Source organism: Erwinia sp. 009765445, assembly GCF_058137865.1.
Map to the genome: position 1 here is coordinate 1 of NZ_JBYUWC010000020.1, position 57,671 is coordinate 57,671.

The window sequence follows — 57,671 nt, forward strand, 5'->3', positions numbered from 1 at the left end:
ATATTTTTTACGTCCGGAGACGCTGATATCAATCCTGCGAGTGCCCACACAGATTGTCTGATAAATTGTTAAAGAGCAGTGCCACAAACTGCGTGGCGCGGGGTGCAGATATTACGCTTCCCCGCTGTAGAGTCAAGGATTTTCTCACTTTTCTCTTTCTGACCCGGCGACCTGTAAGCCGTTGTTCCGTGTCAGTGGAGGCGCATTATAGGCAGTTCCTGACGGGTGACAAGCGCTAAATGCAAAAAATTTTTCAACCGGTGTTTTTTTACCCACCAGGGGCTGAAAGAGCCAGTTTTTCGAGCCTTTCGAAGCCATAACGCTGTAAAACGGGCATTAATTGTACTGCCTGCTCAGTAATATCCATACAAAAAGCAAGATTACTGTCGGCGGACATGGCTTTCGGCGACTCATTTTCTAACAACCAGGCGGTACGCCGGGCAATCGCTGCACCGGAATCCACTAAACGGGTACCCGGCGGTAAAACCTGCTGCAGCTCTTCATTCAACAAAGGAAAATGCGTGCAGCCCAGGATTACCGTGTCTGGCGGCTCTTTCATCCGCAACCACGGCTGCAATATACGTCTTACCTCATCCAGCGGCACCGATTTACCCTGCAATTTCGCTTCCGCCAGCTCAACCAACTCGGCCGAACCTAACATTTCGGTTTTGCATTCACTGGCAAAACGCGCCACCAGCTCATGAGTATAAGGACGCTTCACCGTGCCGCGGGTGGCCAGCAGGCCAACAACGCCGTTACGAGTCAGGCGGGCAGCAGGTTTGATCGCAGGGACAACGCCCACGACCGGGAAGTCGAAGCGCTCACGCAGAGCTGGAAGCGTAACCGTGCTGGCAGAGTTGCAGGCGATAACCACCAGCGCCAGCGGATAATGGTGGGTAACAGCAGTAACAATCTCGACCACGCGATCAACGATAAACTCTTCACTTTTCTCCCCGTAAGGGAAAGCGACGTTATCGAAGGCGTAGATATAATGAAGATCCGGCAGCAACTGCCGGATTTCGTCATAGACAGAAAGCCCACCGACACCAGAGTCAAAGACCAGTACGGTGGGACGTTCCTCAGAAGGTGTAACTGCCGCTGAGGTAATACTCCCTTCCTGGAGTTTGATAGCCATAAACTGTCTCGTAATCTTTATCAAACATGTTGGCTATTCTACCACGAACGGTCAGCTGGGATGTGACCGGATACGAAACGGCAAGATCCCACAGGCTTACGCCGCCCAGTTTAACGGTGCGGGTCGTGTAGGAGGAGTTGTAATCCTTATCGTAACGATCGCCCAGGTACTGATAGCTGACTGACCAGTCGAAATCATAAATCGTGTAATCCAGCTGGTATTTCACCTGCTGTTTGGCACGACGCAGAAGGATCTCATTGGTATTGCCATCACGTGGGTCAACGTAGTCATAAGAAACGGTATGGCTGACCGGACCGGTATCGAATGATGCTGTCGCTTCCACGCCCTTAATGGTCGCTTTGTCGATATTGTAATAGCGGAAAGTGGCCGGATCGCTGTCGATAAGATCATCAATATCGTTACGATAACCAGACAGCCGCCAGTTAACCGGCCCGGTCAGGCCCTCGAAGCCGCCTTCCCACTGCTTACTTTTCTCCGGATCGAGGTCGCGGTTGCCGTAGGTCGCACTGTATACCTGGCTCAGGTTAGGGGCTTTGAATGCTGTCCCGTAAGATGCAAAGACGCTGTAACCATCAACGAATTCCCATGATGCACTGGTCTGCCAGGTGTTATGCCAACCGAAGGTGTTGTTGTCGTCGCCACGCACGGCACCTTCCAGCGTCACGCTACCCAGCTTCTGCTGCGCGGTGGCATACATACCGGTGTTGCGCTGCTCCTGGCCTTCACTGACGTAATTAGTGTTGGGTTCAGAGGTTTGCTTCTGCCAGTCAACCCCGGCGCTGACCGTGCCGTTGCCGACCGCTACGGTATTGCCCCATTGCAGGTTGTACTGCTCCACATCATCCAGCGTGGCCGGATCGGCATAGCGGCCCAGCCGCGGATCGTAGTTGTAATCTTTGGTATGACTGTAGCTGGCGATCAGCTGCGTTGACCAGATGTCACGATTGAAGCGCAGGCCGGTATCCCAGGTCTGGCTGTACAACTGGCGGGTATCCACCAGCGCGCCGGGCACGGTGTAGCTTAATGTACCGTCATAGGCCGTGCGGTTGTCATAACCATAGCCGCGCACAAAACCGCTTAACTCTTCATCGAACTGGTGTTCGACTGAGCCATACAGCGATTTACTCATAAAGCCGTCGCGGTCTTTCTGCGCCGGATCGCCATAAACATCCGGCAGATTCGCCACCACATCGTACCCTTTGGTGTAGGTATAGTTACCGGCCAGGGTTACACGAGTGTTTTTGCCAATCATCTGCTGGCTGGAACCATCATAGGACTGATAGCCATTAGAGCCTGCGCCCGCCGTAAGCGTGGTGCCTGGCTTATTCCGGCCGGTAATGATGTTAACCACGCCGCCAATCGCATCCGAACCATAAACAGCCGAACGCGCGCCCCGCACATATTCGATGCGCTGCACCAGAGAGATTGGGATCTGGCTCAAATCGGACGATCCACTGATCCCGGCCTGATTCAGCCGGATACCATCAATCAGGATCAGCACGTGGCTGGAGTTGGTGCCCCGAATAAACAGCGAGCTTTGCTGCCCTAATCCACCGTTTTGTGCGATGTCCACACCCGGCAAGCGGCGCATAACATCCGCCACGCTTTTGGACTGCCAGCGGTCAATCTCTTCACGGGTAACAACAGTGGTGGGTGCCAGAACGGAAGAAACAGGTTGAGCGAAACGGTTAGCGGTGGTGACCAGAGTGTTATCTGCGTCCTGTGCGAAGCCATTTTGCGCCCAGAGGGAGATCGCCGTTGCGCTAAACGCCACCAGCTCCGTTTTATTGGTTATCATGAACAAGCATCCAAAAAGTCATGCAGGATGCCGCAGGCATACAATCGATAGCACGCGATGATCGTACGAAGTGCGACGTAAAACCGGCAGGTCTTCGGGCTCGGAATCATTAAATGGTGAAAGACTTCCCATCTGGAGACAGTGTCTGCAAGCACTCACCATGACATTCCACACCGCTGCGCGTCAGCTCCAGCTTTACACTGGATTCCCTTTTAACTTACTGAAAGGCCGGAAAACGCATCTTATGTTCAAAACTGACAGAAATCCAGACATCTGAATGTCCAAAACCATCCTGCGCCGGACAACGCTGGACATTGAGTGCCGAATCCCTACAATCGCCGGGCATTAAAGGCCTTCAACCTGAGGAAAGACCATGACGCCCGAACAGCTGCCGACCGAACAATACGATGCCCAACTCGGGGAGAAAGTCGCCCGTCTTGAGACGCTGATGACGCCTTTTGCCGCGCCAGAGATTGAGGTGTTCCGTTCCCCGGTCAGCCATTACCGTATGCGGGCAGAATTCCGGATCTGGCACGATGGCGATGACCTTTACCACATCATTTTCGACCAGCAGACGCGCCAGCGTATTCGTGTGGACAGCTTCCCTGCTGCAAGTCCACTGATCAACCAGCTGATGCCCCGTCTGATCAACGCCCTACACGACAACCGCGCCCTGCGCCATAAGCTGTTCCAGATTGACTACCTCTCAACGATGAGCAATCAGGTTGTGGTTTCACTGCTCTATCATCGTGCCCTGACCGATGAATGGCAGCAGGCTGCCGCAGCCCTGCGGGATGAGCTGCGTGCGGAAGGGTTTGACCTGCATCTGATCGGCCGCGCCACCAAAACCAAAATCTGCCTGGATCGTGATTTTGTTGATGAATGTCTGCCGGTTGCCGGAAAAGAGATCATCTATCGCCAGGTGGAAAACAGCTTCACCCAGCCCAATGCGGCGATGAATATTCAGATGCTGGAGTGGGCGCTGGAAGTGACGAAAAACGCCAGTGGGGATTTGCTGGAACTCTACTGCGGCAATGGCAATTTCTCATTAGCACTGGCGCGTAACTTCAGGCGCGTGCTGGCGACCGAAATCGCCAAGCCCTCCGTCGCCTCGGCGCAGTACAATATTGCCGTAAACAATATCGATAATGTGCAAATCATCCGCATGGCGGCGGAGGAATTTACTCAGGCGATGAACGGCGAGCGCACCTTTAACCGGCTGGAAGGAATTGACCTGACGACCTATGAGTGCGAGACGATTTTTGTCGATCCGCCGCGCAGTGGCCTGGATGCCGAAACGGTGAAGATGGTGCAGGCTTACCCGTGCATCCTCTATATCTCCTGCAACCCGCAGACGCTGTGCGAGAACCTGGCTACTCTGTCAGAGACTCATGACGTAACCCGCCTGGCGCTGTTTGACCAGTTCCCCTATACCCATCATATGGAATGCGGCGTATTACTGACGCGGCGTTGATTAAAAGGGGCGACACCCGGTCGCCCCCCCTACTCGCTTTTGCGGGAGCGCAGCTTCAGAGCAATCCAGAACACCAGCGCCACCATCAGAATCGTCGGCACGAAATTAGAGCCTATATCCGGATATTCCGCCCGCACAATGGCGCTGTAAAGCAGGATGCCCAGCAGGAAAAACGCGGCGGCAATTGAAGGCATCCCGTCAGGCATTGAACGGTTCAGATAGCGCTGATGCAGGCACCAGGCCGACAGTCCAAGCGCGATAAGGGGGAACACAGAAAACGGCACAAGAGAACTGAACAACACCGAAAACGATCCGTTAATCGATAACCCGGTGAGAAATGCCAGCAACAGTGTACCTTTGTCCCGGCCAGTAGCTAAGCTCATGTTTGATCACCTTTAATCCTGGGATTCCAGCGTAACCGCCAGCCTCTCCTGTTCACGTCGATACCAGTAATAAGCCCCTTTAGAAATCATCCGCAACTGCAGCACCAGGCGCTCTTCCAGCTGGCGACGCTGATCGGCATCGATATCCAGCGCCTCTGCACCGGCGTTAAAGACGATAATCACCATCGCTTCCGCTTGAGCTTCGGTAAAGCTGCGCGGCATACGGTTTTCAATCTCGAGGTAATCCGCCAGTTCGGCGATAAAATGTTGGATCTCGCGGGCAACAGCAGCACGAAACGCAGCCGATGTCCCGGAACGTTCCCGCAGCAACAGGCGGAAAGCGTTAGGGTTGTTACCAATGAATTCCATAAAGGTGGAGACCGAAGTCTTGATCACGCTGCCGCCTTTGGCGATACGCTGGCGAGCCTGGCGCATCAACTGACGCAGCATCAGACCACTTTCATCCACCATGGTCAGCCCTAATTCATCTACATCACGAAAATGACGGTAGAATGACGTTGGCGCGATCCCGGCTTCCCGGGCAACTTCTCTCAGGCTGAGGCTGGCAAAACTCCGCTCGGCACTTAGCTGACTAAATGCCGCTTCAATCAGCGAACGCCGTGTCCGTTCTTTTTGCTGCGCTCTGACGCCCATGTTTGTGCCTGTTTTACCTGCCAGAAAGGCACTATAACAAAAATTTCAGCGTACAGTTGCATCAACTTTGTGACGGCCTGTTAACCTCACGCTTTGTCAAATGATGGCAAAAAAGCCTGATAGAATTGGGAAGTGGTCAGCAAGATGTTAGAATCTCGTTGAAAAATTGTATAAGAAATAGGACGTATTAGTATGCAACAGTCTTATGATTACGACGCCATTGTGATTGGATCAGGCCCTGGCGGTGAAGGCGCGGCCATGGGTTTGGTCAAACAAGGTGCCCGCATTGCGGTTATTGAGCGCTATCACAACATCGGCGGCGGTTGTACACATTGGGGAACCATCCCATCGAAAGCACTACGTCACGCAGTCAGCCGTATTATCGAGTTTAATCAGAACCCTCTTTACAGTGACCACACGCGCCTTCTGCGCTCTTCCTTCGCGGATATCCTTAACCACACAGAAAACGTGATCAGCCAGCAGACGCGCATGCGTCAGGGCTTTTACGAGCGTAACCGCTGTGAGCTGTATCAGGGTGATGCGCGCTTCGTCGATGCGAATACCATTGAAATTGAATCGCACGACGGCACGATTGAGCGTCTGACCGCTGAGAAATTTGTTATTGCCTGTGGCTCGCGCCCTTATCACCCTGCCAATGTGGACTTTACCCATCCGCGCATTTACGACAGCGACTCAATCCTTAACCTGCACCATGAACCGGGCCATGTCATTATCTATGGTGCCGGGGTTATCGGCTGTGAGTATGCTTCCATCTTCCGTGGTCTGAACGTCAAGGTCGACCTGATCAACACCCGCGATCACCTGCTGGCGTTCCTCGATCAGGAGATTTCGGACTCGCTCTCTTACCACTTCTGGAACAGCGGCGTGGTTATCCGCCACAACGAAGAGTTTGAGAAGATTGAAGGCGTCAGCGATGGCGTGATCATGCACCTGAAATCCGGCAAAAAGGTAAAAGCAGACTGTCTGCTGTACGCCAACGGCCGTACCGGGAATACCGATTCTCTGTCGCTGCAAAATGTCGGGCTGGAAGCTGACGGCCGTGGCCTGCTGAAGGTCAACAGCATGTATCAGACCGCACAGCCGCATATCTATGCGGTGGGTGACGTGATTGGCTATCCAAGCCTGGCCTCAGCCGCCTACGATCAGGGGCGCATTGCTGCTCAGGCGCTGATTAAAGGTGAAGCGAACGCGCATCTGATTGAGGACATTCCGACCGGGATTTATACCATTCCGGAAATCAGTTCTGTCGGCAAAACCGAACAGCAACTGACGGCGATGAAAGTGCCTTATGAAGTGGGTCGCGCGCAGTTCAAACATCTGGCGCGTGCGCAGATTGTCGGGATGAATGTGGGCAGCCTGAAGATCCTCTTCCACCGTGAAACGAAAGAGATCCTGGGGATTCACTGCTTTGGTGAGCGTGCTGCGGAGATTATCCATATCGGTCAGGCCATCATGGAGCAGAAAAACGGCGGCAACACGATTGAGTACTTCGTGAATACCACCTTCAACTACCCGACGATGGCCGAAGCCTACCGCGTGGCGGCGTTGAACGGCTTAAACCGCCTGTTTTAATCCGGTGCCCATATAGGCCTGCATGTGGATGCGAATTGCCTCTGCCAGCTGCTCATAGCGGCTGCGCAGCGGCGATCCCGGACGATAAACCAGCGCGATGGTTCTCTGTGGCTCTGGCTTGTAGCAGGGCAGATAGCAGACGCCATCACGCACCCGCTCTTTCGGCACCGCCAGAGCAGGTAACAGCGTGATACCACTTCCTGCAGCAACCATGTTACGCAGCGTCTCCAGACTGGTGGCGCGGAAATGCGTATCTTCTTCAGCGCCCGCCTGGAAACAGAAGCCCATCGCCTGATCGCGCAGGCAGTGACCATCTTCAAGCATCAGCAGCTTTTCACCGGCCAGATCGGACATCGGCACACGGTCGCGGTCATGCCATGGGTGATCCTGATAAATCGCCAGCTTCATCGGCTCGTCAAACAGCGGCACTTCGATAAAGGCCTCAGACTCTTTCACCAGCGCCAGAATGGCACAGTCCAGCTTGCCGCTGTCCAGCTGGGCCAGCAGCTGCTGCGTCTGCGCTTCATGCAGGTACATTTCCAGTTTCGGGAACGTCTTGTGCAGCGACGGGACAATCTGCGGCAGCAGGTACGGCCCGACCGTTGGGATCAGCCCAATGTGCAGCGGTCCGGACATCGCTTCGCCCTGCTGGCTGGCCATCTCCTTCAGCACTTTCACTTCCCGCAGGACGGTACGGGCCTGATCGACCAGCAGCAAGCCAGCCTGAGTAAACAGCACCTTACGGCTGGTGCGCTCCAGCAGCATCACGCCGAGTTCATCTTCCAGTTTGCGGATCTGGCCACTTAAGGTGGGCTGACTGACATGACATGCATCCGCTGCTCGCCGAAAATGACGGTGCTCAGCCAGCGAAACCAGATACTCAAGATCACGAATGTTCATCTTATTCCTCCGAGCCACGATAGTTCGTGGCGATAGATAGGATAGCAATCAACGATTAGCCCTATCAAGCCCGGATGGCAATAATGTCCACCGTTCGGGAAATGAATCACTTTTTTCCCCTGATTAAGAGGTATTTTATGTTTGCAAGTCAGGAAGGTAAGTCCGTTCCACAGGTCACTTTTCATACCCGCCAGGGCGACAGCTGGGTAGACATTACGACTGATGAGCTGTTTAAAGACAAAACTGTCATCGTGTTTTCTTTGCCGGGCGCTTTCACCCCAACATGTTCGTCAAGCCATCTGCCGCGTTACAACGAGCTGTCTGACGTTTTCAAAACACACGGCGTGGATAATATTCTGTGCATATCGGTGAACGACACTTTCGTCATGAATGCCTGGAAAGCCGATCAGCACGCCAACAACATCACCTTTATCCCTGATGGCAACGGCGACTTTACCCGTGGCATGGAGATGCTGGTTGAGAAAGCCGAGCTGGGCTTTGGTCCACGTTCATGGCGTTACTCCATGCTGGTTCGTAATGGCGTGGTGGAAAAAATGTTTGCAGAGCCGAATAAGCCGGGCGACCCGTTCGAAGTGTCTGATGCCGACACCATGCTGCGTTATCTGGCACCGGAATTTAAAGTGCAGGAGTCGGTCTCGCTGTTTACCAAGCCTGGCTGTTCGTTCTGCGCCAAAGCCAAACAGATGCTGCTGGATCGCGGTATTCAGTATGAAGAGATTGTGCTGGGTCAGGATGCCACCACCGTCAGCCTGCGTGCGGTTACCGGTCGTGCCACCGTGCCTCAGGTCTTTATCGGCGGGCGCCACATTGGTGGTAGCGACGATTTAGAAAAATTCTTTGCAGCTTAAGCTGTGAGACAAGCGGGGAAAACACCTGCCTCGTTATTTACCTGCTAAATATAATAAAATCGAAACTTACTGGCGGCCTTAAAGGCCGCCTTTTTTGATCAGGCCAGACGGTTTTTCGCGTCAGTGATCGCCAATGACACCTGGTGAGGCGATACGCCCCCTTTGGCATTACGTTTGTCGAGGCAGGACTGCAACGACAGGATCGGATAAACATCTTCCGCAATCACGCTGCTGAAGGCTTGCAGCTCTTCCAGCTTCAGCGCTTCCAGCGCCGCGCCTTTGTTAATCGCCGCGACCACCACTTCACCCACGATATGGTGAGCTTCACGGAACGGAACGCCCTTCGCCACCAGATAATCGGCCAGCTCGGTAGAGTTCGCGTAGCCCTGCTCTGCCGCTTCCTGGCAGCGCGGCCGCTTCACCTGAATGCCGTCCAGCACCAGCGCCGCCATATGCAGGCAGTCGAACCAGGTATCCAGCGCGTCAAACAGCCCTTCTTTGTCTTCCTGCATGTCCTTGTTGTACGCCAGCGGCAAACCTTTCAGCGTCATCATCATGCCGGTCAACGCACCCTGCACGCGGCCACACTTGCCGCGGATCAGCTCCAACGCATCCGGATTTTTCTTCTGCGGCATCAGCGAGGAACCGGAAGTCACGCGGTCGGACAGCTCAACAAAACCAGCCTCACCGGTGTTAAAGAAAATCAGGTCTTCTGCGAAACGGGACAGATGAACCATGCCGATGGAAGCATCGGACAGCAGCTCCAGCACGTGGTCACGATCGGAAACAGTGTCCAGGCTGTTACGGGTTGCTGAGGCGAAACCTAACCAGTCCGCCAGCTGCTCACGGTCAATCTCATAGGCTGTACCGGCCAGCGCGCCACATCCCAGCGGGCTGACGTCCAGACGCTTCAGCGTATCCTGCAGGCGGCTCTCATCACGCGCCAGCATCTCAACATAAGCCAGGCACCAGTGCGCAAACGTCACCGGCTGAGCACGCTGCAGGTGGGTATAACCCGGCATCACGGCATCCTGGTTCGCTTCCGCAGTAGCCACCAGTGCCTGCTGCAACTGGCGGCTGGCAATCAGCAATTCGCTGACCTGTGCCTTACACCAGAGCTTCAGATCGGTAGCGACCTGATCGTTACGGCTGCGACCGGTGTGTAACTTTTTACCCAGGGCGCCGACTTTCTCAATCAGGCGTCCTTCAACATAACTGTGAATATCTTCCGCATCGCTTTCAAGGATCTGCTGCGGATTAGCGCGCACTTCCTCCAGCAATACGTTCAGCGCGCCTTCCAGCTGCTGCTGCTCTCGATCTGTCAGAACATTGACCGTCACCAGCGCTTTGGACCAGGCAATGGATCCGACGATATCCTGCTCTGCCAGACGATAGTCGAAGCGCAGCGAGTCGTTAAATTGTTTGAAACGTTGATCTGCTGCCTGAGTAAACCGTCCACCCCAAAGTGCCATGTCAGTGCTCCATTTATTCGTTTAGTGAATCATGTCTGTAAAAAAGGCGGAATGAATTCCGCCTCTGCAGATTTTCGAACCGGACTTATTTCTTTTCGTTCAGCGCACGGATGCGTGAAGAAAGAGAGAACAGGCGGATAAAGCCGCCCGCGTGACGATGATCGTACACTTCGTCTTCGCCGAAGGTGGCGAACTCTTCAGAGTACAGGCTGTTGGCTGATTTTTTCTGGATTGCCGTGGCCTGGCCTTTATACAGCTGCAGCACCACTTCGCCGTTCACTTCTGCGGCCAGAGACTCGGCAGCAGCCTGAATGGACTTACGCAGCGGCGCAAACCAGCGACCATCGTAAACCACGTAGGACATTTCATGGCCCAACTGCTCACGCCATTTGAAGCTGTCGCGGTCCAGCACCAGCTGCTCAACGGCACGCAGTGCGTTAACCATGATGGTGCCACCAGGGGTTTCGTAGCAGCCACGGGACTTGATGCCCACCAGACGGTTTTCCACGATATCGATACGGCCCACACCGTGTTTCGCACCAATCGCGTTCAGTTTTTCCAGACACTGGTACGGGCTGAGCTTCTCGCCGTTCACGGCCACCACGCGGCCTTTCTCTACGGAAACGGTCACCTGCTCTGGCTGGTCCGGTGCTTCCCGCGGGTCAACGGTCCACACCCAGCAATCTTTGTTCGGGGCATTCGATGGGCTTTCCAGCACGCCACCTTCGGTGGAGATATGCCAGGCGTTTTCGTCACGGCTGTAAATTTTTTCCAGCGAGGCAGTGGTAGGAATGTTGCGCTCTTTCAGATAGTCCAGCAGCGCTTCACGCGAACGCAGGTTCCACTCACGCCATGGCGCGACCACTTTCAGCTGTGGAGCCAGTGCGGTGTAGGTAGTTTCGAAACGCACCTGATCGTTACCTTTACCGGTCGCACCGTGGCACAGCGCATCCGCGCCCACTTTCAGCGCCAGCTCAACCTGGGCTTTAGCGATAATAGGACGCGCCATTGAGGTGCCCAGCAGGTAGGTCCCTTCATACAGTGCGCCAGTCTGCAGCACCGGATAGACATATTCGCTGATAAACTCTTCGCGCAGGTCGACAACGTGGCATTCAGATGCGCCGGACTGCAGAGCTTTCTGCTCAACGCCTTCCAGATCGCCACGCTCTTGGCCGATATCCGCCACGAAAGCGACCACTTCACAGCCGCCGTAATTCTCTTTCAGCCATGGAATGATGGCTGAAGTATCCAGACCGCCGGAGTAGGCGAGAACGATTTTTTTGATGCTTTTGTCTTGCATTGTCTTTTCCTTGAACCGGTTAAGCGAGGATCCGGGTGCCAATCGACACGCCATTAAAAAGGGTTGGCAGCTGTTCGGCATGACGCCAGCTGGCGATATCAACCGGACGGCCCAGCGTACGGGCAGCGTCCAGAGCGGCATTCACTTTAACAATCATACCGTCGGTAATAATACCCTGAGCGATCAGCTGCTCGGCTTTCGCCGCAGTCATCTCTTCAATGCGCTGGCCTTTACCGTCCAGAATACCGCTGACGTCTGACAGCAGGATCAGGTCAGCGCCCAGAGTGGATGCCAGCGCTGTCGCGGCCTGGTCAGCGTTGACGTTCATTAACTTACCGTCCTGAGTGATGCCGATGGAGCTGATGACCGGCAGGAAGCCGACCGTCAGCAGGGTATTGATCAGTACCGGGGAACCCGGAGTCGCCAGACCAACGTGGCCCAGCTCTTCGTCAAACGACTCAACGTTGACGCTGCCGCCATCGCCGAGGCACAGGCCAACGGCATCAATACCGTGCTTTTTCGACCAGGCCAGCAGCGTTTTGTTCGCCGTACCTGCCAGCGCGCCAGTGATGATGTCAATCTGATCGGCAGGCGTCACGCGCAGACCGTTTTTCTTTTTCACCGGCAGTGCGAGCTTCTTCATCAGCTCATCAACCAGGCAGCCACCGCCGTGCACGATCAACAGCGGGCGCTGATGGGATTCACGATAAGTGACCAGCGCTGAGAACAGGCGCTCCAGCGCCTCTTCACTGTCCAGCAGCACGCCGCCAAGTTTGATGATTAATGGATTGGTCATTTGATTACTCGCTGATTAAATAAGTGACTGGGTTTCCGGGAAACCGAAACGAATATTCAGGCACTGAACGGCCTGCGAGGAAGCACCCTTCAGAAGGTTATCTTCCGCAGAGACGACGATCAGATGCTCGCCCTTCACCGCAAAACCGATATCGCAGAACGGCAGGCCCACCACACCTTTGATTGACGGCACGCCTTTGTCATAGACGCGCACCAGCGGTTTGTCGTGGTAGGCGTTATGGAACGCTTCTGCCACGTCATCGTGGGTAACACCCGCTTTCAGGCGGCAGGTGGTGGTCGCCAGAATGCCGCGAGGGAAATTGCCCAGGTGCGGAGTGAAGATCACCGGAATACCCAGATGCGCGGAAATTTCAGGCTGGTGACGGTGAGTGAAGATGCCATAAGGCTGCAGGCTCACTTCACAGAAGCTGGTGCCCATTGCCGCTTTACGCCCTGCTCCACTCACGCCACTGGTGGCGTTGATCACCGGCCACTGGCTATCGTTCAGCAGGTTTGCTTCAATCAGCGGCTTCAGTGCCAGCTGCGCGGTAGTCGGGTAGCAGCCCGGCACGGCAATCAGCTGCGCTTCTTTGATTTTGTCCTGCTGCCATTCGGCCAGGCCGTAAACGGCTTTGTCCAGCCAGTCCTGATGCTGATGGGGGAAACCGTAATTGTCGGTGAAGAAGCTCTGTTCGTTGACGCGGAAGGCAGCGGAGAGATCGAACACCACGCAGCCAGCGGCCAGGAACTCCGGTGCCAGATCGTGGCTCACCTCATGGGCCGTTGCCAGAAAGACCACGTCAACTTGATCCGCAAACTGAGCCGCGCTGCTCAATGGCTGCAGCGGCATATCGACAATACCTTTCAGCTGCGGATGGAGGTCAGAAAGTAATTTTCCTGCGTCAGGGCTTTGCGCTGAAACCGCTAAAGCGGTTATGTTCACCTGTGGATGGCGATTCAGGATCGTAGCGAGCTCTACGCCAGCATAGCCACTGGCACCAACAATCAGCGTATTCAACATCAGACTGACTACCTTTTTACGGTCTAAAGAATTCGGGTTGCAGCTACAAAGCTGTGCTCCCACGCATTGGCGCTGGATTTACCGGAAATTTACGGTTTCCATCCGCACGCCGTTAATGTATTTTTATTCACTATTAATGCATGAATATTGATACTATCCTAACCCAAGGACTGTCAACAGTGAAGACAAAATTACCGCCTTTTATCGAGCTTTACCGTGAGTTGATTGCCACACCGTCGATCAGCGCAACCGATGCCGCCTTCGACCAGAGTAATGAAACTTTAATCAATTTGCTGGCTGGCTGGTTTCGCGACCTGGGCTTCACCGTTGAAGTGCAGCCAGTACCCGGCACGCGCCATAAATTCAATATGCTCGCCAAAACCGGCAGCGGTGCTGGCGGCCTGCTGCTGGCCGGTCATACCGATACCGTACCGTATGACGACGGTCGCTGGACGCGCGACCCCTTCACGCTGACCGAGCACGAGAACAAGCTGTACGGGCTGGGCACGGCCGACATGAAAGGTTTCTTTGCATTTATTTTAGATACCCTGCGTGATGTTGACGTGGCAAAACTGGAAAAACCGCTTTATATCCTGGCTACCGCAGATGAAGAGACGACGATGGCCGGTGCGAAATATTTCTCGGAAAGTACCGCTATCCGCCCTGACTGCGCCATCATTGGCGAGCCAACGTCCCTGAAGCCGGTTCGCGCTCATAAAGGGCATCTTTCCCAGTCAATCCGTATTCAGGGTCAGTCCGGCCACTCCAGCGATCCGGCACGCGGCGTGAATGCCATCGAGCTGATGCACGAGTCTATTACCCAATTGATGGGCCTGCGCAATACGCTGAAAGAGCGCTATCACCACGAGGGCTTCGCCATCCCCTATCCGACCATGAACTTTGGTCATATCAACGGTGGCGATGCGCCAAACCGTATCTGTGCCTGCTGTGAGCTGTATATGGATATCCGCCCGCTGCCGGGCCTGTCACTGAACGATCTGGAAGGGTTACTGAACAGCGCATTAGCGCCAGTCAGCGAACGCTGGCCCGGCCGCCTGACTGTGGGTGAACTGCATCCGCCGATCCCGGGTTACGAATGCCCGCCGGATCATCAACTGGTGAAAGTGGTGGAGAAACTGCTGGGAACCGAGACGGAAGTGGTGAACTACTGTACTGAGGCGCCGTTTATTCAGGAACTGTGTCCAACGCTGGTTTTGGGTCCAGGTTCGATCAATCAGGCCCACCAGCCGGATGAATATATTGATACCGCCTTTATAAAACCTACCCGCGAACTGATTGCTCAGGTTGTGCATCATTTTTGTCACCACTGAATGACATTCGGGGCATTCGGCTGCGAAAACAGCAGCTTGCCCCGGCATTATTCCGTCTTTGATGATAAGAATAACTTATCTCGCTTCGCTGTTATTAAATTTCATAAATTCCCGTCAGTTAGGCACAGGATAAGGCAAATTCAAGGCAATTGACGAACGGGAGTATACGTGGCTAGATAAAAGGCGAAGTTATGCCGGCGACGGTGAAATAATGACAAAACAAGAAGGGTGTCAGGGGTCATATGAACGAACAATATTCCGCAATGCGAAGTAATGTCAGTATGCTCGGCAAACTGCTCGGGGATACGATTAAGGATGCGCTTGGAGAGAACATCCTCGATCGGGTGGAAACCATCCGTAAACTCTCGAAGTCATCACGTGCGGGAAATGACGCCCACCGTAAAGAATTGCTGTCAACGCTGCAAAATCTCTCCAATGATGAGCTTCTGCCCGTTGCCCGCGCCTTCAGCCAGTTTCTGAATCTGACGAATGTCGCCGAGCAGTACCACACCATTTCACCTAAAGGCGAAGGCGCTAACCAGCCGGAAATGCTGGCCAGAACCTTCGAGCGCCTGAAGCAGCAGCCCGAACTGACGGAAGAGAAAATCCGTGATGCGATAGAGTCGCTCTCCCTGGAGCTGGTGCTGACGGCTCACCCGACCGAAATTACCCGCCGCACGTTGATCCACAAGCTGGTCGAGGTGAATAACTGCCTGAAGCAGCTCGACCACAACGATCTGTCTGACTATGACCGTTCGCAGATTATGCGCCGCCTTCGCCAGCTGGTTGCTCAGGCCTGGCACACTGATGAAATTCGTAAATACCGCCCTTCCCCGATCGACGAAGCGAAATGGGGCTTTGCGGTGGTGGAAAACAGCCTGTGGGAAGGCGTGCCGAACTTCCTGCGTGAGCTGAACGAGCAGGTTGAAGCCTCTTTTGGCGTGAAGCTGCCGGTGGATTTCGTTCCGGTGCAGTTCACTTCCTGGATGGGCGGCGACCGCGATGGCAACCCAAACGTTACCGCGAAAATCACCCGCCATGTTTTACAGCTGAGCCGCTGGAAAGCGACAGACCTGTTCCTGCGTGATATTGCCGTGCTGGTTTCCGAACTTTCTATGTCGGAATGCACGCCGGAAGTCCGCGAGCTGTGCGGCAATCCGGAAGCGCTGGAACCCTATCGTGAGATCATGAAAAAGCTGCGCAGCCAGCTGATGAGCACTCAGACCTATCTTGAGCAGCGTCTGAAAGGTGAACGCCTGCCGCGCCCGGCCGATCTGCTGATCTCCAATGACCAGTTGTGGGACCCGCTGTACGCCTGCTATCAGTCACTGCAGGCCTGTGGCATGGGCATCATCGCTAACGGTCAGCTGCTGGATACGCTGCGCCGCGTGAAGTGCTTTGGCGTGCCGCTGGTGCGTATCGATATCCGACAGGAAAGCACCCGCCACACCGAGGCCATTGCTGAGATCACCCGCTATCTGGGCCTGGGCGACTATGAAAGCTGGTCTGAGGCTGACAAACAAGCCTTTCTTATCCGCGAGCTGAATTCCAAGCGCCCCCTGCTGCCGCGCAACTGGGAGCCGGGTCCGGAGACGCAGGAAGTGCTGGATACCTGCCGCGTGGCCGCCGAAGTGCCGAAAGGCTCAATTGCCGCCTACGTGATCTCCATGGCGAAAACACCTTCTGACGTGCTGGCCGTGCATCTGCTGCTGAAAGAAGCGGGCATTCCGTTTGCCATGCCGGTCGCACCGCTGTTTGAAACGCTGGATGACCTGAACAACGCCAACGACGTGATGAGCCAGTTGCTGAGCATTGACTGGTATCGCGGCTTTATCCAGGGCAAACAGATGGTGATGATTGGCTATTCTGACTCGGCGAAAGATGCCGGGGTGATGGCCGCCAGCTGGGCGCAGTATCAGGCTCAGGATGCGCTGATCAAAACCTGTGAGAAAGCTGGTATCGCGCTGACGCTGTTCCACGGGCGTGGCGGCACCATTGGTCGTGGCGGTGCGCCTGCGCATGCTGCGCTGTTGTCACAGCCGCCAGGCAGCCTGAAGGGCGGCCTGCGTGTGACCGAGCAGGGTGAGATGATCCGCTTCAAATACGGCCTGCCGGAAGTGACCATCGCCAGCCTGTCGCTGTATACCGGAGCCATTCTCGAAGCCAACCTGCTGCCACCGCCAGAGCCGAAGCCAGAGTGGTGCGGCATTATGGATCAGCTGTCGAAAGACTCCTGCGACATGTACCGCGGCTACGTGCGTGAAAATGCTGACTTCGTGCCTTACTTCCGTTCGGCCACGCCAGAACTGGAGCTGGGCAAACTGCCGCTGGGTTCCCGTCCGGCCAAGCGTCGCCCAACAGGTGGCGTTGAGTCGCTTCGTGCCATCCCGTGGATCTTTGCCTGGACGCAGAACCGCCTGATGCTGCCCGCCTGGCTGGGCGCAGGCGCGGCGCTGCAGAGCGCGATGGCGGCAGGGCATCAGGATCAGCTGGAAGCGATGTGCCGCGACTGGCCGTTCTTCTCCACCCGTCTGGGGATGCTGGAAATGGTGTTCTCAAAGGCTGACCTGTGGCTGGCGGAGTATTACGACCAGCGCCTGGTGGATCAGTCGCTGTGGCCGCTGGGCAAGCAGCTGCGCGATCAGCTGGATTCCGACATCAAAGCTATCCTGACCATTGCGAACGATGCACACCTGATGGCCGATCAGCCGTGGATTGCGGAGTCTATCGCCCTGCGTAACGTCTACACCGACCCGCTGAACGTGCTGCAGGCCGAATTGCTGCATCGCTCCCGCCAGCAGGAAGCCAGCGGCGGCGAACCGGATGGCCGCGTTGAGCAGGCGCTGATGGTCACCATCGCCGGTGTCGCAGCGGGGATGCGTAATACGGGTTAATCATGAAAAAGCCCGGTCTGCCACACTGGCAGCCGGGCTGATTTTCACTGCTCATAGGGCATTAAAAACTCTCTTGCCACGCGGTATACAGCAGGGAATTATCCAGCTGCAACGCATCCATCGGGATCATTTCTCCTTTCGCCACATCGTGTGTCAGCACTTTATTGGACAACAAATAATAAGGCGCTAACCCTGCGGCATCCGCTTTCGGCAGTAAACGGGCACTTACCGCTTCAATGGTGTGGTGATGCCCTCCCATCTCCAGCAGCTCCCCTTTTTTCAGATCCCGTTCGGCATAGCCGGTCATCACGGCGTGAATAGCCTGATCGACCGCGCCGGAAGCACGCTGATGTAACACGGCCGAGAAGATGCTGTGCGGCGACTCCAGGCCCATGATGTGATAAGGCAGATAGATACAGGCATACTTGCGGCTGCGGCTGACCACGTGTCCTTTCCCGGCCAGCATCTCCCAGGTTTCATCATCCTTGCAGCGAACAATCACAAATACACCGCCGCCAAAACTCACTTCATCATCACGGCGCAGGCAGTTAAAAACATCCACAACGCCGGTACGTTTCAGAATGCCGCCGTCTGCTTCAGGGATGAAAATATCGGCCAGCTCGCTGATATGGCAAAGCGGATAGCTGAGCGCATCACAGGCAGGGATAAAGCCAGACGAGTTAGCCACCACGTTCATTTCACAGTAATCCGGTGTGGCACTCAGCGGCAATGATGACAGCAGGCTTTTGCGATGCTGCAACGTGGCCTTGACATCGTCGCCCAGCGCCCAGTGTTCCGCCAGTTCAGGCACATTCAGGATTTTACCGCTGTAGTCCAGCACACCGCTTTGCGTTAACCAGACATAGTCATATTCGCTGGATTTACCGGCAGCCACAATGTCAAAGCCCAGCACCTTCGCCCAGGTGATCAGGCCCAGCAGATTAGCAGGCTGATCGCCATCGACGGTGGTGTACACAGCATTATGTTGCAATGCCAGCTTGTTCAGCCACGGGCCGGCAACGGAGTCAGTTTCTTTACTGACCATTCCCACATGTACGCCCCTTTTCAGGGCGTTAACGGCAATCTGTACGCTGATTTCCGGTTTACCGGTCGCCTCAATCACCATATCCAGTGACAGCGCATCAAGATGGGTAAAATCATCAATAATCACCGGCTTGCCGGCAGACTGGGCAGTTGCAGCTTCATTTGCTGACTGACAAACCTCGGCATCCTGGCAGAAATTCAGCTCCTTCAGCAGCGCCTGAGTACCCGCAGTGTTGATATCACACAGCGCCACCACTTCCAGCGAGGGGATCTCCCGGCATTGCACCAGAAACGAACGACCAAACCCGCCACTGGCTCCGGTTATCGCAATACGAATGCAACGGCTTTTCAGGGCATCAAACAGATGCGGCAGCCCAATAATTAACGCCGCTATGCAGATAGTCAGTGGGATCAGGCGTACCGATCCCAGACGAATAAAGGTTGTGGCAATTTTGTCTGCGCCGCCAGACTCCAGCAGCAGCCCACCCAGCATGGTCCCCAGGCCAACCACCAGTCCTGTGGAACCCAGTACACCGCCAAATCCCTTCTCAAAGCTTTTAATAGTTTGCGTTGGCGTCAGACCTGCTGCCACGCCCAGAAAACCTGCCGAAATAATTAATGCCAGAAACGGATGGAATTTGAATTTCGTAATCAGAATAATGAGAATAGCAATCGCACTGATCAGCGCGATAAACTGACTGATGTCAAAATGCATAGGGCCTCCGGGTATGTTTTTTACATACCTCATTGTTTATATAATTCAGCATAAAATTTAACGTTTATACATCAGGATTCAGAAGTGTTTTTCATTCACATTATTTTTATCCTTATCTTCAGGAAATGCGTCAACCTGGTGCAACCTGACATTTATCTTACTTAAGCTCTGTAATATTTCCGGCGGCAATTGGTCATCACAGATGATATCTGTCCATTTGCCCGAGTGGGCAGATGTGGAACATGCCATGCTTACCGTATTTGCTGCTGTCAGAAACCAGAACATTACGTCGGGAAGAGGCCAGAACGGCCTTTTTCACTAACATTTTCCCCTCATCTGGCGTAGTCACGCCATGAACCACGTCCCAGGAGCTGGAGCTGATAAACGCGATATCAATCATGTATTCACGGATAAATTGCGCGGCGCTGTGACCTACGCAAGATCGGTTGCGAATATCAATTTTTCCGCCGGTATGGAAAATATCCACATGGGGCAAGTCATTAAAAAATCAGCGATGGTGAAATCATTGGTAATAATCACCACCTTTTTAAACTTATTCGCCACACAGCGGGCAATTTCATAGGTAGTGGTGCCAGCATCAAGGTAAATAACCTTGCCTGAATCCACAAAGGTTTCTGAAACCTGGCCGATATTCCTTTTTACCTTATGATGAAGCATCGCTTTTTCAACATAAGGCAATTCCTGAACCAGCATCTCATTTAATTTAGCCCCGCCGCTTATGAGCGTGACTTTTCCCTCATTTTCCATCTCCTTAAGATCGCGTCGGATGGTCATGTGGGAAACATCCAGCAGCCTGACCAGCTCACCAATAGCAACATGGGCATGTTGGTGCAGGTGGCTGTAAATAAACGTACGGCGTTCATCAGGCAACATGGTGGATGCTCTCCTGGTCTTTCAGCAACATAACATCACTGTTTACGGCCAAAAACTGTATGCAGCTCGGTCACCTGTTCTTCATTCAGCGTAACCATGCCATGCGGGAGCAATGTAAAGTATAGGCGGGCCGTGTCTTCAAGCTCCTCCGAATTGAAAACCGCATCGCGCAGGTTTGCACCGCCTATTACCGGCCCATGGTTCGCCAACAGCATGGCGTTATGATCAGGTGCCAACGTGGCAACCGCATCGGCCAGACCCGGATGGCCCGGACGGTGGTAAGGAATCACCGGCAGCTTACCCACCCGCATCACAAAATAGGGAGTGATGGGTGGCAGGCAGTCCTTCGGGTCCAGACCTGGCAGGCAGGAAAGCGCGGTTAGCGACGGGGAGTGTAAATGCACCACGCCCCCCCACATCCGGACACTGGCGATAAAACGCCAGATGCATAACCGACTCCTTGGAGGGCTTATCGCCGGAAACCCAGTTTCCCCCCCGGCGTCCAGCTCGCTCAACGTTTCCACACTCAGTGAACCAAAACTGGAATTGGTTGGGGTCAGCAGGAATCCACCACCCGGCAGGCGACAACTCAGATTACCTGCCCCACCGCTGCAATAGCCACGCATAAACATTGAGTGAGCCAGCGACACCATCTGCTCACGTAACGCGATATCATGCATGATAAAACTCCTGGGCCTGGTTAAAAAATTGTTCTTCGCCAAAATTACCTGATTTCAGCGTCAGCCACAGCGGGCGATGAAGATCCTTTACCCAGGGAACACCGGGAGCAACAGAACGGCCAATCGAGAATCCCTGTACCTTCAGCTGCTGTACTATCAGGCTGGAGGTTTCACCTCCGGCAATAATAAATTTGTTCACACCCTGGTCATAAAGCGTCACTGCCAGCGAGGCAAGCAGCTGCTCTATCGCATTGCCGGCCTCTTCAACACCGTAGCGCTGCTGAATGGCTTTCACTTCTGCCGCCGGACGGGTGGCATACAGCATTGGCGCTTTACCGGCTGGCTGCCCTCTCACCCAGTCAATCAATTCTGCGAGGTAGCCAGACCGATCGTGCAGGCAACGCCCGATATCTATCGCCTGTGAAGAAGCAATCTCACGGTAGGCCGCAACCTGCCCATTGGTCATCACTGAGCAACTGCCTGCCATTACCAGGCTCTCTCCCTGCGCTGAAGGCATCACGTCTGCCGTTGAAGATTCTGGCAGGGGCGTCAGCGCTGCCAGTGCACCCGCTAGCCCGGAACCACCGGTCAGCAGGACATCATCCGGCAACGCTGCGGCCAGTAAAGATAAATCTTCATCGTTTTCCGCGTCCATCACCGCGTAACTTTTTCCCTCTGACTGCATCTGCCCCAGGTGGCGCTGAACAGCTTCTTTACCAGAACGCAGCACCTCTAACGAAACCAGCCCGCATTTTCCGGCAGACTGCTGCTCCATCACCCGCGGCAAAAAGGCATCAGTCATTGGCGTCAGCGGATGATTCTGCATCCCGGATTCGTTAAGCAGCTCTCCGTTGACGTAGAGATTCCCCTGCACCACAGTACGGCCATTAACCGGAAGCGCCGGACACAGAACAGCCAGCGCCACGCCGGTATAACCCAGCATAAAATCGGTCACCGGGCCGATATTGCCTGCGGGAGTGGAGTCAAAAGTGAAACAGTATTTAAAATAGAGTCGCTCGCAGCCCTGAGCATGCAGCCATTCGCAAGCCTGCCGGGTCAGGGCCATTGCCTGTTCAGCAGGACACGAACGGCTTTTCAGTGAGATAACCAGGGCATCGGCTGCCTCCAGCAGCACCGGATTTGCGGGAGTTCCATTCAGCTGTATCACTCGCCAGCCGGACCGGGCAATAAAACTGGCAATATCGGTTGCGCCAGTAAAGTCGTCAGCAACGATCCCCAATTTGATAGTCATGGCTTTAGTATCTGCCTTCGCTTTGTGAAATTATGGTATATTTTGAACGACATTCGTTCACATTCCAATGATGCCTGTCACAAAGTCCAACCTTGACTTAACACAACTTAGAGCCCTAATTAATTGAAATTATGCATTTTTTTAAATTCACTCCGTTTCACATGGCACCGTGAAGAGATGTGAAAGCAGTAAAAAGGCAGGGGAGAAAATGAACAGAGTGGAAACAAAGCAGAAAGGGCGACAAGAGTGCCGCCCGGGATGAGGAGTTCAGCTAACCGTTATCAGACCGCCGGGCGAACGCCAAGAGTATGGCAGATGGCATAGCTCATTTCCGCGCGGTTCAGCGTGTAGAAGTGGAAGTCCTTAACGCCTTCACGGCTGAGGATTTTCACCATATCCATTGCCACGTTAGCGCCGACCATTTTGCGGGTTTCCGGATCTTCATCCAGCCCTTCAAACATGCTGGTCATCCAGCCCGGTACGCGCACGTTAGTCATGGTGGCGAAACGCTGCAGCTGCTTGAAGTTCGACACCGGCAGAATGCCCGGAACGATTTCCACGTCGATACCGGCAGCTACGCAGCGATCGCGAAAGCGCAGGTAGCTCTCCACATCAAAGAAGAACTGCGTGATGGCACGGTTGGCACCTGCATCAATTTTACGCTTCAGGTTGATCAGGTCTGACTGGGCGCTTTTCGCCTCCGGATGCACTTCCGGATAGGCAGCGACGGAAATATCAAACTCTCCCACTTCCTTCAGCAACGCCACCAGGTCTGCACCATACATTTCTGGTTTACCGCCGCCTGGTGGTAAGTCGCCGCGCAGGGCTACAATATGGCGAATACCGTTATTCCAGTAATCCTGCGCAATAGTGCGCAGTTCATCGCGGGTGGCATCAATACAGGTCAGGTGCGGCGCAGCTTCCAGCCCGGTACGATCTTTGATCCCTTTGATAATGCTGTGAGTGCGGTCGCGCTCGCCAGAGTTGGCTCCGTAAGTGACGGAAACAAATTTCGGTTTCAGGCTGCTGAGACGATCGATGGAGCTCCACAGGGTCTGTTCCATTTCACTGGTGCGTGGCGGGAAAAACTCGAAAGAGACGTTAATTTGTCCGTTCAGTTCAGCCAGACTCTGGTTCAGCGCTTCGCGCTGATTGGCGTGGAAAAAACTCATACCTGCTTCCCTCATCGATCGCTCAAAAATAGACTTGTCCGAGTTGAACATCCATACGTTTAGACGTCCAGACATTCAAAATGAAGGATTTAAGCCATTCAGTCAACAGTTAAATGATAAACATGCGTGACAAATTCTCAGCGAAGCTGAAGGAAATTCATACAGCAGAAGAGATCCTGAGAGAAAACAAAGGGCCGGAGAAACCGACCCTGAGGAAGTCTACAGCAGTTGTGCCAGGCGGTTGAGATCGGACTGAATCGCACCGGCGGTCACATCGCGCCCCGCACCCGGTCCACGGATAACCAGCGGGTTATCACGGTACCAGCGGCTTTCAATCGCAAAGACGTTATCGCAGGGCAGTAATGAAGCCAGCGGATGGTCATCACGCACCGCTTCAACGCCGACACGGGCTTTACCGTTGGCATCAAAACGCGCCACATAGCGCAGCACCAGACCCATATCCTGCGCGGCCTCAAAGCGCTGCTGCATCTGCTCGTTAAGCGCCTCGCCGTTTTCGAAGAAGTGATCCACTGATTCACCTTCGCAACTTTTCGGCACCAGCGACTCCACGCGCACCTGGTCAGGTTCGATGTCATAACCCGCTTCACGCGCCAGGATCACCAGCTTCCGCATTACGTCCTGACCGGACAGATCGACGCGCGGATCGGGTTCCGTAAGCCCCTGCTGCCAGGCCTGATCCACCAGCTCGGTAAACGGCACAGTACCGTCATACTGCAGGAACAGCCATGAAAGCGTACCGGAGAAAATCCCGCTGATTGCCAGAATGCTGTCGCCACTTTCACGCAGATCGCGCACTGTATGGTTAACCGGCAATCCAGCCCCAACCGTAGCGTTATACAGCCACTGACGGCCTGTTTTGGCAAAGGCATCTCGGATCTGGCGGTATCGGTCTCCACTGGCAGCACCGGCGAGCTTGTTGGCACCGATTACGTGGAAACCATAACTGGCAAAATCCAGATACTGCGCGGCCAGCTGCTCGCTGGCAGTGACATCCAGCACCACCAGGTCGTCAAACGGGTGCGCCCGCATCCACAGGAACAGCGACTCTTCATCCTGCTCCACGGCTTCATCTTCGAAGAAGGCCAGCGCGCGGCTGGCATCCAGTCCTTCGTAGCTCAGCAGGCTGCGGCGGCTGTCCACCACGCCTGCCAGAATAAATTCAAATCCGGTACGGGCCGAAATCGTTTCCTGCTCACGGCCAAACAGTTCCAGCCAGCGCGAACCGATGTTTCCCTTACCAAACAACACCAGGCCAATCCGCTTTTCAGCGCGGAACAGCGACTGGTGCAGGCCACGGATCAGATGCTCAGTCGGGCCGACACGCAGCACCGCCACCAGGCTGATGCCCTCTTCCGACTGCCAGATAAACTCGACCGGCTGATCTTTCAGCTGCTGCCAGAAACGGTGGCTGTGCAGGGGATTGCGGCAAACTCCCGCACCGACCAGCGCCACCAGCGCCATGCCCTCACGCAGCTGTAAGCGGCCAGGGATCCCCGCATCCTGCAGCAGCGTCAGCGCACTGCTGACCACTTCAGAGGTGTAGCAGAGCTGCAACAGATTACGATCGGGATGTACGCCAGTAGCCAGTGGGCGCAGCTGCGCGCGCTTCAGCAACTGATCGATCTCTTTATGCAATGTCGCGAAATCATGCTGTGGCGGAACCTGAAACTCAATCAGGCAGACGTCGTCGTGGCTGGTGACAATCCTTGCACCGGTTCCTGAGGCCAGCACCCGCTCAATACGGGTAGAGCCCTGCTCCGGCTGATAGCTACAGCGCAACTGCAGATCGATGTCGCTGCCTGAGACAGGCTGTAATGTGCGGGTATGCAGAACCGGCGCAGCCAGGCGGGCCAGCTCGCTGGCTTCATCCAGGCGCAGCAGCGGCAGCAGGCAGGCATCTTTCACTTTACGCGGGTCAGCACTGTAAACCCCGGCCACATCGCTCCAGATGGTTACGCGCGACACCCCCGCCAGCGCACCAATCTGCGTTGCCGAGTAGTCGCTGCCGTTGCGGCCCAGCAGCACGGTTTCGCCCTGCTCGTTGCCGCTGATAAAACCGGTCACCACCAGCCGCTGATGGGGATGCTGCGCCAGCAGCTGTTGCAGCAGCGGCCAGGATTTCCCTTCATCAACCTGTGGCTGCGCCGCCCTTTCAGCACGCAGGAAGGTACGGGCATCCAGCCAGCTGGCAGAAATATCACGCATGTTCAGTACGGCAGACATCAGACGCGCCGACCAGATCTCACCGTGGCCCACGACTTCGGCATACACGGCTTCGGTGATTTTGCCATCCAGCAGCGCGGCAAGCCTTTCCAGATCCTGGATAAAGCTGGCAATCAGCACCTCCGCCGCTTCAGCAGGCAGCAAGCTACCGATCAGATCGCTCTGGTAGCGCCGCAGCGCCTGCTGAACCTGATGGGCAGATAACCGGTCGCTCTGGCTCAGTTTAAGCCAGCTTATCAACTGGTTAGTGGTGCTCCCTGCAGCGGAAACCACCATCATGTCGCCGGGGTGACTGTACTCAGCCATAATCCCGGCCACCCGCAGATAACATTTGGCGTCGGCAAGGCTGCTGCCACCAAATTTATGCAACTGACGTGCTCCTGCTGCCACTGCTGACTGACTCATGCTTACCTCTCGGCCGCTATCCGGAATGCATTATCCAGATCGGCGATTAAATCTTCGTGATCTTCAATTCCCACTGAAACCCGCAGCAACGTTTCTGAAATACCAGCCGCGGCTCGTGCCTCTGCTGACATTCCTGCGTGAGTCATCGTGGCGGTGTGAGAAATCAGGCTCTCAACTCCCCCTAACGATTCCGCCAGGGTGAACAATTCAAGCGCTTTCAGGAAACGACGCAGCGTCTGCTCATCCCCATCCAGCTCGAAACTTAACATCGCGCCAAAACCTTTTTGCTGACGTACTGCAAACTGGTGACCGGCGTTTTCCGGCAGGGAAGGATGATACAACTTTTTGACCAGCGGTTGTTGCTTCAGGTAATCAACTATTGCCAGCGCGTTGCGCTGAGCTGCCGCCATACGCGGGGCAAGGGTACGCAGGCCACGCAGCAGCAGATAGCTGTCGAAAGCAGCTCCCGTCACGCCAATATTGTTAGCCCACCAGGCCAGCTCGGTGACCAGCGCCGGATCTTTGGCAATAACCACACCCGCCACCACATCGGAGTGACCATTCAGGTATTTAGTACAGGAGTGCAGCACCAGATCCGCTCCCAGTGCCAGAGGATTTTGCAGCGCCGGGCTGAGGAAGGTGTTATCCACCACGCTGATTGCACCGGCTTCACCGGCGGCTTTACAGATGGCAGCAATATCCACCACGCGCAGCAGCGGGTTGCTTGGACTTTCCACCAGCACCAGTTTTGGCTTCTCAGCCAGTGCCGCTTTCAGAGCCGCTTCATCGCCCTGATCGACAAACTTCACGCGGTAAGCACCACGTTTACTCAGACTGTCGAACAGGCGATAGCTTCCGCCATAGCAGTCATGGGGAGCGACCAGCAGATCGCCAGGTTTCTGGAATACCGTACACACCAGATGGATCGCCGACATCCCGGTATTGGTCAACACTGCACCGGCCCCGCCTTCCAGCTCGGCTAATGCGCGCTGCACAACATCACGAGTCGGGTTGCCGCGACGTGAATAGTCGTGGGCACGAGGCTCGTTGAAATCGATAAAGTTATAGGTGCTGGAGAGATGGATCGGCGGGACAACGCAGCCATATTGCTCGTCATCATTCAAACCGCTGCGGACTGCGATAGTTGCCTGTTTGCGCGTCATGGTGCATAAATTCCTGAAACGAGTAAAGAAGGCTCCCAGCATAACAGGGCAGAAACAGACGTCAATACATCTGGACTTCTAAATGTCTTTGCGTATAGATTGAGCAATCCGGCAATAACCGTTAAGATTATGGCGCTATAGCCGACAGAAAGTTGTTCCATCACGTGTGATGGGCACCAACTTCGGGCATAATTAGCCGAATTTCGGCATTGTGAAAATTAATGATGACTAAGGTACCCCATGGCTGAATGGAACGGCGAATATATCAGCCCTTATGCTGAACACGGCAAGAAGAGCGAGCAGGTAAAAAAAATTACGGTATCCATCCCGTTAAAAGTATTGAAAATTTTGACCGATGAGCGCACCCGCCGTCAGGTTAATAACCTCCGCCATGCCACTAACAGTGAACTGCTGTGTGAAGCATTTCTGCATGCTTTCACCGGTCAGCCACTACCAGATGATGTCGACCTGCGTAAAGAGCGCAGCGATGAGATCCCGGAAGAGGCAAAAGCCATTATGAGAGAGATGGGCGTCGATCCCGATACCTGGGAATACTGAGGCCACCGGCACAAGGCCGGGCTTCTCCTCATGCCTGCGACTGAGCAGATGACAGACATAAAAAAACCCAGCCGAAGCTGGGTTTTTTCATTACATCCGAAACGTGAACCGTCTCTGTCAGGTCGCTTATTTGCTGCCTGGGATGCTGAAACGCTTGTTGAAGCGGTCAACACGACCACCGCTGGCAACGTCACGCTGCTTACCGGTGTAGAACGGGTGGCAGTTGCCGCACACGTCCAGGTTCAGGTCGTGACCCACGGTTGAGCGGGTTTTGATTTCGTTACCGCAAGAACATTTAGCAGTAACTTCAGCGTAATTTGGGTGAATACCTTTTTTCATGGGAAACCTCAGTTAAGGCCGTGTCGCTCTCCCGTGCCAGGAAAATCCTGCACCGGCACCACACGAAGATTAAAAATTCAGGTGTATGTGATACCAAAATGCCGTATCAACGGCGGCGAACTATACAGATATTAACCGTCCGCTGCAATCGAATCCGCACATTCAGGATGACACAGTGTACACTATCCCGCTCATAATTTCATCCGGATGATTTCATGCCCGTTGTTCAGGTCGCGCTGCCCGTCCCTCTTGCCCGCAACTTTGACTATCTGTTGCCGCCCCATCTGCCTGCGGCAGGGGTCGGTGCCCGTGTCAGCGTTCCTTTCGGCAAGCGTAAAGCCATTGGTGTGGTGGTCGGGCTCTCTGAGAACAGCGACTTTCCCCTGGAACAACTGAAAGCAGTGCATGAGGTGCTGGACAGCGAGTCTCTCTATCCGCCTTCACTGTGGCGTATCCTGTTATGGGCGGCGGATTACTATCACTATCCCCTCGGAGAAGTGCTGTTCCATGCCATGCCGGTGCTGCTACGCCAGGGCAAACCGGCTCAGGAAGCGCCGCTGCTGCAATGGACAATCACCGAATCGGGCCGGGAAACCGCGCCGGAAACGCTGAAACGCGCGCCGAAGCAGCAGCAGGCGATAGCCACTCTGCGCCAGGGCAACCTCTACCGACACGAAATCAGTCAGCACGACATCACCGATGCCACGCTGCAGGCATTGCGGGCAAAAGGCCTGTGCGACCTTCAGGCACGGCAGCGGGCACAGCAGGACTGGCGCAGCACCTGGTCGGTAAAGGGTGAGCGGCTGAAGCTGAACACCGAGCAGGCAACCGCCGTGGGTGCCATTCGCAGCGAGGACGACCACTTTGCTGCCTGGTTGCTGGCGGGTATCACCGGCTCAGGTAAAACCGAAGTTTATCTCAGCGTGCTGGAAAACGTGCTGGCCAGCGGCCGCCAGGCGTTGGTGCTGGTGCCAGAAATTGGCCTGACACCACAAACTATCGCCCGCTTTCGGGAACGTTTTAACGCGCCGGTGGATGTGCTTCACTCCGCGCTGAATGACAGCGAGCGGCTCGCCGTCTGGCTCCGCGCCAGAAGTGGGGAAACAGCAATCGTTATTGGCACCCGCTCGGCGTTGTTCACCCCTTTCGTGCGGTTGGGGGTGATTATCATCGATGAAGAACACGACAGCTCATACAAGCAGCAGGAAGGCTGGCGCTATCAGGCCCGCGACCTGGCCGTATTCCGGGCGCGTCAGGAAGATATTCCCATCGTGATGGGCACGGCCACGCCTGCGCTGGAAACCCTGCACAACGTGCAGATGGGTAAATATCGCCAGTTGAATCTCAGTAAGCGCGCAGGGAATGCACGTCAGGCCACGCAGCAGCTGATTGACCTGAAAGGCGTGAAGCTGCAGGGCGGACTGTCGCCGATGCTGATTAAAAAGATTGGTCAGCACCTGAAGGCCGACAACCAGGTTCTGCTGTTTCTGAACCGCCGCGGGTTCTCTCCCGCCATGTTGTGTCATGAATGCGGCTGGATTGCGGAGTGCCAGCGCTGCGACCGCTACTACACGCTGCACCAGCATCATCGCCAGCTGCGCTGTCACCACTGTGACAGTCAGCGGCCCATTCCTCATCAGTGTCCGCAGTGTGGATCAACGCATCTGGTGCCGGTGGGGCTGGGTACGGAACAGCTGGAGCACAACCTGAGCGAGCTGTTCCCGGACGTCCCGCTGTCACGTATCGATCGTGATACCACCAGCCGTAAAGGAGCGCTTGAACAGCACCTGGCAGACGTGCATCGTGGCGGTGCCCGTATTCTGGTAGGGACACAAATGCTGGCGAAGGGGCATCATTTTCCCGATGTCACCCTGGTGTCACTGCTGGACGTTGATGGCGCACTGTTTTCTGCAGACTTCCGCTCGGCAGAACGCTTTGCCCAGCTCTATACCCAGGTTGCCGGACGTGCTGGCAGGGCCGGTAAACAGGGTGAAGTGATGCTGCAAACGCACCATCCCGATCATCCCCTGCTGCAAACACTGCTGCACAAAGGCTATGATGACTTCGCCAGGCAGGCCCTGAGCGAGCGTAAAATCGTCTTCCTGCCGCCTTTCACCAGCCATGCCCTGTTCCGATCGGACGATCATGATAACCAACAGTCGGCACTGTTCCTGCAGCAGCTGCGCAACCTGCTGGAAGCCAGCCCGCTGAAGGACGAATCGTTCTGGGTGATGGGGCCGGTTCCGGCACTGCAGCCCAAACGTGGCGGACGTTACCGCTGGCAACTGCTGCTCCAGCATCCATCCCGCGGACATTTACAACGCCTGATTAAAGCCACGCTTCCGCTGATTACCACCCTGCCACAGGCCAGAAAAGTAAAGTGGACTTTGGATGTCGATCCCACCGAAGGCTGAAATGTCCCATCATTGCACCAGAGCACTGCGGGCAACATCGAAAAAAGTCGCACAAGTCACATTTTTTATGCAAATTAAGTAACGCCCTTCACGCACATCGGTTATTTATGTGAGGGTGGTCAGTAATGCACGCGTAACAGCACTGAAAGTCACCAGAATACCCCTTTGAAAAGTCAGGTCAGCTGAGGCTGGCGTGAGGAGAAAAGCGTTGGAGCAGAATCAAGAGACAACGGGAGCCACCATGAAGGATGTGGCGATAAAAGCTGGCGTATCCACGGCGACAGTATCGCGCGCCCTGACGAACCCGGAAAAAGTCTCTGCCGTAACGCGACAAAAAGTGGAAGAGGCGGTGATTGCCGTGGGGTATTCCCCCCACTCCATGGCTCGCAACGCCAAACGCAATGAATCAAGGACGATCCTGGTGATCGTACCGGACATCTGCGATCCCTTTTTCAGCGAGATGATCCGCGGTATTGAGGTGGTCGCGGCCGATCAGGGCTATCTGGTGCTGATTGGCGACTGCGCGCACCAGAACCGTCAGGAGCAATCTTTCCTTAATCTGATGATGACTCGCCAGATTGACGGCATGGTTCTGCTGGGTTCTCAGGTGCCTTTCGAGACTGGCCTGGAAGAGCAGCGCAACCTGCCCCCCATGGTGATGGCAAATGAGTTTGCGCCTGAGCTGGAGCTACCGACCGTCCACATTGATAACCTGACGGCCGCCTTTGAAGCAGTCAACCATCTGCTGAAGCTCGGCCACAGCCGCATTGCCTGTATCGCCGGGCCGCATGATATGCCGCTGTGTCAGTATCGTCTGCAGGGCTACATTCAGGCGCTGAGGCGCAATGGCATTGCGCTGGATCCCCACTATATTGTGCGGGGTGACTTCACGTTTGACGCCGGTGCCCGGGCGATGAAGCAGCTGATGGCGCTGCCCACTCCGCCCGATGCGTTGTTCTGCCACAGCGACATTATGGCGCTGGGCGCAATGTCGCAGGCAAAAAATATGGGTCTGCGCATTCCGCAGGATTTATCGCTGATTGGCTTTGATGATATCGAGCTGTCGCGCTATAGCGATCCGCAGCTGACCACCGTGGCCCAGCCGAGATTTAACATTGGCCGTGAGGCAATGAACCTGCTGCTGGAGCAGCTACAGGGCAGACCGGTCAACAGCGGTTCACGCCTGCTGGACTTCGAACTGAAAATCCGCGGCAGTACCGCCCCCTCCCTTCGCGAGAAGGTCTGACCGCCGGAAAAAAGGGCAACGGTGGCCGCAAAATCGAGATTCAGCAGATTCTTAATGGCATCCCTGCTGGTCAAACTTCCGGCCCTTGAGTAACATGGCGAGCTGATAGCCGGGCGCACCAGCTCATTTATTGCCCGACCTCACCTTTATTTCACTGATTATTAGCGGAACGATAGTGGCACAAAAAGATTACGTAGGCCGCGGGCGTTCGACAGGGACGCGTCGCAAGAAGACCAACAGTCGCAGCAAAAAGCGCAGCAGTGGTTCAGGGGTATCGAAGATAATGGTGGTCCTTGCCGTTGCGGTGCTGGTGACCTTTGTCGGTGGACTGTGGTTCATTGCCCATCATAAAAAAGAAGATGCACCCGTCATTCCGGATCATAAAGCGCCAGGAAATGGCCTGCCGCCCAAGCCTGAAGAGCGCTGGCGCTATATTAAAGAGCTGGAAAACCGCCAGATTACCGTCCCTCAGCCTACAGAACCTACTGCCGGTGGCGAAGTGCATTCCCAGACTCAGCTGACGGATGAGCAGCGCCAGCTGCTTGAGCAGATGCAGGCGGATATGCGCCAGCAGCCGACCCAGTTGAATGAAGTGCCGTGGAATGAGCAGACGCCTGCCCAGCGCCAGCAAACGCTGCAGCGTCAGCAGCAGCAAAGCCAGTTGCAACAGCAGTCACGCATGCCACAGCAGCAGCCAGCGCCGCAGACGCGCCCCCAGACGCAGCCTCAGCAACAGCCTCATATGCTGCCGCAAAACCGTACCCAACCGGCAGCGCCGGTCACGCGCGAACCTGCTCGCCAGGCACCGGCCCCAACAGCACCGGCACAGACCACGCAGCCGAAGGCTGAAGTGAAGCCGAAAGAAGTGCAGAAAGAGAAGTCTCAGCGCTGGATGGTGCAGTGCGGCTCCTTTAAAGGCACTGATCAGGCTGAGTCCATTCGTGCGCAGCTGGCCTTTGAAGGCTTTGAGAGCCGGATCACTACCGGGGGGGGCTGGAACCGCGTGGTGATTGGGCCGTTCAGCAATCGTGCCGGCGCGGACAGCACGCTGAAAAGCCTGCGCGGCTCCGGCCACTCAAATTGTATTCCTCTCGCCATTGGGGGTTGAAACCCCCTAATCCCGCCCCATATCTGATTGCATCAATGCCCTGCTGCCTGGCGGCAGGGCTATCTTCCGACTGCAACAAGGGGTCTGCCCGTGACAACAATTGTAAGTGTACGACGCAACGGCCAGGTAGTAATTGGCGGTGATGGCCAGGCTACCCTCGGCAACACCGTAATGAAAGGCAACGTCAAAAAAGTGCGTCGTCTCTATAATGACAAAGTCATTGCCGGTTTTGCTGGCGGTACCGCAGATGCCTTCACTCTGTTTGAACTGTTCGAACGTAAGCTGGAAATGCATCAGGGACACCTGGTGAAGGCCGCCGTTGAACTGGCGAAAGACTGGCGTACTGACCGCATGCTGCGCAAGCTGGAAGCCCTGCTGGCCGTGGCCGACGAAAACGCCTCGCTGATCATTACCGGCAACGGCGATGTCATTCAGCCTGAAAACGATTTAATTGCCATTGGTTCTGGTGGTCCTTACGCACAGGCAGCCGCCCGTGCGCTGCTGGAAAATACCGAAATCGGCGCGCGCGATATCGTGGAAAAAGCGCTGGGTATTGCAGGCGACATCTGCATATACACCAACCACAATCTCACCATCGAAGAATTACCGTCTAAAGCGTAAGGACCTTACCTATGTCTGAAATGACCCCGCGCGAAATCGTCAGCGAACTGAACAGATTTATCATCGGCCAGGACGGCGCCAAGCGAGCTGTGGCTATCGCCTTGCGTAACCGCTGGCGCCGCATGCAGCTCGACGAAGAGCTGCGCCATGAAGTCACGCCAAAAAACATTCTGATGATCGGCCCGACCGGGGTGGGTAAAACCGAAATCGCCCGCCGTCTGGCAAAATTAGCCAATGCGCCGTTTATCAAGGTCGAAGCGACCAAGTTCACCGAAGTGGGCTATGTGGGTAAAGAAGTAGACTCTATTATCCGCGATCTGACCGATTCTGCGATCAAAATGGTTCGCTCTCAGGCGATTGAGAAAAACCGCTATCGTGCCGAAGAAATGGCCGAAGAGCGCATTCTCGACGTGCTGATTCCCCCGGCAAAAAACAACTGGGGCCAGTCCGAGACAGCGTCTGAGCCTTCTGCTGCCCGCCAGTCCTTCCGCAAGAAGCTGCGTGAAGGCGAACTGGACGATAAAGAGATTGAAATCGATCTGGCCGCCGCGCCAATGGGCGTGGAAATCATGGCTCCTCCTGGCATGGAAGAGATGACCAGCCAGCTGCAGTCAATGTTCCAGAACATCGGTGGTCAGAAGCAGAAGCCCCGTAAGCTGAAGATCAAAGACGCGATGAAAATGCTGGTGGAAGAAGAAGCCGCCAAGCTGGTGAATCCGGAAGAGCTGAAGCAGGAAGCCATCGATGCCGTTGAGCAGCACGGTATCGTGTTTATCGACGAGATCGATAAAGTCTGTAAGCGTGGCGAAAGCTCCGGCCCGGACGTCTCCCGCGAAGGCGTGCAGCGCGACCTGCTGCCACTGGTGGAAGGCTGCACCGTCTCAACCAAGCACGGCATGGTGAAAACCGATCACATCCTGTTTATCGCCTCCGGTGCGTTCCAGGTTGCCAGCCCTTCCGATCTGATCCCGGAGCTGCAGGGCCGCCTGCCGATCCGCGTTGAGCTGCAGGCGCTGACCACCCACGACTTCGAGCGTATTCTGACTGAGCCAAGCGCCTCCGTGACCGTTCAGTACAAAGCACTGATGAAAACAGAAGGAGTGGATATTCACTTCACTGACGACGGTATCAGCAAGATCGCCGCGGCCGCGTGGCAGGTTAACGAAACAGCTGAAAACATCGGTGCCCGTCGTCTGCACACGGTTCTTGAGCGTCTGATGGAAGAGATTTCCTACGACGCCAGTGACCGTAATGGCGAGTCCATCACCATCGATGCCGATTATGTGGGTCAGCATCTGGATGAGCTGGTGGCCGACGAAGATCTCAGCCGCTTCATTCTGTAAGCGTCAGAAAAAGTATCAGGAGGCTTCGGCCTCCTTTTTTTCGCCCTTATTGCCCTGACGGCAGGCGTTTCGAGCATCATTGACGTGGATTAAGTCTTTCACTTCTGGCGGGCAGTAGACTGGTGGCTATTCAGAATCTCCTCTTCTCTCCAGCAAAGGCTACAGCCTCATGACGGAAAATATCCACCCAATCCCGGCTATCTCCTCCCTGCGCGCCTGGCTGGAAAGTCTGCGCCTGCGTACGCTGCCGCTGGCCTGCGCCTCGGTGATCACCGGTTCAGCACTTGCCTGGTGGCAGGGGAACTTCAGCCTTTCCATTGCCGCTCTGGCCCTGCTGACCACCGCCCTGCTGCAAATCCTGTCCAATCTGGCCAACGACTACGGTGATGCGGTCAAAGGCAGCGATACGCCAGACCGTATCGGACCGCTGAGGGGGATGCAGAAAGGCGCGATCACTCAGAAGCAAATGTGCTTTGCGCTGGGTGTCACCGTATTTTTGACCATGCTTTCGGGGGTGGCGCTGGTTATCCGCTCCTGCCACTCCTTCAGCGACATACTCGGGTTTCTCGCGCTGGGTGCGCTGGCTATCGTCGCTGCTATTGCCTATACCGTGGGGAAAAAGCCTTATGGCTATCTCGGCCTTGGAGATGCCTCGGTGCTAATTTTCTTTGGCTGGCTGGGCGTGCTGGGCAGTTATTATCTGCAGGCTCACAGCTTCCATCCGGTGATGTTGTTGCCTGCCAGCGGTTGTGGGCTGCTTGCGGTCGCTGTGTTAAATGCCAACAACATGCGCGATATAGACAGCGACCGGCAAAACAGCAAATTCACCCTGGCAGTACGTCTGGGCGCGACCAAAGCCCGCCACTACCATTTGCTGCTGCTGGCAGCCTCGCTGCTGTGCTTTGCCCTTTTTGCCGTGCTGAATTCGCTGAGTGTTTTTGGCTGGTTATTCCTGCTGGCCGCTCCTCTGCTGTACCGCCAGGGTCAATACGTATTGCGCGAAAATTCGGCGATTGCCATGCGGCCATTACTGGTGAAAACGGTCAAAACGGCGCTGCTGGTTAACCTGCTTTTTGCCATGGGCCTGATCATCAATTAATCACGATGTGCTTGACCCATCGCAATTTTTAGCGGCTGATGATTTTGCCAACAACCCGCAGAAAGCGATATACTTGAGTTTCCTGTGGCAAACAGACGAAACCCTTATGAAATATGATACTTCTGAACTCTGCGACATCTATCATGAAGATGTGAACGTCGTTGAACCGCTCTTTTCAAACTTCGGTGGCCGCACCTCGTTTGGCGGGCAAATCATCACGGTAAAATGTTTCGAAGACAACGGGCTTCTCTACGATCTGCTGGAGGAAAACGGGCGTGGGCGTGTGCTGCTGGTCGATGGTGGCGGTTCAGTCCGTCGCGCACTGGTCGATGCGGCACTGGCACGGCTGGCTCTGCAAAACGAGTGGGAAGGCATCGTGGTATACGGTTCCGTCCGTCAGGTTGACGACCTGGAAGAGCTGGATATTGGCATTCAGGCCATTGCCGCTATTCCGGTTGGTGCGGCTGGCGAAGGGATTGGGGAAAGCGATGTCCGCGTAAACTTTGGCGGCGTGACTTTCTTTTCAGGCGACCATCTGTACGCTGATAATACCGGCATCATCCTCTCTGAAGACCCGCTCGATATCGAATAAATAAAAACGGGTGCCACACTGGCACCCGTCGCTTTTTCAGCCTGAATAACTCAGACCTCTTCCATTTTCCCCAGCAGCGCGCGCAGGCGCTCCTGCCAGACATGCTGCTCTTCTTTCAGATGCTGATTTTCACGCACCAGAGAATCACTGTTGCCTGCAGCCTGCTGAACCTGCTGGTTCAGGTTGTTGTTCTGCTCTTTCAGCTCTTCGATTTCCATCTGCAACAGAGTGATGGTATCAATCGCCTGCTGTACTTTCGCTTCCAGTTTTTCGAACACTTCAAATGACATGGTTATAAACCTCTCCTAATCGCAAGGCGTTGATGCTGCCACCCGCAGATCATGAGGGGATAAGCCGGATTCCGCGGATAACAACGATGACACGATTGTAAGTAGAGCAGTCCTTCAAGTCCAGCAGCGAACCCGCACGACGTACAGTCTGTGACAATTTTCAGTCAAGACCTGGAATGCGCAACATTTAACCACATTTAAAGTAAGGATAAAGTTAACAAATTGAGAAAAAAATCCTGAAACGAAAGTTGGAATGATGTTTTAAGAACGTAAAAATACGCGAAAACGCTCATTTATTTGACGTACAGCACAACTTTTGATTTCGCTATTTCTCGTTTATGCTCGTTAACGATAAATTAACAACAGCCCTACATAAGATTAGGGTGGCTCAGGGAGTGAGAACAAAACGCAGTACAACATTTAACCTCGCCTTCAGGAAATGCCAACATGAGTCAATCAATCAGCACGCTCAAAGGGCAGTGCATCGCAGAATTCTTGGGAGTCGGCACCATTATTTTCTTTGGTGCTGGCTGTGTCGCTGCAATGAAGCTGGCTGGTGCCAGTTTTGGACAGTGGGAAATCAGTATTATCTGGGGTATCGCCGTAGCGATGGCTGTCTATCTCAGTGCCGCAATCTCCGGTGCGCACCTGAACCCGGCCGTGACTATCGCGCTCTGTCTGTTTGCAAATTTTGAAGGCCGTAAAGTCGTGCCGTATATCCTGGCACAAATTGCCGGAGCCTTCTGTTCCGCCGCACTGGTTTACGGACTCTACTACAATTTATTCTTAGATTATGAAGCCACTCATCATATGGTGCGTGGCAGCGTGGAAAGTCTGGATCTGGCAGGCATCTTCTCAACCTATCCAAACCCGCACATCAGCGTGGGCCAGGCCTTCCTGGTCGAAGCCGTGATCACTGCGGTGATGATGGGCCTGATTATGGCGCTGACCGACGACGGCAACGGTTTGCCACGCGGACCGATGGCTCCTCTGCTGATTGGTCTGCTGATTGCGGTGATCGGCGGCGCAATGGGCCCGCTGACCGGCTTCGCCCTGAATCCGGCTCGTGATTTCGGACCGAAACTGTTTGCCTGGCTGGCTGGCTGGGGTAACGTCGCCTTCACCGGTGCCCGTGATATCCCTTATTTCCTCGTGCCGATTCTTGGCCCGATTGTTGGCGCCAGTGTTGGTGCGTTTGGCTACCGCAACCTGATCGCCCGTAACCTGCCGGGTGCAGTTGTGGTAAAGAAAGAAGAGAAGACGATAGCGCGTGCTGAGCAGCGTAAAGCGTAAGTGCTAACCCTTTACACCATCAGGAAGGATTTATGACCGTAGAAAAAAAATATATTGTCGCGCTTGATCAGGGCACGACCAGCTCCCGAGCTGTTATCCTGGATCATGACTCTAACATTGTGGCGGTCTCACAGCGTGAATTTCAGCAGCTTTATCCTAAGCCAGGCTGGGTTGAGCATGACCCGATGGACATCTGGGCCTCGCAGAGCTCAACGCTGGTCGAAGTGCTGGCCCATGCCGATATCCGCTCGGATGAGATTGCCGCCATCGGTATCACCAACCAGCGTGAAACCACCATCGTCTGGGATAAAGAGTCCGGCAAGCCAATATACAACGCTATTGTCTGGCAGGATCCGCGCACCGCAGACTACTGTGCGAAGCTGAAAAAAGAGGGTCTGGAAGAGTATATCCAGCACACCACCGGTCTGGTGATTAACCCCTACTTCTCCGGTACCAAAGTGAAGTGGATCCTCGACCACGTTGAAGGCTCTCGCGAGCGCGCCAAACGCGGTGAACTGCTGTGCGGCACCGTTGATTCCTGGCTGGTGTGGAAGATGACTCAGGGACGGGTGCACATCACCGATTACACCAACGCCTCACGTACCATGATGTTCAACATCCACAAGCTGGAGTGGGATCAGCGCATGCTGGATATCCTCGATATCCCGCGTGAAATGCTGCCGGAAGTGAAGTCTTCTTCTGAAGTTTACGGCCAGACCAACATCGGGGGTAAAGGCGGTACACGTATTCCAATCGCCGGTATCGCGGGTGACCAGCAGGCAGCACTGTACGGCCAGCTCTGCGTTCAGCCGGGCATGGCGAAGAACACCTACGGCACCGGTTGCTTTATGCTGATGAATACCGGGACTGAAGCCGTGACCTCCAACAACGGCCTGCTGACCACTATCGCCTGCGGCCCGCGTGGCGAAGTGAACTACGCGCTGGAAGGTGCGGTGTTTATCGGTGGTGCCTCTATTCAGTGGCTGCGCGATGAGATGAAACTGATCGGCGATGCAACCGACTCTGAATACTTCGCGATGAAAGTGAAAGACAGCAACGGCGTGTATATGGTGCCAGCCTTTACCGGCCTGGGCGCACCATATTGGGACCCATATGCCCGTGGCGCGATCTTCGGCCTGACTCGCGGTGCTAACGCTAACCACATCATCCGCGCCACGCTGGAGTCGATTGCTTATCAGACTCGTGACGTGCTGGAAGCCATGCAGATCGACGCCAACACCCGCCTGCAATCGCTGCGTGTGGATGGTGGTGCAGTCGCCAACAACTTCCTGATGCAGTTCCAGTCTGACATTCTGGGTGCCCGCGTTGAGCGTCCTGAAGTGCTGGAAGTGACTGCACTGGGTTCCGCTTATCTGGCGGGCCTGGCCGTGGGCTTCTGGAAAGATCTGGATGAAGTGCGTTCGAAGGCGGTTATCGAACGTGAATTCCGTCCAAGCATCGAAACCACCGAGCGCAACTATCGCTACGCTGGCTGGAAAAAAGCGGTTGCCCGTGCGCAGGCATGGGAAGACCAGGACAACTCGTAATCTGCACTTCTGCCTGCGGTCAGCCGATCGCGGGCATTTTTCTCCCCTGCCGTGATAAACTTCCCGCCTCATCACTTCCCCGAGGCAAATCATGAAACGAGAACTCGCCATTGAATTTTCACGTGTAACGGAAGCGGCCGCGCTGGCTGGCTATAAGTGGCTGGGACGCGGCGACAAAAACGCTGCTGACGGCGCTGCCGTCCACGCCATGCGCATTATGCTTAACAAAGTGAATATTGACGGCCAGATCGTCATTGGCGAGGGCGAGATTGATGAAGCCCCGATGCTGTATATCGGCGAAAAGGTCGGTAGCGGTGAAGGGGACGCGGTGGACATTGCCGTGGATCCGATTGAAGGCACGCGGATGACTGCCATGGGCCAGGCGAACGCTCTGGCTGTGCTGGCTGTGGGCGACAAGGGCACCTTCCTCAACGCCCCGGATATGTACATGGAAAAGCTGATTGTCGGGCCGGGAGCTAAAGGCGTGATCGATCTGGCGCTACCGCTGGAAGAGAACCTGAAGCGTATCGCCCAGGCTCTGCAGAAACCGCTGTCTGAGCTTACCATCACCCTGCTGGCAAAGCCCCGCCATGACGCGGTGATCGAGCAGCTGAAGATGCTGGGCGTGCGTATTTTCGCTTTCCCGGATGGCGACGTGGCAGCCTCTATCCTGACCTGCATGCCGGACAGTGAAGTGGACGTGCTGTACGGAATTGGCGGCGCACCTGAAGGCGTGGTTTCCGCTGCGGTGATCCGCGCTCTGGACGGTGATATGCAGGCACGCCTGGTGGCCCGTCATATTGTAAAAGGTGACACGCCGGAAAACCGGACGATGGGTGAGCAGGAGCTGAAGCGCTGCGCGGCGATGGGAATTGAAGCCGGAAAAGTGCTGAAGCTGGATGAGATGGCACGCAACGATAACGTAATCTTCTCCGCCACCGGCATCACCACCGGGGAATTACTGAAAGGCATCACCCGCCAGGGCAATATGGCGACCACGGAAACGCTGCTGATCCGCGGCAAGTCCCGCACCATCCGCCGTATTCAGTCAATCCACTATCTCGACCGTAAAGACGAGAGCCTGCATCCGTATATTCTGTGATCGGTGGGCTGATCAGATTCAGCCCTGTAGTCTGTCACCCGGCTGCCATGAAGGCAGCCCCTGCGATTTTGTATACTATAATACGGCATCCCGCAGCGGCCGGATTTATCCGGCCCGCCAGGCATACCTGCAACTTATACGGTTTGCGGCTCCGGCCTTTTTGACAGCGGCAGCCAGCACAGCAGGATCAGCAGTGCCATCGCGAACATCAGCATTCCCAGACTGAACTGGCCATTTTGCGGCAGCAGTGCCGAAAGCCATGCGGCCAGGCCAGAACCCAGATTCTGCAACCCTCCCAGCAGTGCCCCTGCCGTCCCGGCGATATAAGGCCACGGCTCCATCGCACCCGTCGTGGCCAGCGGAAACAGCATTCCGGCACCAAAGAAGAACAGCGCGGCAGGCACAATCAGCGTCCAGATAGTCATCACGCCAAACCAGGCCGGGATCCACATCAGCGCCCCCGCCAGCAGGCAGCTGTTTACCGACCACCACATCATCTGTGGGAAAGGCTTGTTTTCCCGTCCGGCGAACCAGGCCCCGAAGAAGGCGGCAGGGATTGGCAGAATAAACAGCAGACTGACGGTAATACTGTTCAGGCCCAGTACGCCGCCCATCAGTACGCCACAGCTCGCTTCGAACACCGCGATGCCCCCTAACGCGCCCATCAGCATCACCAGATAACGGACAAAGGTGCCGTCGGCCAGCAGCGGACGATAGCGTGAGAACAGCGCCCGTTTCTCAACCGGAGCCGGGCGGGTTTCCGGCAACCAGCGCAGCATTGCGGCACCCACCGCCAGACACAGCAACAGCAAAAACGCAAAGCAGGCATGCCAGCCAAACAGATGGGCCAATAACGCACCAATGACCGGCGCGACCAGCGGGCTGACCAGGATACCCATATTCAGCAGGCTGTTGGCCTGCCTTAACGCGCTGCCAGCATACAAATCGCGTGGCATGGTTCGCGCCATCACGCCCGCCACACCGGTTCCGAGACCCTGTATAGCACTGCCCAGCACCAGCAGGTCGAAACCAGGTGCGCTGAGCGCTACCAGCGTGCCGACAATAAAAATAGTCAGCCCGGCCAGGATCACCGGCCGACGGCCAATATTGTCTGACAGCGGACCGTACAGCAGCTGCGAACCACCGTAGGTCATCAAATAGGCTGCCATCACCCGCTGCACTGCACCATCCCGCACGTTAAAAGCCTCAGCAATAGTCGCCATGGCAGGCACATAAATCGTCTGCGCCATCTGCCCGACGGCCACCAGCGCAATCAGCATCACCAGCAGATGTCCGTTAGCTATTTTTCTCATTTTCATCAGTATATTTGTCGGCTTTAACCACCATAAAAAGGAAGATAAGCCAGGATAAGGAACTTTATGGCGGGGAAAATATCAGGAATAAATGACAAAGCGAGTAAAAGGGGAAAAATGACCGTCCACAGACTGTCAGCAAAAGCAGGCAGCGCCGTAAATCATTCTGTACGTTATAGTCATAATGCCCGTGTCGTAATTTGTCGATACGAGCTTTGTGACTGGCCGCCACTGGAAAAATGCCGCTTCAATAGCGAAGATACCGTGACTTACCTGCCTCACACCGACTAAGGAGCCGTTTATGGCCGAATGGGTTAACGCCACGATTAAACAGGTGAATGACTGGACGGACAGCTTATTCAGCATCACCGTGACAGCCCCCATCGACCCTTTTACCGCCGGGCAGTTTGCCAAGCTGGCGCTGGAAATAGATGGCGAGCGCGTACAGCGCGCCTACTCCTACGTGAACGCCCCCAGCGATGAGAACCTGGAGTTCTATCTGGTCACCGTACCCGAAGGGAAACTCAGCCCCCGTCTGCATGCACTGCAGCCCGGCCAGCAGGTGATGATCACCAAAGAGGCCGCCGGTTTCTTCGTGCTCGATGAAATCCCTGAGTGTAAAACGCTGTGGATGCTGGCCACCGGCACGGCCATCGGGCCTTATCTGTCGATTTTACAGGAAGGTAAAGGGCTGGAACGCTTTGAGAATATTGTGCTGGTGCATGCCGCCCGCTACGCCCAGGACCTGAGCTATCTGCCGCTGATGCAGCAGTTGCAACAGCGTTATAACGGCAAACTACGCATTCAGACGGTGGTCAGCCGGGAAGAGATTGCCGGATCGCTGACCGGCCGCGTTCCTGCCCTGATCGGAAGTGGCGAGCTGGAAGCGGCGGTTGGCCTGCCGATGGAAGCGGAGCATAGCCACATCATGCTATGCGGAAATCCGCAGATGGTCCGCGATACTCAGCAATTGCTGAAAGAGACCCGCGAAATGCGTAAACACCTGAAACGCAAGCCGGGCCATATGACCAGCGAACATTACTGGTAGTCAGGCATTCTGCGGCCGAGATAATTTACCGGGCAAGCCGTTTTACCAAAACGGTTTTCGCGCGGGGTACCGCGGAACACGCCCAGCTCCAGGGACATGGTCACCAGTATCAACGTAGGGATAAAGCGGCCCAGCGCCCACTGCCAGCTGGCAGGCAGCGACGCCCAGTCACCGGCCATCAGCATCCAGGCAGCCGGCAGCAACAGCGCCCAGTATCCTGCTTTATTCCGGTCATGCAGACGCTTGACCACCACAGCACTGGTCGGCCACAGCAGGCTGACCACGCAGAAGGCTGCCGTCTGGGTACTCATCCATCCGCGTGCGGCCAGCGTAAACAACAGAATCAGCAGCGCCAGCCAGAGCGTCAGCCAGATCCACAGATCGCGCCGTCCCAGTCTGCCACGGTACGAAAAACACCACGCTTGTAAGGTCATTTTTTATCCCTCAGAACAGCGTCAAGCTTTGACTTTGCCGGTCATTGTCCGTTCTAATCTTCAGCTGAATGTACAGGTTAGGGCAGACGACAATGAATAAAGCGATCTTCACGGGCATCATGTTACTGGTCACGCTGGCAACTGCGCCGGCTCAGGCCGATGCTGGTCCTCAGGATCGTGCTGAACATATGCCCACTGCGCCCTATCTTCTGGCGGGGGCTCCCACCTTTGATATGACTATCGGCCAGTTTCGCGAAAAGTATAATGCCAGTAACCCAACGTTGACGATCCCCGAATACCGGGCAATCGACAACCGTGGCGACAAAAGTAATTTGACGCGAGCTGCCAGCAAGATCAATGAAAATCTCTATGCCTCAACTGCTCTGGAACAGGGCACCGGAAAGATCAGAACCTTACAGATAACCTGGCTGCCCGTGCCCGGTCCGGAAGAGGAGAGCGCACGTGATAAAGCCCGCGCTTACATGGCCGCACTGGAGCGTTTTTTTGAGCCAACGCTGAACGAAGAACAGAGCCTGAAACGGCTGGATGAGCTGCTGAGCAAAGGTAAAGGATCGCGTTATTTTGCCCAGACCGAGGGCGCGGTCCGCTACGTGATTGCCGACAACGGCGACAAAGGGCTGACCTTTGCCATTGAGCCGATCAAGCTTGCGATGAACACCCCTGACCCCGGGCAAAAATGACGAAAAGCAAAGCCTTTAAAGGTTTTGATCTCTATACTGTCTGGCAGACAACCCTGCCCAGGCAGGGTAATTTAACCGTATCGCGCTAAGCGTGGAGGATAGAATGCGACATCCGTTAGTAATGGGTAACTGGAAACTGAACGGCAGCAAACATATGGTCAACGAGCTGATCGCCGGTCTGCGCACCGAGCTGAGCAGCGTTGACGGCTGCGGCGTAGCCATTGCCCCACCAGTGATGTATCTGGACCTGGCGAAACACGCCGCTGCAGGCAGCCACATCGTACTTGGCGCACAGAACGTTGACGTTAACCTGTCTGGTGCTTTCACCGGTGAAGTTTCCGCTGACATGCTGAAAGATATCGGTGCGAAATACATCATCATTGGCCACTCTGAGCGCCGCACCTACCACAAAGAAAGCGACGAGCTGATCGCCAATAAATTCGCCGTGCTGAAAGCAGCGGGCCTGATCCCGGTGCTGTGCATCGGTGAAACCGAAGCGGAAAACGAAGCCGGTAAAACGGAAGAAGTTTGCGCCCGTCAGATCGACGCCGTGCTGAACACCCAGGGCGCTGAAGCGTTCAATGGCGTGGTCATTGCCTATGAGCCAGTCTGGGCGATTGGCACCGGCAAATCAGCCACTCCTGCCCAGGCGCAGGCGGTGCATAAATTTATCCGTGACCACATCGCGAAGAAAGATGCGACCGTGGCCGCTCAGGTGATCATCCAGTACGGCGGTTCTGTTAACGACAAGAACGCTGCAGAACTGTTTGCTCAGCCAGATATCGACGGCGCACTGGTTGGCGGCGCATCACTAAAAGCAGACGCTTTCGCGGTGATCGTTAAAGCCGCTGCGGCAGCTAAAAACGCTTAATGTGTTCTCCCTGCACCGGTAACGGTGCAGGATTTCTCCATTTACCCACACTGTTCCATCAGTGCTTTTAACCTTCCCGCACTGTTTTCAAATCCGCCTGTCGGCATATTGGTCACGCTCAGCACTAATCCGTAGCGACGCTTTTCTGCATCCAGATACCAGCCCGAATGCGACGTTGGGGCCATGTCCCAGGCCAGCGCTTCCCTGGCGATATTGGCATCCCGCGTACCCTCAGGCAGTTCAACCGCCAGCGCCGCTCTGTAAACCACGGGAAAATGAGGCTGCAGCGCGGCCAGCTCCAGCGACTTACGGGCCAGCAGATAACCCGGTCTTCCATCCAGACTTTCTGCCCGCGCCAACACAGCGCCAGAGAAATCAGCCCCAGCGCACCGGCATAGCCGCTGGTGATGATGATTTGCGAAGCCTGGCAGCTTATCCCGCGCGTCATCGCCAGATGGCTGACCAGCTGCTCGCGCAGAAGCAAGCTGCCGCGGAGATCGGGATAGCTTGTCGGTCTGCTGGCCATTTCCGGGTATGGCGGTTGAGAATGCATGACCAGACTTTACCCGGAAAAGCATCATCAGCGGGCACGCCCATCTGGAAGATTCGCGGCGGTGCGTCAAAGTCATGGATCACATCATACAGCGGCGGCCTCACCGTTTGCTGCACCGGCGGCAGCGAAAGAGGTGGCAACCGGGCGGAAGCGAAAGTCCCTGCCGCTCCCTTTGCCACCAGCAGCTGGCTGTCAGCCAGCATGTCGTAAGCCGCCTGAACCGTGCCACGGGCAACGCCAAGCTGTACAGCGAGATCGCGGCAGGAGGGCATCCGTCATGTAATAACACAGGAGAAGGCAATGAGCGAACGTATCCACTACGCCCAGGTGGCACCGGCAGCCATGAAAGCGCTGCACAGCGAAGGGATGCCCTGGGACAAAATTGTCCTGACCAAAGTCTGGCGTGAAGCCGGAAGCTGGTTCACTGGCTGTGAGAAAGCCACACTGGCCTGGACAGAGTCGCTGACGCCGATCGCAAAACTCAGGCACCGGATGAGGTTTTCGCACTGGTTGAAGCAGAGTTCAGTGAAAAAGAGATCACCGATATGACCATTGCTGTCGGCCTGATGAACGCCTGTAACCGCCTGGCAATCAGTCACAGTAAAGGGCCGGAGAGTATGCCGAAAAATTGAACGGGTAACCTGCCGCTCACCGTCGTAGATGGGCGGCGGTAAATTTTGCAATAAAAGCGGTTGCAGGCTCGATTCAGCTCCCACATTTCCCAATAATACATTTTCTGAACGCCGACTCACCTTCGATATAAAAACTTTATTATCAATAATTTAATCACTATAAAATCTCCTTTTCAAAGCCAACTATCACTGTTGCTAATTTCTTTTCATTCTTCATTCTCATTTTTAATCTTTAAACAATTTTTTAATTTACTCATAACAATGGTATATTTTCTGCCGGCCAGACGGGTTGTATTTCCTCCCTGCCTCAGGCAGCGAAACCCTTCCAGCTACCCCCTGTATTCAGCGAGAAAGCCTAACCGGTTCCTTAGAAACCGGGACTGTTTCACCTGCTTAACATGTTGACTCGTCAACATATGGAGATGTCGCCCCATGCGAAAATCAGCCGAAAGTCTTACCCCGGCCTCCGTACATGAACTGAAAACCGACGTTGATGTCCTGCTCATCGGCGGCGGTATTATGAGCGCCACGCTCGGCACCTGGCTTCAGGAGCTGGAGCCGACGTGGCAGATCGGCATGATTGAACGTCTCGACGGTGTCGCCGAAGAGAGTTCAAACGGCTGGAACAATGCGGGCACGGGTCACTCCGCGCTGGCAGAAATGAACTACACCCCGCAAAAAGCCGACGGTTCAGTCGACATCAGCAAAGCCGTTAACATCAACGAATCCTTCCAGATGTCCCGTCAGTTCTGGGCCTGGCAGGTGCAGCGCGGCGTGCTGAACAACCCACGCAGCTTTATCAGCAGCGTGCCGCACATGAGCTTTGTCTGGGGCGACGATAACGTCGACTTTCTGAAGAAACGTTTCAGTGCGCTGCAAAAAAGCACTCTGTTCCGCGGGATGGAATATTCAGAAGATCCGGAGCTGATCCGCCAGTGGGTCCCGCTGATGATGGAAGGCCGCGACGTTGAGCAGCGCGTTGCCGCTACCCGCATCTCCGTCGGGACTGACGTTAACTTTGGCGAACTTACCCGCCAGATGATCGCTTCCCTGCAGAGAAGTCAGCGTTTTTCCCTGCAGACCAGGCATGAAGTCCGCCGTTTCAAACGCAATGAAGATGACAGCTGGACCGTCACCGTTGCCGACCTGAACAATGGCAGCAAAGAGAAAACCCTCCGCGCGAAATACATCTTTATTGGCGCGGGCGGCGCAGCCCTGACGCTGCTGCAGGGAACCGGTATTCCGGAAGCAAAAGATTATGCGGGCTTCCCGGTTGGCGGCGAGTTCCTGGTCACTGAAAATCAGGAAGTGGTGCAGCGCCATCTGGCGAAGGTTTACGGTAAAGCCTCGGTCGGTGCGCCGCCGATGTCCGTGCCACATCTTGATACCCGCATGCTGGATGGCAAGCAGGTACTGCTGTTCGGGCCGTTTGCCACCTTCTCCACCAAGTTCCTTAAACAGGGCTCGCTGTGGGATATGTTCGGCTCAATGACCCCAGCCAACTTTATGCCGATGGTGCATGTGGGGCTGGATAACTTCGATCTGGTGAAATACCTGGTCGGCCAGGTGATGCTGACTGATGATTCGCGCCTGAAAGCGCTACAGGATTACTTCCCGGAAGCAAGACTGGAAGAGTGGCGGCGCGTTAAAGCCGGACAGCGCGTGCAGATTATCAAGAAAGATGAGAAAAAAGGCGGCGTGCTGAAGCTGGGTACCGAAGTGGTCACCTCAGGAGATGGCACTATTTCCGCCCTGCTTGGCGCTTCTCCGGGAGCGTCAACCGCGGCCCCCATCATGCTCGACCTGATGAATAAAGTCTTCCAGGAGAGATTCCACAGCGCCGCATGGCAGGCGAAGATTAAGGCAATCATCCCGTCCTATGGCCAGAAGCTGAACGGCAACGTGGCGGCAACCGAGCATGAGCTGGCGGAAACCAGCCGCATTCTGCAGCTGGATTACACCCCGTCTTCAGCCGCTAACGATGAAGCCGCTGAGGCGCATGATGCGGTAATCGGTAAATAATCTACTGCTGACATTTTCCCCGGGGCGTAATCTGAACTGCCGCATGACAAATGTTGGACGGTAATCTGACATTTTGAGATGCGGCTCAGACTTCGCCCTTTTGCATTCTCCACCCCACGTTTCGCCCTTTTCCTGCACGACTTTTTCAGGGGTCTATGCTTTTAGCTGAACGGAATAACAGGAGAAGCCGATGGACAACCCTTTATCCACCCCGCTTAGCAATGCTGAGTTGCAGCTACTGAACCGCTACTGGCGAGCCGCTAACTATCTTTCGGTCGGACAGATTTATCTGATGGATAACCCCCTGCTGCGCGAACCGCTGAAGCCAGAGCATATCAAGCCCCGCCTGCTGGGCCACTGGGGTACCACGCCGGGCCTCAACTTTATTTATGTTCACCTGAACCGTATTATTCGGCAGCACACCCCTGGCCTGTTGTATCTCTGCGGACCCGGCCATGGCGGGCCGGGCATGGTGGCCAATACCTGGCTGGAAGGAACCTACAGCGAAATTTATCCTGCTATCACCGCGGACGGAGAAGGGATGCGTAAGCTGTTTAAACAGTTCTCTTTCCCCGGTGGCATCCCCAGCCACGCTGCACCGGAAACCCCGGGTTCCATCAATGAAGGGGGTGAACTGGGTTATTCGCTGGTGCATGCTTTTGGGGCCGCCTTCGATCATCCGGATCTGATCGTCCCTTGTGTGATTGGGGATGGCGAGGCAGAGACCGGTCCGCTGGCCGCCAGCTGGCATGGTACCAAATTCCTCAATGCCGCACGCGACGGCGCTGTACTGCCCATTCTGCATCTCAATGGCTATAAAATTGCCAACCCGACGCTGCTGGGCCGCGCCAGCGATGAAGACTTGCATCAGCTGTTCCGGGGCTATGGTTATCAGCCGCTGTTTGTTGAGGGCGACGACCCGCTGAAAATGCACCAGCAGATGGCTGCCACGCTGGATAAGGCACTCGCTACTATTCGTGAGTTTCAGCAGGCAGCCCGTGCAGGCAAAGCGCAGAACAGTATTCCGGCGTGGCCAATGATTATTCTGCGCAGCCCAAAGGGCTGGACCGGCCCCAAAACAGTCGATGGCAAAAAAGTGGAAGGTTTCTGGCGCGCGCATCAGGTGCCCGTTTCCGGATGTCGCGAGAATGAAGAGCACCGCCAGATTTTGCAGGAGTGGCTGCAAAGTTATCAGCCTGAAGATCTGTTCGACCAGGCTGGCCGCCTTAAACCTGAACTGCAGGCACTCGCGCCTCAAGGTGATAAACGCATGGGATCCAGCCCGTATGCCAACGGTGGCCGCCTGCGTAAGGAGCTGAATGTCCCGGACATCCGCGAGTTTGCTGTCCCGGTCAGCCATCCCGGTCAGACTCAGGAACAGTCAACAGCAGTGTTGGCGGGCTATCTTAGTGCCATCTTCCGCGTCAATCCGGATAATTTCCGTATGTTTGGCCCGGATGAAACGGCGTCAAACCGGCTGAGCAAGGTGTTTGACGTCACCAGTCGCAGCTGGATGGAAGAAGTCAGGGAGTACGATGAGCAGCTCGCACCCGACGGCCGGGTGATGGAAATCCTCAGCGAACACCAGTGCCAGGGCTGGCTGGAAGGCTACCTTCTTTCTGGCCGACACGGCCTGTTCAACTGTTATGAAGCCTTTATCCATATTGTCGATTCGATGTTTAATCAGCACGCCAAATGGCTGAAGGTGAGCCGCAAGCTGGCCTGGCGTAAACCAATTTCCTCCCTGAACTATCTGCTCTCTTCCCATGTGTGGCGTCAGGACCATAATGGTTACAGCCATCAGGATCCTGGGTTTATCGATCATGTTGCCAACAAAAAAGCCGACATTGTGCGAATTTACCTGCCGCCGGACGCCAATACCCTGCTGTGGGTTAGCGATCACTGCCTGCGCACGTGGAATCGTATCAACGTGATTATCGCCGGTAAACAGCCAGAACCTCAGTGGCTGAGTATGGAGGAAGCCGTGGCACACTGTGAGAAAGGAATGGGGATTTGGCCGTGGGCGGGCAATGAGCAGCCTGGAACCTCACCGGACGTGGTGATGGCTTGTGCTGGTGATGTGCCCACCATGGAAACGCTGGCGGCGGTAGATTTGCTGCGCCATTATTTACCCGAACTGTGCGTCAGGGTGGTAAATGTGGTGGATTTACTTGCCCTGCAGACCAGAGAACAGCATCCCCACGGACTGGAAGAGCAGGCTTTTGATGACATTTTCACCCAGGATAAACCGGTAATCTTCGCCTTTCACGGCTACCCGGCACTGATCCACCGGCTGACTTATCAGCGTAATAACCACCGCAACATGCACGTTCACGGGTTTATAGAAGAAGGCACCACCACCACGCCGTTTGATATGACGGTGCTCAATGAGCTGGATCGTTATCACCTGGCGCTGGAAGCGATAATCCGGGTACCGGGCTTACAGGAAAAAGCGGCCAATGTGCTGGATGCGCTGCAGGAAAAGCTGGCAGCCCACCATGCGTATGTCCGGCAATATGGCGAGGACATTCCGGAGGTTCGAAACTGGAAGTGGCCGTCACGTCAGGAGTAAAACGGGGCGGCCACTACGCGGCTTAAGGATAAATAACTTCCGCCAGCATCCACAAAGTGGTGGCGACCAGCGACAACGCCATCACGGTGTTGAACAGGTGCAGTTTCCACGGCACCTGCAAATGGCGGCCCATCCGGTCGCCCATCATCGCCCAGATCATGATGCAGGGAAAATTCAGCACCATAAAGCCCACCGCCACGGCCAGGATGCCGCTGGTTGTGGTGTACATCAGCGCCACGTTAATCGCCATCAACCAGGCTTTCGGGTTCACTCCCTGGAAAAGCGCGCCGCCCAGCAAGGTCATCGGCCGGGCTTTTTCCTGCATTTCCGGCGCACCGGAGCGGAAAATTTTCCACGAAAGCCACAGCAGATAGGCGCAACCCATCAGCGTCAGCGGCACCCGGATGGCGCTCATCCACTGCAGCAGGACATCCAGCAGCAGACCGGCCATCGCGGTCTGGATCGCACAGCCAGTCATGATCCCCAACACCATCGGCAGGGTACGGCGCATGCCAAAATTGACGCCGGAAGTGGCCAGCATCAGGTTATTCGGGCCAGGCGTAATGGACATAACGGTTACGTAGCTGAAGAAAGAGGGATCGAGCATGGTCTGTTTCCTGCTGGTGATTAAGAACACCAAAATACTCCCCGGCGGCAGATGGTAACAGGCTCAGAAATACACTATTGTTATGAGTACAATCGCTCTTAATACATCACTGTACCCATCTTCCGGAGGCACAACTGTGTCCATCATCGAACCGCAGGAAACCACGCTCTATCATCAGCTGGCCGAAACGCTGGCGGAAGCTATCCACGGCGGCACCTATCTGCCCGGTAGCCGCCTGCCCGCCATCCGCCGCTGCGCCAGCCATCATCAGGTCAGCGTCAACACCGTGCTGTCCGCTTACCGGATCCTCGAAGATCGGGGGCTGATCGAGGCCCGACCTCAGTCCGGTTACTACGTGCGTGGCATGCTTCCTTCGGTGAAAGCGGGGAGCCGCCATCGCACCACCGTCCGCTCGCCGAGCAGTGAGAAGCTGGATTTGATTGAAGCGGTCTTTGCCGCGCAAAACCATCCTGACTACACCAATATCTCTCTGGCCTGCCCGCAAAACAGCGACTTTTTTCCCACGGCTAAAATCAGCCGCATCATGGCCTCTTTACTGCGCCGCGAACCGGACCTGATTGGCCGCTATGCCCTGCCGCCCGGCAGCCAGCGGTTGCGGCGGGAAATCGCACGACGGGCGATGGATCTGGGTATGACGCTGACCGTGGAAGATGTGACCATCACCCACGGCTGTATGGAAGCGTTGCAGCTCGCTCTGCGAGCCGTAACCAGACCCGGCGATTGCGTGGGGGTTGAGACACCGACCTATTTCTACCTTTTCCCGTTGCTCGCCAGTCTGGGGCTGAACGTGCTGGAAATCCCTACCGATCCGCAGCAGGGCTTATCGCTGGACGCGCTGGAGCTGGTGCTGCAGGAGAAAAGAATTCAGGCGCTGGTCGCCATGCCTGTCGGGCAAAATCCGCTGGGCTATACCATGAAGCTGGAAGATAAAAAACGGCTGGCAAAGCTGGTGAATCACTACCAGATCCCGCTGATTGAGGATGGTTTGTATTGTGAGCTGCAGTTCTGCTGGCCACTCTCTCCGGCGGTCAAAGCCTTTGATACCGACGGCTGGGTGATCCACTGCACCAGCTTCACCAAAACGGTCGCACCGGATTTCCACGTTGGCTGGATTGCGGCGGGTCGCTTTACAGAAGAGCTTGCGCGGCTGAAGTCGGTCTCCTCACTGGCCGAATCACGGCTGCTTTGTGAAACGCTCGGCTATTTTCTGGAGTCAGGCGGTTACGATCACCACCTGCGCACCCTGCGCCGACGCTATGCCGCGCAGCTGGATGAGGTTCGCGGCCTGATTGCCCGCCACTTCCCGAAAGGCACACGGGCTACGCAGCCCAGCGCCGGTTTTGTGTTCTGGGTTGAATTGCCGGGAGGCGTAGACTGCGTTGAGCTTTTCCATCGCCTGTTGCAGGAGAAAATCTGCCTGACGCCGGGCGCGTTGTATACGCTGAGCGATCGCGGCAATAGCGCAATGCGCCTGAGCTGCTGTTACCCGATTGATGAGCGCTATACCTGGGCGTTGCAGCGAACCGGCGCGCTGGCCTGCGAAATGAGTGGCATTGCGGCGGGCGTCGACTGACGACTACGGCGTCCCGTTGCGGCCCCAGGTGGCATAGCCTTTACGTTCCGTCAGACGCTCGTAATAAGCCCGTACGGCTGGAAGATTAGGGTGATCCAGCGGCGTTTCATACCAGCGATTGACCGACAACCCGACCGGAACATCCGCCAGGGAAAAGGCACTCCCGGCAACATAAGCGCCGGTGCGCTCCAGCTGCTGGTTCAGGATACCCATGGTGTGCGCCCAGCCTTTACAGGCTGCAGCCAGCAGGCGCGGATCCTGATGGGCCGGAGAGTGCCGCACCAGTGACATAAAGGCATAGCGCCACGAGGTGTTCAGCTCGGTGGCCTGCCAGTCAATCCACTGGTCGATCGGCGCACGGGCACGGGGATTGTCCGGATAGAGCCAGCCACCGCCGTAAGCATTGGCCAGATAGCGAATAATAGCGTTGGATTCCCACAGGATAAAATCCCCTTCCTGGATCACCGGCACCAGCGCATTAGGGTTCATCGCTTTGAAAGAAGCTTCCTGAGGTGACTTAAAGCCATCACCCCAGTCATCACGCCGGTAAACGATATCCAGCTCTTCACAAACCCACAGTACTTTTCTGACATTGATGGACGAGGCTCGTCCTAATATCTTCAGCATAATTCCGTCACTTAGTTGTTCAGGCTCAGGCTATTAATACGCAACCCGGTGCGGGCTGACAATGGCTTTTCCTGCGGGAACAAAACATTGTGAGCTTTGGCCCCACGATAAAGACAATTCCTGGTACTATCAGAGAACGCTACCGGAAAGGAGAATCACGATGACGCAGTTACGCGCTTTTAAGCAGGTTGATGTTTTCACTTCCTCACCGCTGAATGGCAATCCGCTGGCGGTGATTATCGAAGCCAGCGATCTGAGCGATGAGCAGATGAGCGCCATTGCCCGCTGGACTAATCTGTCGGAAACCACCTTTGTGCTGCCGCCAGTTGATCCGGCGGCGGACTATCGGGTGCGGATTTTCACTCCCGCCCACGAGCTGCCTTTCGCCGGGCACCCCACTCTGGGAACAGCTCATGCTCTGCTGGAATCTGGCATCGCGTTGCATACGCCGGGTAAGATTGTGCAGGAGTGCGGCATCGGCCTGGTGACGATTAAAATTGGCGCGGATAATGCCCTGGCCTTTGCAGCACCGGAAGCCACTCTGACAGAATTCACTGATGCCCCGCTCAGCAGCGCACTGAACAGCGAAGCCATTGAAGCCAGGCTGCCGGTGATGGCGGCTGATATGGGCATTCGCTGGCTGCTGATCCCGATGACTTCAGCCGACGCGGTGCTGGCGAGTCAGCCCAACGTGGTGGAATTTGAGCGGCTGACAAAAAAAGCGCGCGTGAATGGCGTGATGTTATTTGGGCCGCTTGATGGCGAAGCGGAGCAGTATGAAGTGCGCGGCCTGTATATTGAAAATGGCTCGCTGGTCGAAGATCCGGTCACCGGCAGCGCCAACGCCTGTCTGGCCCGCTATCTGCAGGCACAGGGGGTTGAGCTGGACTACCGCGTGCGTCAGGGGACTGCTCTGCAGCGTGCTGGCCGCCTGAGCGTGACTTACGCGGCTGACGGCGTCTGGATTGGCGGCCAGACGGTGACGGTACTCAACGGCACCATCAGCGTCTGATCTGCGGTGTAAGGCGCTCGATCAGAGCGCCATGCCGCCGGAAGCTTCGATACGTTGGCCGTTAATCCAGCCACTTTCGTCGCTGAGCAGCAGAGCAACGGCATCGCCAATATCATCCGGCAGGCCAGGACGGCCAAGCGCAGTCATGGAGGCCACAAAAGCATTCACCTGCGGATTATCCCGCACCATCCCGCCGCTGAAATCAGTTTCAATTGCGCCGGGAGCCAGCACGTTGGCGGTGATCCCCCGCGCACCCAGCTCCTTCGCCTGATAGCGGGTCAACACTTCCATTGCACCTTTCACCGAAGCGTAAGCGCTGGAACCCGGCACGCTGAAGCGGGCCAGGCCGCTGGAAACATTCAGGATACGGCCACCGTTGACCATCAGCGGCAGCAGCTTCTGCGTCAGGAAAAAAGGCCCTTTAAAATGGACGTTCACCATCTCGTCAAACTGCTCTTCACTGGTGGTGGCAAAATCTTCGTGCAGCGCAGTTCCTGCGTTGTTTAATAAATAGTCAAAAGTATCGCGCTGCCAGACCGCTTTCAGCTGTTTCTGCACTTCGCTGGCAAAGGCAGAGAAGGTTTTACTGTTGCCTGTATCCAGTTGAAGGGCCACGCAACGGGCACCGAGCGCGTTTATCTGCTCCACCACCTCCTGCGCTTCCTGCTCTTTACTGCGCCAGGTCAGAATGATGTCAACACCCTTCGCGGCCAGTTTAAGGGCCGCATTCTTACCTAAACCGCGGCTTCCGCCGGTGATCAATGCAATTTTATGGCTCATCTTGTACTCCGGTAGTTTCGCTGTGGACAAAATAGAGGATATTACCTTCATTCTGATCTATAAATGTCTTCAGGGACGCATCACTGTTCCATTTTAAACAACAAAAGGCGCTCGCAATGGATAAAATTCACGCAATGCAGGTCTTTGTCAGGGTAGCTGAATTACAAAGTTTCACCCGCGCGGCCGAAAGCCTTGGATTGCCTAAAGGCAGCCTGTCGCGGCAGCTGCAGGCGCTGGAAAATGAGATGGGCACCCGGCTGCTGCACCGCACCACGCGGCGGGTACAGCTGACTCAGGATGGGCTGGTTTATTACGAGCGCTGCCGCGATGTACTGGCCACGCTGGAAGAGATGGATTCGCTGTTTCAGCACGATCCCGCCTCAATCAGCGGCCGCCTGCGGGTGGATATGCCGGTCAGCCTCGCCTGTGACTATATCCTGCCGCTGCTGCCGGACTTTCTGCAGCACTATCCCGGCATCGAACTGGAACTGAGCAGCAGCGACCGGCGCGTGGACGTGATCAGGGAAGGTTTTGACTGCGTGATCCGTGGCGGCGCGCTGGATGACTCCGGGCTGATTGCCCGTCCGCTGGGCATGCTGACCCAGATTAACTGCGCCAGCCCGGACTATCTGGAGCGTTTCGGAACCCCTGTGACGCTGGAAGACCTCGCCACCCACGCCGTGGTGCATTACAGCCAGCAGCTTGGCAGCCAGCCACAGGGGTTTGAGTTTTTTGACGGCAAAACCCGCCATTTTATCAAGACCGGCGGCACCGTCACCGTTAACAGCACCGAAGCTTATCGCGTTGCCTGTCTGTCCGGCCTGGGCATTATTCAGGCCCCAGAGTGCGGCATGCGTCAGGCGATAAAAGACAAAAGACTCATTGAAATCCTGCCACATTTTCGCGCAGAGCCCATGCCCCTCTCGCTGATTTATCCCCACCGCCGCAACCTGGCGAGGCGGGTTCATGTGTTTATGGAATGGCTGACTCAGGCGACAAAACGTTACGTAGCCTGACCGCCTGGCTATAATTTGACTTTGGCTACAATATTGAAGGATATGAAGAAGGTTTCATGACGGAAAATAATTCAAAAGAAGTTCAGCAGCACGGCGAGAAGCCGCTTATCGCGATTAAAACCGGCAACCAGACCGTCGATAAATCCATCACCCGGGTCTCAAAGCTGGTGACCTGGTTCCAGGCCATTCCGGCTGTGGCGCATTTTATTCGCGCAGGGGAGCGCTTTAACGATCGCCTGGGCAGCCAGTTTGGTGCAGCGATTACCTATTTCTCTTTTCTTTCGCTGATCCCGATCCTGATGGTCTCTTTTGCAGCGGTGGGCTTTGTGCTGGCATCCAATCAGGATCTGTTGACGGAGCTGATCAACAAGATTGTTAATAACATCAGCGATCCAACGCTAGCCTCCACGCTGAAAAATACGGTGAATACCGCCGTGCAGCAGCGCACCACCGTCGGCCTGACCGGGCTGTTGATTGCTTTGTACTCAGGCATCAGCTGGATGGGTAATTTGCGTGAAGCGATCCGCGCCCAGTCACGTGACGTCTGGGAGCGTAACGAGCAGGATAAAGAGAAGATCTGGATAAAGTATTCCCGCGATTTTATCTCGTTAATCGGGCTGGTGCTGGCACTGATCATCACCCTGTCTCTCACCTCCATTGCCGGTGCAGCGCAGGCGGCCATTGTCCGGGCGCTGGGACTGGACGGTATCGAGTGGCTGCGCCCGGCGATGACGCTGATTGCGCTGTCGATTTCAATCACGGCTAACTATCTGCTGTTCCTGTGGATTTTCTGGATCCTGCCACGCCATAAGCCACGCAAGCGGGCACTGTTACGCGGCACGCTGCTGGCGGCGATAGGCTTTGAAGTGATTAAATTTATTATGACGCTGACGTTACCGAAACTGGCCTCTTCGCCTTCCGGCGCGGCTTTTGGTTCGGTACTGGGATTGATGGCGTTCTTCTACTTCTTCGCCCGCTTAACGCTGTTCTGTGCGGCCTGGATTGCCACGGCAAAATATGCCGATGACAAGCCGGTTGAGTCACCTGCAGTTAAGCATTAAGACCGATCCGGGGCTGGCGACAGCCCCTTACGATTTCAGAATGCTGCAACTGTGATCCTGCAACTCT

At 55.5% G+C, this 57,671-nt stretch carries 51 protein-coding genes, 1 pseudogene and 1 riboswitch (1 of these 53 running past the window's edge); of the genes and pseudogenes, 26 read left to right on the forward strand and 26 right to left on the reverse strand.

All coding sequences use genetic code 11. The features are described 5' to 3' along the window. Nucleotides 1-268: 268 nt before the first annotated feature. Together murI and btuB are read right to left on the reverse strand one after the other, a co-directional pair. On the reverse strand, nt 269-1,135 hold the full coding sequence (gene murI, locus AC3Y5R_RS19525) for a glutamate racemase (protein WP_158782211.1): 867 nt from the start codon (nt 1,133-1,135) through the stop codon (nt 269-271). Next, nucleotides 1,080-2,954, reverse strand: coding sequence for a TonB-dependent vitamin B12 receptor BtuB (gene btuB / locus AC3Y5R_RS19530; RefSeq protein ID WP_489922709.1), 1,875 nt, complete (start codon nt 2,952-2,954; stop codon nt 1,080-1,082). The genes murI and btuB overlap by 56 nt, the downstream gene beginning before the upstream one ends. A 68-nt stretch (nt 2,955-3,022) precedes the next feature. Next, nucleotides 3,023-3,201: riboswitch (cobalamin riboswitch) on the reverse strand. Between the two features lie 126 nt (nt 3,202-3,327). Between btuB and trmA the strand changes: the two genes are divergently transcribed. Continuing rightward, nucleotides 3,328-4,428, forward strand: a complete 1,101-nt coding sequence (trmA, locus tag AC3Y5R_RS19535) for a tRNA (uridine(54)-C5)-methyltransferase TrmA (RefSeq protein ID WP_489922710.1) — start codon at nt 3,328-3,330, stop codon at nt 4,426-4,428. Nucleotides 4,429-4,457: 29 nt separating this feature from the next. Here trmA and AC3Y5R_RS19540 read toward each other — a convergent pair whose 3' ends face one another. Together AC3Y5R_RS19540 and fabR are read right to left on the reverse strand one after the other, a co-directional pair. Further along, entirely contained in the window at nt 4,458-4,811 is a 354-nt protein-coding gene (locus AC3Y5R_RS19540; RefSeq protein WP_158782214.1) for a YijD family membrane protein, read from the reverse strand. A 12-nt stretch (nt 4,812-4,823) separates the two neighbouring features. Then, on the reverse strand, nt 4,824-5,465 hold the full coding sequence (gene fabR / locus AC3Y5R_RS19545) for an HTH-type transcriptional repressor FabR (RefSeq protein WP_158782215.1): 642 nt from the start codon (nt 5,463-5,465) through the stop codon (nt 4,824-4,826). Between the two features lie 192 nt (nt 5,466-5,657). Here fabR and sthA point away from each other — a divergent pair, with 192 nt between their 5' ends. Continuing rightward, complete coding sequence (gene sthA, locus AC3Y5R_RS19550) at nt 5,658-7,058, forward strand: Si-specific NAD(P)(+) transhydrogenase (protein ID WP_489922711.1); 1,401 nt, start codon at nt 5,658-5,660, stop codon at nt 7,056-7,058. On the opposite strand, the gene oxyR is transcribed toward sthA, so the two are convergent. After that, complete coding sequence (oxyR, locus tag AC3Y5R_RS19555) at nt 7,041-7,958, reverse strand: DNA-binding transcriptional regulator OxyR (RefSeq protein ID WP_158782217.1); 918 nt, start codon at nt 7,956-7,958, stop codon at nt 7,041-7,043. The two genes, sthA and oxyR, sit on opposite strands and share 18 nt — an antisense overlap. Before the next feature lie 137 nt (nt 7,959-8,095). On the opposite strand from oxyR, the gene AC3Y5R_RS19560 reads away from it, so the two are divergent. After that, nucleotides 8,096-8,827 carry a redoxin family protein gene (locus tag AC3Y5R_RS19560; protein WP_489922712.1) on the forward strand — a complete coding sequence of 244 codons (732 nt, stop codon included), beginning with the start codon at nt 8,096-8,098 and terminating at the stop codon, nt 8,825-8,827. A 98-nt stretch (nt 8,828-8,925) separates the two neighbouring features. Here AC3Y5R_RS19560 and argH read toward each other — a convergent pair whose 3' ends face one another. The 4 genes from argH to argC form a co-directional block, all read right to left on the reverse strand. Beyond that, complete coding sequence (gene argH / locus AC3Y5R_RS19565) at nt 8,926-10,299, reverse strand: argininosuccinate lyase (RefSeq protein ID WP_489922713.1); 1,374 nt, start codon at nt 10,297-10,299, stop codon at nt 8,926-8,928. A gap of 85 nt (nt 10,300-10,384) precedes the next feature. Then, nucleotides 10,385-11,599 (reverse strand): argininosuccinate synthase, encoded by a 1,215-nt coding sequence (locus AC3Y5R_RS19570; protein ID WP_489922714.1) that lies wholly within the window; start codon nt 11,597-11,599, stop codon nt 10,385-10,387. A gap of 19 nt (nt 11,600-11,618) precedes the next feature. Continuing rightward, a complete protein-coding gene (argB, locus tag AC3Y5R_RS19575; RefSeq protein WP_489922715.1) occupies nt 11,619-12,395 on the reverse strand; it encodes an acetylglutamate kinase in 777 nt (258 codons plus the stop codon). Nucleotides 12,396-12,410: 15 nt separating this feature from the next. Further along, complete coding sequence (argC, locus tag AC3Y5R_RS19580; protein ID WP_489922716.1) at nt 12,411-13,415, reverse strand: N-acetyl-gamma-glutamyl-phosphate reductase; 1,005 nt, start codon at nt 13,413-13,415, stop codon at nt 12,411-12,413. Nucleotides 13,416-13,594: 179 nt separating this feature from the next. Here argC and argE point away from each other — a divergent pair, with 179 nt between their 5' ends. Together argE and ppc are read left to right on the forward strand one after the other, a co-directional pair. Continuing rightward, nucleotides 13,595-14,746 (forward strand): acetylornithine deacetylase, encoded by a 1,152-nt coding sequence (argE, locus tag AC3Y5R_RS19585; RefSeq protein WP_489922717.1) that lies wholly within the window; start codon nt 13,595-13,597, stop codon nt 14,744-14,746. A 242-nt stretch (nt 14,747-14,988) separates the two neighbouring features. Beyond that, nucleotides 14,989-17,640, forward strand: coding sequence for a phosphoenolpyruvate carboxylase (gene ppc, locus AC3Y5R_RS19590; protein ID WP_489922718.1), 2,652 nt, complete (start codon nt 14,989-14,991; stop codon nt 17,638-17,640). Between the two features lie 61 nt (nt 17,641-17,701). Here the strand turns inward: ppc and AC3Y5R_RS19595 are convergent, their stop codons facing one another. The 7 genes and pseudogenes from AC3Y5R_RS19595 to metB form a co-directional block, all read right to left on the reverse strand. Further along, entirely contained in the window at nt 17,702-19,399 is a 1,698-nt protein-coding gene (locus AC3Y5R_RS19595) for a GntT/GntP/DsdX family permease (RefSeq protein WP_489922719.1), read from the reverse strand. A 78-nt stretch (nt 19,400-19,477) separates the two neighbouring features. Next, nucleotides 19,478-20,293, reverse strand: a pseudogene (locus tag AC3Y5R_RS19600) (DeoR/GlpR family DNA-binding transcription regulator). A gap of 35 nt (nt 20,294-20,328) precedes the next feature. Continuing rightward, nucleotides 20,329-20,973, reverse strand: a complete 645-nt coding sequence (locus tag AC3Y5R_RS19605; RefSeq protein WP_489922720.1) for a class II aldolase/adducin family protein — start codon at nt 20,971-20,973, stop codon at nt 20,329-20,331. Next, nucleotides 20,966-22,225 (reverse strand): 3-oxo-tetronate kinase, encoded by a 1,260-nt coding sequence (gene otnK, locus AC3Y5R_RS19610; protein ID WP_489922721.1) that lies wholly within the window; start codon nt 22,223-22,225, stop codon nt 20,966-20,968. Before otnK ends, AC3Y5R_RS19605 begins: the two co-directional genes overlap by 8 nt. 281 nt (nt 22,226-22,506) lie before the next feature. Next, entirely contained in the window at nt 22,507-23,397 is an 891-nt protein-coding gene (gene metF, locus AC3Y5R_RS19615) for a methylenetetrahydrofolate reductase (RefSeq protein ID WP_489922722.1), read from the reverse strand. A gap of 219 nt (nt 23,398-23,616) precedes the next feature. Further along, on the reverse strand, nt 23,617-26,046 hold the full coding sequence (locus AC3Y5R_RS19620) for a bifunctional aspartate kinase/homoserine dehydrogenase II (protein WP_489922723.1): 2,430 nt from the start codon (nt 26,044-26,046) through the stop codon (nt 23,617-23,619). A 2-nt stretch (nt 26,047-26,048) separates the two neighbouring features. Further along, complete coding sequence (metB, locus tag AC3Y5R_RS19625; RefSeq protein ID WP_489922724.1) at nt 26,049-27,209, reverse strand: cystathionine gamma-synthase; 1,161 nt, start codon at nt 27,207-27,209, stop codon at nt 26,049-26,051. 240 nt (nt 27,210-27,449) lie between these two features. Here metB and metJ point away from each other — a divergent pair, with 240 nt between their 5' ends. Then, on the forward strand, nt 27,450-27,767 hold the full coding sequence (gene metJ, locus AC3Y5R_RS19630) for a met regulon transcriptional regulator MetJ (protein ID WP_013200201.1): 318 nt from the start codon (nt 27,450-27,452) through the stop codon (nt 27,765-27,767). A gap of 126 nt (nt 27,768-27,893) precedes the next feature. On the opposite strand, the gene rpmE is transcribed toward metJ, so the two are convergent. Continuing rightward, on the reverse strand, nt 27,894-28,106 hold the full coding sequence (rpmE, locus tag AC3Y5R_RS19635) for a 50S ribosomal protein L31 (RefSeq protein ID WP_012439895.1): 213 nt from the start codon (nt 28,104-28,106) through the stop codon (nt 27,894-27,896). Between the two features lie 215 nt (nt 28,107-28,321). Between rpmE and priA the strand changes: the two genes are divergently transcribed. The 7 genes from priA (at nt 28,322) to rraA (ending at nt 36,529) form a co-directional block, all read left to right on the forward strand. After that, the gene (gene priA / locus AC3Y5R_RS19640) at nt 28,322-30,520 is read left to right on the forward strand and encodes a primosomal protein N' (protein WP_489922725.1); all 2,199 of its coding nucleotides are present in this window, start codon (nt 28,322-28,324) and stop codon (nt 30,518-30,520) included. Nucleotides 30,521-30,728: 208 nt separating this feature from the next. Next, complete coding sequence (cytR, locus tag AC3Y5R_RS19645) at nt 30,729-31,766, forward strand: DNA-binding transcriptional regulator CytR (protein ID WP_489922726.1); 1,038 nt, start codon at nt 30,729-30,731, stop codon at nt 31,764-31,766. A 175-nt stretch (nt 31,767-31,941) separates the two neighbouring features. Continuing rightward, a complete protein-coding gene (gene ftsN, locus AC3Y5R_RS19650; protein ID WP_489922727.1) occupies nt 31,942-32,874 on the forward strand; it encodes a cell division protein FtsN in 933 nt (310 codons plus the stop codon). 90 nt (nt 32,875-32,964) lie between these two features. Beyond that, nucleotides 32,965-33,495: an ATP-dependent protease subunit HslV gene (gene hslV / locus AC3Y5R_RS19655; protein ID WP_147200319.1), complete on the forward strand. Its 531-nt coding sequence runs from the start codon at nt 32,965-32,967 to the stop codon at nt 33,493-33,495. A gap of 11 nt (nt 33,496-33,506) precedes the next feature. Next, on the forward strand, nt 33,507-34,838 hold the full coding sequence (gene hslU / locus AC3Y5R_RS19660; RefSeq protein WP_489922728.1) for an ATP-dependent protease ATPase subunit HslU: 1,332 nt from the start codon (nt 33,507-33,509) through the stop codon (nt 34,836-34,838). Between the two features lie 169 nt (nt 34,839-35,007). Beyond that, nucleotides 35,008-35,937 carry a 1,4-dihydroxy-2-naphthoate polyprenyltransferase gene (locus AC3Y5R_RS19665; RefSeq protein ID WP_489922729.1) on the forward strand — a complete coding sequence of 310 codons (930 nt, stop codon included), beginning with the start codon at nt 35,008-35,010 and terminating at the stop codon, nt 35,935-35,937. 106 nt (nt 35,938-36,043) lie between these two features. Then, nucleotides 36,044-36,529, forward strand: a complete 486-nt coding sequence (gene rraA, locus AC3Y5R_RS19670) for a ribonuclease E activity regulator RraA (protein ID WP_489922730.1) — start codon at nt 36,044-36,046, stop codon at nt 36,527-36,529. A 50-nt stretch (nt 36,530-36,579) separates the two neighbouring features. Here rraA and zapB read toward each other — a convergent pair whose 3' ends face one another. Next, nucleotides 36,580-36,819, reverse strand: coding sequence for a cell division protein ZapB (gene zapB / locus AC3Y5R_RS19675; RefSeq protein WP_158782239.1), 240 nt, complete (start codon nt 36,817-36,819; stop codon nt 36,580-36,582). Nucleotides 36,820-37,266: 447 nt separating this feature from the next. Here zapB and AC3Y5R_RS19680 point away from each other — a divergent pair, with 447 nt between their 5' ends. From AC3Y5R_RS19680 to glpX, 3 genes are all read left to right on the forward strand, one after another. Then, nucleotides 37,267-38,112 carry an MIP/aquaporin family protein gene (locus AC3Y5R_RS19680; protein ID WP_489922731.1) on the forward strand — a complete coding sequence of 282 codons (846 nt, stop codon included), beginning with the start codon at nt 37,267-37,269 and terminating at the stop codon, nt 38,110-38,112. A 32-nt stretch (nt 38,113-38,144) separates the two neighbouring features. Then, complete coding sequence (gene glpK / locus AC3Y5R_RS19685) at nt 38,145-39,659, forward strand: glycerol kinase GlpK (RefSeq protein ID WP_489922732.1); 1,515 nt, start codon at nt 38,145-38,147, stop codon at nt 39,657-39,659. 91 nt (nt 39,660-39,750) lie between these two features. Then, complete coding sequence (gene glpX / locus AC3Y5R_RS19690; protein ID WP_489922733.1) at nt 39,751-40,761, forward strand: class II fructose-bisphosphatase; 1,011 nt, start codon at nt 39,751-39,753, stop codon at nt 40,759-40,761. Between the two features lie 134 nt (nt 40,762-40,895). Here glpX and emrD read toward each other — a convergent pair whose 3' ends face one another. Next, nucleotides 40,896-42,074, reverse strand: coding sequence for a multidrug efflux MFS transporter EmrD (emrD, locus tag AC3Y5R_RS19695; protein WP_489922785.1), 1,179 nt, complete (start codon nt 42,072-42,074; stop codon nt 40,896-40,898). 301 nt (nt 42,075-42,375) lie between these two features. Between emrD and fpr the strand changes: the two genes are divergently transcribed. Continuing rightward, complete coding sequence (gene fpr / locus AC3Y5R_RS19700; protein WP_489922734.1) at nt 42,376-43,122, forward strand: ferredoxin--NADP(+) reductase; 747 nt, start codon at nt 42,376-42,378, stop codon at nt 43,120-43,122. Here the strand turns inward: fpr and AC3Y5R_RS19705 are convergent. Next, entirely contained in the window at nt 43,113-43,556 is a 444-nt protein-coding gene (locus AC3Y5R_RS19705; RefSeq protein WP_158782245.1) for a DUF805 domain-containing protein, read from the reverse strand. The genes fpr and AC3Y5R_RS19705 overlap by 10 nt on opposite strands. 92 nt (nt 43,557-43,648) lie before the next feature. On the opposite strand from AC3Y5R_RS19705, the gene AC3Y5R_RS19710 reads away from it, so the two are divergent. Both AC3Y5R_RS19710 and tpiA read left to right on the forward strand, forming a co-directional pair. Beyond that, the gene (locus AC3Y5R_RS19710) at nt 43,649-44,257 is read left to right on the forward strand and encodes a YiiQ family protein (RefSeq protein ID WP_158782246.1); all 609 of its coding nucleotides are present in this window, start codon (nt 43,649-43,651) and stop codon (nt 44,255-44,257) included. Nucleotides 44,258-44,360: 103 nt separating this feature from the next. Further along, nucleotides 44,361-45,128 (forward strand): triose-phosphate isomerase, encoded by a 768-nt coding sequence (gene tpiA / locus AC3Y5R_RS19715; RefSeq protein WP_158782247.1) that lies wholly within the window; start codon nt 44,361-44,363, stop codon nt 45,126-45,128. A gap of 41 nt (nt 45,129-45,169) precedes the next feature. On the opposite strand, the gene AC3Y5R_RS19720 is transcribed toward tpiA, so the two are convergent. Both AC3Y5R_RS19720 and AC3Y5R_RS19725 read right to left on the reverse strand, forming a co-directional pair. Then, entirely contained in the window at nt 45,170-45,487 is a 318-nt protein-coding gene (locus tag AC3Y5R_RS19720; RefSeq protein ID WP_489922735.1) for a hypothetical protein, read from the reverse strand. An 85-nt stretch (nt 45,488-45,572) separates the two neighbouring features. Beyond that, the gene (locus tag AC3Y5R_RS19725) at nt 45,573-45,953 is read right to left on the reverse strand and encodes a GntR family transcriptional regulator (protein ID WP_489922736.1); all 381 of its coding nucleotides are present in this window, start codon (nt 45,951-45,953) and stop codon (nt 45,573-45,575) included. A 28-nt stretch (nt 45,954-45,981) separates the two neighbouring features. On the opposite strand from AC3Y5R_RS19725, the gene AC3Y5R_RS19730 reads away from it, so the two are divergent. The 3 genes from AC3Y5R_RS19730 (at nt 45,982) to AC3Y5R_RS19740 (ending at nt 50,907) form a co-directional block, all read left to right on the forward strand. Beyond that, a complete protein-coding gene (locus AC3Y5R_RS19730) occupies nt 45,982-46,230 on the forward strand; it encodes a hypothetical protein (protein ID WP_489922737.1) in 249 nt (82 codons plus the stop codon). Nucleotides 46,231-46,745: 515 nt separating this feature from the next. Further along, nucleotides 46,746-48,335 (forward strand): malate dehydrogenase (quinone), encoded by a 1,590-nt coding sequence (gene mqo, locus AC3Y5R_RS19735; RefSeq protein WP_489922738.1) that lies wholly within the window; start codon nt 46,746-46,748, stop codon nt 48,333-48,335. A 190-nt stretch (nt 48,336-48,525) separates the two neighbouring features. Next, a complete protein-coding gene (locus tag AC3Y5R_RS19740) occupies nt 48,526-50,907 on the forward strand; it encodes a phosphoketolase family protein (protein ID WP_489922739.1) in 2,382 nt (793 codons plus the stop codon). A gap of 22 nt (nt 50,908-50,929) precedes the next feature. Here AC3Y5R_RS19740 and AC3Y5R_RS19745 read toward each other — a convergent pair whose 3' ends face one another. Continuing rightward, nucleotides 50,930-51,514, reverse strand: coding sequence for a LysE family translocator (locus tag AC3Y5R_RS19745; RefSeq protein WP_489922740.1), 585 nt, complete (start codon nt 51,512-51,514; stop codon nt 50,930-50,932). A 136-nt stretch (nt 51,515-51,650) separates the two neighbouring features. Between AC3Y5R_RS19745 and AC3Y5R_RS19750 the strand changes: the two genes are divergently transcribed. Further along, nucleotides 51,651-53,108 carry an aminotransferase-like domain-containing protein gene (locus AC3Y5R_RS19750; RefSeq protein WP_489922741.1) on the forward strand — a complete coding sequence of 486 codons (1,458 nt, stop codon included), beginning with the start codon at nt 51,651-51,653 and terminating at the stop codon, nt 53,106-53,108. Between the two features lie 3 nt (nt 53,109-53,111). On the opposite strand, the gene AC3Y5R_RS19755 is transcribed toward AC3Y5R_RS19750, so the two are convergent. Continuing rightward, a complete protein-coding gene (locus AC3Y5R_RS19755; protein ID WP_489922742.1) occupies nt 53,112-53,735 on the reverse strand; it encodes a glutathione S-transferase family protein in 624 nt (207 codons plus the stop codon). Nucleotides 53,736-53,895: 160 nt separating this feature from the next. Between AC3Y5R_RS19755 and AC3Y5R_RS19760 the strand changes: the two genes are divergently transcribed. Then, a complete protein-coding gene (locus tag AC3Y5R_RS19760) occupies nt 53,896-54,747 on the forward strand; it encodes a PhzF family phenazine biosynthesis protein (protein ID WP_489922743.1) in 852 nt (283 codons plus the stop codon). A 21-nt stretch (nt 54,748-54,768) separates the two neighbouring features. Here AC3Y5R_RS19760 and AC3Y5R_RS19765 read toward each other — a convergent pair whose 3' ends face one another. Then, nucleotides 54,769-55,527, reverse strand: coding sequence for an SDR family NAD(P)-dependent oxidoreductase (locus tag AC3Y5R_RS19765; protein ID WP_489922744.1), 759 nt, complete (start codon nt 55,525-55,527; stop codon nt 54,769-54,771). Between the two features lie 116 nt (nt 55,528-55,643). Here AC3Y5R_RS19765 and AC3Y5R_RS19770 point away from each other — a divergent pair, with 116 nt between their 5' ends. Both AC3Y5R_RS19770 and yhjD read left to right on the forward strand, forming a co-directional pair. Further along, a complete protein-coding gene (locus AC3Y5R_RS19770; protein ID WP_489922745.1) occupies nt 55,644-56,543 on the forward strand; it encodes a LysR family transcriptional regulator in 900 nt (299 codons plus the stop codon). Between the two features lie 56 nt (nt 56,544-56,599). Further along, nucleotides 56,600-57,604 carry an inner membrane protein YhjD gene (gene yhjD, locus AC3Y5R_RS19775; protein ID WP_489922746.1) on the forward strand — a complete coding sequence of 335 codons (1,005 nt, stop codon included), beginning with the start codon at nt 56,600-56,602 and terminating at the stop codon, nt 57,602-57,604. Nucleotides 57,605-57,631: 27 nt separating this feature from the next. Here yhjD and AC3Y5R_RS19780 read toward each other — a convergent pair whose 3' ends face one another. Then, nucleotides 57,632-57,671, reverse strand: partial view of a CDP-diacylglycerol diphosphatase gene (locus AC3Y5R_RS19780; RefSeq protein ID WP_489922747.1) — the 3' portion only. 719 nt of this gene lie beyond the right edge of the window; the window shows 40 of its 759 coding nt (coding positions 720-759); the start codon falls outside the window, past its right edge — the gene reads right to left on this strand; the stop codon is at nt 57,632-57,634.

Excerpts from the sequence above, each read along its gene's own strand:
- hslU (WP_489922728.1), top strand. The coding sequence starts at position 33,507 with ATGTCTGAAATGACCCCGCGCGAAATCGTCAGCGAACTGAACAGATTT.
- argC (WP_489922716.1), bottom strand. The coding sequence starts at position 13,415 with ATGTTGAATACGCTGATTGTTGGTGCCAGTGGCTATGCTGGCGTAGAG.
- rpmE (WP_012439895.1), bottom strand. The coding sequence starts at position 28,106 with ATGAAAAAAGGTATTCACCCAAATTACGCTGAAGTTACTGCTAAATGT.
- AC3Y5R_RS19560 (WP_489922712.1), top strand. The coding sequence starts at position 8,096 with ATGTTTGCAAGTCAGGAAGGTAAGTCCGTTCCACAGGTCACTTTTCAT.
- argB (WP_489922715.1), bottom strand. The coding sequence starts at position 12,395 with ATGACCAATCCATTAATCATCAAACTTGGCGGCGTGCTGCTGGACAGT.
- AC3Y5R_RS19595 (WP_489922719.1), bottom strand. The coding sequence starts at position 19,399 with ATGCATTTTGACATCAGTCAGTTTATCGCGCTGATCAGTGCGATTGCT.
- AC3Y5R_RS19665 (WP_489922729.1), top strand. The coding sequence starts at position 35,008 with ATGACGGAAAATATCCACCCAATCCCGGCTATCTCCTCCCTGCGCGCC.
- trmA (WP_489922710.1), top strand. The coding sequence starts at position 3,328 with ATGACGCCCGAACAGCTGCCGACCGAACAATACGATGCCCAACTCGGG.
- rraA (WP_489922730.1), top strand. The coding sequence starts at position 36,044 with ATGAAATATGATACTTCTGAACTCTGCGACATCTATCATGAAGATGTG.
- glpK (WP_489922732.1), top strand. The coding sequence starts at position 38,145 with ATGACCGTAGAAAAAAAATATATTGTCGCGCTTGATCAGGGCACGACC.
- ppc (WP_489922718.1), top strand. The coding sequence starts at position 14,989 with ATGAACGAACAATATTCCGCAATGCGAAGTAATGTCAGTATGCTCGGC.
- AC3Y5R_RS19755 (WP_489922742.1), bottom strand. The coding sequence starts at position 53,735 with ATGCTGAAGATATTAGGACGAGCCTCGTCCATCAATGTCAGAAAAGTA.
- argH (WP_489922713.1), bottom strand. The coding sequence starts at position 10,299 with ATGGCACTTTGGGGTGGACGGTTTACTCAGGCAGCAGATCAACGTTTC.
- glpX (WP_489922733.1), top strand. The coding sequence starts at position 39,751 with ATGAAACGAGAACTCGCCATTGAATTTTCACGTGTAACGGAAGCGGCC.
- murI (WP_158782211.1), bottom strand. The coding sequence starts at position 1,135 with ATGGCTATCAAACTCCAGGAAGGGAGTATTACCTCAGCGGCAGTTACA.
- AC3Y5R_RS19570 (WP_489922714.1), bottom strand. The coding sequence starts at position 11,599 with ATGCAAGACAAAAGCATCAAAAAAATCGTTCTCGCCTACTCCGGCGGT.
- priA (WP_489922725.1), top strand. The coding sequence starts at position 28,322 with ATGCCCGTTGTTCAGGTCGCGCTGCCCGTCCCTCTTGCCCGCAACTTT.
- AC3Y5R_RS19725 (WP_489922736.1), bottom strand. The coding sequence starts at position 45,953 with ATGCCCTCCTGCCGCGATCTCGCTGTACAGCTTGGCGTTGCCCGTGGC.
- AC3Y5R_RS19710 (WP_158782246.1), top strand. The coding sequence starts at position 43,649 with ATGAATAAAGCGATCTTCACGGGCATCATGTTACTGGTCACGCTGGCA.
- tpiA (WP_158782247.1), top strand. The coding sequence starts at position 44,361 with ATGCGACATCCGTTAGTAATGGGTAACTGGAAACTGAACGGCAGCAAA.
- btuB (WP_489922709.1), bottom strand. The coding sequence starts at position 2,954 with ATGATAACCAATAAAACGGAGCTGGTGGCGTTTAGCGCAACGGCGATC.
- metJ (WP_013200201.1), top strand. The coding sequence starts at position 27,450 with ATGGCTGAATGGAACGGCGAATATATCAGCCCTTATGCTGAACACGGC.
- AC3Y5R_RS19730 (WP_489922737.1), top strand. The coding sequence starts at position 45,982 with ATGAGCGAACGTATCCACTACGCCCAGGTGGCACCGGCAGCCATGAAA.
- AC3Y5R_RS19745 (WP_489922740.1), bottom strand. The coding sequence starts at position 51,514 with ATGCTCGATCCCTCTTTCTTCAGCTACGTAACCGTTATGTCCATTACG.
- AC3Y5R_RS19760 (WP_489922743.1), top strand. The coding sequence starts at position 53,896 with ATGACGCAGTTACGCGCTTTTAAGCAGGTTGATGTTTTCACTTCCTCA.
- AC3Y5R_RS19620 (WP_489922723.1), bottom strand. The coding sequence starts at position 26,046 with ATGAGTCAGTCAGCAGTGGCAGCAGGAGCACGTCAGTTGCATAAATTT.
- fabR (WP_158782215.1), bottom strand. The coding sequence starts at position 5,465 with ATGGGCGTCAGAGCGCAGCAAAAAGAACGGACACGGCGTTCGCTGATT.
- emrD (WP_489922785.1), bottom strand. The coding sequence starts at position 42,074 with ATGAGAAAAATAGCTAACGGACATCTGCTGGTGATGCTGATTGCGCTG.
- AC3Y5R_RS19605 (WP_489922720.1), bottom strand. The coding sequence starts at position 20,973 with ATGCATGATATCGCGTTACGTGAGCAGATGGTGTCGCTGGCTCACTCA.
- sthA (WP_489922711.1), top strand. The coding sequence starts at position 5,658 with ATGCAACAGTCTTATGATTACGACGCCATTGTGATTGGATCAGGCCCT.
- fpr (WP_489922734.1), top strand. The coding sequence starts at position 42,376 with ATGGCCGAATGGGTTAACGCCACGATTAAACAGGTGAATGACTGGACG.
- oxyR (WP_158782217.1), bottom strand. The coding sequence starts at position 7,958 with ATGAACATTCGTGATCTTGAGTATCTGGTTTCGCTGGCTGAGCACCGT.
- AC3Y5R_RS19765 (WP_489922744.1), bottom strand. The coding sequence starts at position 55,527 with ATGAGCCATAAAATTGCATTGATCACCGGCGGAAGCCGCGGTTTAGGT.
- AC3Y5R_RS19740 (WP_489922739.1), top strand. The coding sequence starts at position 48,526 with ATGGACAACCCTTTATCCACCCCGCTTAGCAATGCTGAGTTGCAGCTA.
- yhjD (WP_489922746.1), top strand. The coding sequence starts at position 56,600 with ATGACGGAAAATAATTCAAAAGAAGTTCAGCAGCACGGCGAGAAGCCG.
- AC3Y5R_RS19680 (WP_489922731.1), top strand. The coding sequence starts at position 37,267 with ATGAGTCAATCAATCAGCACGCTCAAAGGGCAGTGCATCGCAGAATTC.
- AC3Y5R_RS19770 (WP_489922745.1), top strand. The coding sequence starts at position 55,644 with ATGGATAAAATTCACGCAATGCAGGTCTTTGTCAGGGTAGCTGAATTA.
- metF (WP_489922722.1), bottom strand. The coding sequence starts at position 23,397 with ATGAGTTTTTTCCACGCCAATCAGCGCGAAGCGCTGAACCAGAGTCTG.
- metB (WP_489922724.1), bottom strand. The coding sequence starts at position 27,209 with ATGACGCGCAAACAGGCAACTATCGCAGTCCGCAGCGGTTTGAATGAT.
- mqo (WP_489922738.1), top strand. The coding sequence starts at position 46,746 with ATGCGAAAATCAGCCGAAAGTCTTACCCCGGCCTCCGTACATGAACTG.
- zapB (WP_158782239.1), bottom strand. The coding sequence starts at position 36,819 with ATGTCATTTGAAGTGTTCGAAAAACTGGAAGCGAAAGTACAGCAGGCG.
- AC3Y5R_RS19540 (WP_158782214.1), bottom strand. The coding sequence starts at position 4,811 with ATGAGCTTAGCTACTGGCCGGGACAAAGGTACACTGTTGCTGGCATTT.
- otnK (WP_489922721.1), bottom strand. The coding sequence starts at position 22,225 with ATGACTATCAAATTGGGGATCGTTGCTGACGACTTTACTGGCGCAACC.
- AC3Y5R_RS19705 (WP_158782245.1), bottom strand. The coding sequence starts at position 43,556 with ATGACCTTACAAGCGTGGTGTTTTTCGTACCGTGGCAGACTGGGACGG.